This is a genomic window from Vibrio sp. M60_M70 (genome assembly GCF_037162085.1).
In the GTDB taxonomy this organism is placed as follows: Bacteria; Pseudomonadota; Gammaproteobacteria; order Enterobacterales; family Vibrionaceae; genus Vibrio; species Vibrio diabolicus.
In genome coordinates, this window is sequence record NZ_JARLUL010000001.1 from 288,358 (window position 1) to 346,028 (window position 57,671).

Annotated in this window: 54 protein-coding genes and 4 pseudogenes (2 of these 58 only partly in view); 33 read left to right on the top strand and 25 right to left on the bottom strand. The window is 40.1% G+C overall.

The window, feature by feature from the left end:
* From P4S59_RS01385 to P4S59_RS01420, 8 genes are all read left to right on the top strand, one after another.
* Positions 1–498, top strand: the final stretch of a protein-coding gene (locus tag P4S59_RS01385) for an amino acid adenylation domain-containing protein (protein WP_337167886.1). 1,038 nt of this gene lie to the left of the window's left edge; 498 of the gene's 1,536 nt are visible here — the last part of the coding sequence; its start codon lies off the left edge, out of view; the stop codon is at positions 496–498.
* 4 nt (positions 499–502) lie between these two features.
* Positions 503–730: a phosphopantetheine-binding protein gene (locus P4S59_RS01390; RefSeq protein ID WP_337167887.1), complete on the top strand. Its 228-nt coding sequence runs from the start codon at positions 503–505 to the stop codon at positions 728–730.
* Between the two features lie 3 nt (positions 731–733).
* Positions 734–1,801 (top strand): 3-oxoacyl-[acyl-carrier-protein] synthase III C-terminal domain-containing protein, encoded by a 1,068-nt coding sequence (locus P4S59_RS01395; protein WP_140367252.1) that lies wholly within the window; start codon positions 734–736, stop codon positions 1,799–1,801.
* Positions 1,802–2,020, top strand: coding sequence for an acyl carrier protein (locus P4S59_RS01400; protein ID WP_140367251.1), 219 nt, complete (start codon positions 1,802–1,804; stop codon positions 2,018–2,020).
* Positions 2,013–2,753, top strand: coding sequence for an SDR family NAD(P)-dependent oxidoreductase (locus tag P4S59_RS01405; protein WP_318112636.1), 741 nt, complete (start codon positions 2,013–2,015; stop codon positions 2,751–2,753). Before P4S59_RS01400 ends, P4S59_RS01405 begins: the two co-directional genes overlap by 8 nt.
* Entirely contained in the window at positions 2,750–3,319 is a 570-nt protein-coding gene (locus tag P4S59_RS01410; protein ID WP_337167888.1) for a GNAT family N-acetyltransferase, read from the top strand. Before P4S59_RS01405 ends, P4S59_RS01410 begins: the two co-directional genes overlap by 4 nt.
* Before the next feature lie 2 nt (positions 3,320–3,321).
* The gene (locus P4S59_RS01415) at positions 3,322–3,948 is read left to right on the top strand and encodes an acetyltransferase (RefSeq protein WP_180944539.1); all 627 of its coding nucleotides are present in this window, start codon (positions 3,322–3,324) and stop codon (positions 3,946–3,948) included.
* Between the two features lie 80 nt (positions 3,949–4,028).
* On the top strand, positions 4,029–4,889 hold the full coding sequence (locus P4S59_RS01420; RefSeq protein WP_213911491.1) for a glycosyltransferase family 2 protein: 861 nt from the start codon (positions 4,029–4,031) through the stop codon (positions 4,887–4,889).
* 29 nt (positions 4,890–4,918) lie between these two features.
* Here the strand turns inward: P4S59_RS01420 and waaA are convergent, their stop codons facing one another.
* From waaA to P4S59_RS01465, 9 genes and pseudogenes are all read right to left on the bottom strand, one after another.
* Complete coding sequence (gene waaA, locus P4S59_RS01425) at positions 4,919–6,187, bottom strand: lipid IV(A) 3-deoxy-D-manno-octulosonic acid transferase (RefSeq protein WP_258516098.1); 1,269 nt, start codon at positions 6,185–6,187, stop codon at positions 4,919–4,921.
* Positions 6,181–7,234, bottom strand: a pseudogene (gene waaF, locus P4S59_RS01430) (lipopolysaccharide heptosyltransferase II). The gene waaA and the pseudogene waaF overlap by 7 nt, the downstream one beginning before the upstream one ends.
* A complete protein-coding gene (locus tag P4S59_RS01435; RefSeq protein ID WP_213889196.1) occupies positions 7,231–7,953 on the bottom strand; it encodes a glycosyltransferase family 25 protein in 723 nt (240 codons plus the stop codon). The pseudogene waaF and the gene P4S59_RS01435 overlap by 4 nt, the downstream one beginning before the upstream one ends.
* Positions 7,950–8,936: a lauroyl-Kdo(2)-lipid IV(A) myristoyltransferase gene (gene lpxM / locus P4S59_RS01440; protein WP_337167889.1), complete on the bottom strand. Its 987-nt coding sequence runs from the start codon at positions 8,934–8,936 to the stop codon at positions 7,950–7,952. The genes P4S59_RS01435 and lpxM overlap by 4 nt, the downstream gene beginning before the upstream one ends.
* A 126-nt stretch (positions 8,937–9,062) precedes the next feature.
* Positions 9,063–10,004, bottom strand: coding sequence for an ADP-glyceromanno-heptose 6-epimerase (gene rfaD, locus P4S59_RS01445; RefSeq protein WP_337167890.1), 942 nt, complete (start codon positions 10,002–10,004; stop codon positions 9,063–9,065).
* A gap of 136 nt (positions 10,005–10,140) precedes the next feature.
* Entirely contained in the window at positions 10,141–12,339 is a 2,199-nt protein-coding gene (locus P4S59_RS01450; RefSeq protein WP_337167891.1) for a YjbH domain-containing protein, read from the bottom strand.
* A gap of 2 nt (positions 12,340–12,341) precedes the next feature.
* Complete coding sequence (locus tag P4S59_RS01455; protein ID WP_337167892.1) at positions 12,342–13,103, bottom strand: YjbG polysaccharide synthesis-related protein; 762 nt, start codon at positions 13,101–13,103, stop codon at positions 12,342–12,344.
* Positions 13,100–13,774 (bottom strand): YjbF family lipoprotein, encoded by a 675-nt coding sequence (locus P4S59_RS01460; protein ID WP_337168626.1) that lies wholly within the window; start codon positions 13,772–13,774, stop codon positions 13,100–13,102. Before P4S59_RS01460 ends, P4S59_RS01455 begins: the two co-directional genes overlap by 4 nt.
* A 67-nt stretch (positions 13,775–13,841) precedes the next feature.
* Positions 13,842–14,051 carry a hypothetical protein gene (locus P4S59_RS01465; protein ID WP_140094649.1) on the bottom strand — a complete coding sequence of 70 codons (210 nt, stop codon included), beginning with the start codon at positions 14,049–14,051 and terminating at the stop codon, positions 13,842–13,844.
* A 642-nt stretch (positions 14,052–14,693) separates the two neighbouring features.
* Here P4S59_RS01465 and P4S59_RS01470 point away from each other — a divergent pair.
* The 20 genes and pseudogenes from P4S59_RS01470 to P4S59_RS01570 all read left to right on the top strand — a co-directional run bounded on the left by P4S59_RS01470 (position 14,694) and on the right by P4S59_RS01570 (position 39,615).
* The gene (locus tag P4S59_RS01470; protein ID WP_337167893.1) at positions 14,694–15,209 is read left to right on the top strand and encodes a porin family protein; all 516 of its coding nucleotides are present in this window, start codon (positions 14,694–14,696) and stop codon (positions 15,207–15,209) included.
* Positions 15,210–15,275: 66 nt separating this feature from the next.
* A complete protein-coding gene (locus P4S59_RS01475; protein ID WP_337167894.1) occupies positions 15,276–17,948 on the top strand; it encodes an SLBB domain-containing protein in 2,673 nt (890 codons plus the stop codon).
* Positions 17,949–18,252: 304 nt separating this feature from the next.
* Positions 18,253–19,227, top strand: a complete 975-nt coding sequence (locus P4S59_RS01480) for a Wzz/FepE/Etk N-terminal domain-containing protein (protein ID WP_337167895.1) — start codon at positions 18,253–18,255, stop codon at positions 19,225–19,227.
* 39 nt (positions 19,228–19,266) lie between these two features.
* Positions 19,267–20,739, top strand: coding sequence for an oligosaccharide flippase family protein (locus P4S59_RS01485; protein ID WP_337167896.1), 1,473 nt, complete (start codon positions 19,267–19,269; stop codon positions 20,737–20,739).
* A complete protein-coding gene (locus P4S59_RS01490; protein ID WP_337167897.1) occupies positions 20,711–21,802 on the top strand; it encodes a glycosyltransferase family 2 protein in 1,092 nt (363 codons plus the stop codon). Before P4S59_RS01485 ends, P4S59_RS01490 begins: the two co-directional genes overlap by 29 nt.
* 542 nt (positions 21,803–22,344) lie before the next feature.
* Positions 22,345–23,214: a hypothetical protein gene (locus tag P4S59_RS01495; protein ID WP_337167898.1), complete on the top strand. Its 870-nt coding sequence runs from the start codon at positions 22,345–22,347 to the stop codon at positions 23,212–23,214.
* Between the two features lie 16 nt (positions 23,215–23,230).
* Positions 23,231–24,043, top strand: a complete 813-nt coding sequence (locus P4S59_RS01500) for a formyltransferase family protein (RefSeq protein ID WP_337167899.1) — start codon at positions 23,231–23,233, stop codon at positions 24,041–24,043.
* Complete coding sequence (locus tag P4S59_RS01505) at positions 24,044–25,162, top strand: DegT/DnrJ/EryC1/StrS family aminotransferase (RefSeq protein WP_337167900.1); 1,119 nt, start codon at positions 24,044–24,046, stop codon at positions 25,160–25,162.
* Positions 25,146–26,271 (top strand): annotated as a pseudogene (locus P4S59_RS24380) (DegT/DnrJ/EryC1/StrS family aminotransferase). The gene P4S59_RS01505 and the pseudogene P4S59_RS24380 overlap by 17 nt, the downstream one beginning before the upstream one ends.
* Positions 26,272–27,288 (top strand): polysaccharide biosynthesis protein, encoded by a 1,017-nt coding sequence (locus P4S59_RS01520; RefSeq protein ID WP_337167903.1) that lies wholly within the window; start codon positions 26,272–26,274, stop codon positions 27,286–27,288.
* 97 nt (positions 27,289–27,385) lie between these two features.
* Positions 27,386–28,618, top strand: a complete 1,233-nt coding sequence (locus P4S59_RS01525; RefSeq protein WP_337167904.1) for a hypothetical protein — start codon at positions 27,386–27,388, stop codon at positions 28,616–28,618.
* A 28-nt stretch (positions 28,619–28,646) separates the two neighbouring features.
* A complete protein-coding gene (locus P4S59_RS01530) occupies positions 28,647–29,750 on the top strand; it encodes a hypothetical protein (protein WP_337167905.1) in 1,104 nt (367 codons plus the stop codon).
* A gap of 64 nt (positions 29,751–29,814) precedes the next feature.
* Positions 29,815–31,230 (top strand): mannose-1-phosphate guanylyltransferase/mannose-6-phosphate isomerase, encoded by a 1,416-nt coding sequence (locus P4S59_RS01535; protein WP_337167906.1) that lies wholly within the window; start codon positions 29,815–29,817, stop codon positions 31,228–31,230.
* 23 nt (positions 31,231–31,253) lie between these two features.
* A pseudogene (locus P4S59_RS01540) lies at positions 31,254–32,671 on the top strand (phosphomannomutase).
* A gap of 83 nt (positions 32,672–32,754) precedes the next feature.
* Positions 32,755–33,942 carry a mannose-6-phosphate isomerase, class I gene (gene manA / locus P4S59_RS01545; protein ID WP_337167907.1) on the top strand — a complete coding sequence of 396 codons (1,188 nt, stop codon included), beginning with the start codon at positions 32,755–32,757 and terminating at the stop codon, positions 33,940–33,942.
* Positions 33,943–33,958: 16 nt separating this feature from the next.
* The gene (locus tag P4S59_RS01550) at positions 33,959–34,723 is read left to right on the top strand and encodes a glycosyltransferase family 2 protein (protein WP_337167908.1); all 765 of its coding nucleotides are present in this window, start codon (positions 33,959–33,961) and stop codon (positions 34,721–34,723) included.
* Positions 34,724–35,623 carry an NAD-dependent epimerase/dehydratase family protein gene (locus P4S59_RS01555; protein ID WP_337167909.1) on the top strand — a complete coding sequence of 300 codons (900 nt, stop codon included), beginning with the start codon at positions 34,724–34,726 and terminating at the stop codon, positions 35,621–35,623. It abuts the gene before it with no gap.
* Between the two features lie 14 nt (positions 35,624–35,637).
* Positions 35,638–36,185: pseudogene (locus P4S59_RS01560) on the top strand (sugar transferase).
* A 153-nt stretch (positions 36,186–36,338) separates the two neighbouring features.
* Complete coding sequence (locus P4S59_RS01565; RefSeq protein WP_264404146.1) at positions 36,339–38,288, top strand: polysaccharide biosynthesis protein; 1,950 nt, start codon at positions 36,339–36,341, stop codon at positions 38,286–38,288.
* Positions 38,289–38,448: 160 nt separating this feature from the next.
* On the top strand, positions 38,449–39,615 hold the full coding sequence (locus tag P4S59_RS01570) for a nucleotide sugar dehydrogenase (RefSeq protein WP_337167910.1): 1,167 nt from the start codon (positions 38,449–38,451) through the stop codon (positions 39,613–39,615).
* Between the two features lie 74 nt (positions 39,616–39,689).
* Here the strand turns inward: P4S59_RS01570 and P4S59_RS01575 are convergent, their stop codons facing one another.
* A complete protein-coding gene (locus P4S59_RS01575; protein ID WP_337167911.1) occupies positions 39,690–41,039 on the bottom strand; it encodes an MBL fold metallo-hydrolase in 1,350 nt (449 codons plus the stop codon).
* Between the two features lie 389 nt (positions 41,040–41,428).
* Positions 41,429–42,199, bottom strand: a complete 771-nt coding sequence (gene tpiA, locus P4S59_RS01580) for a triose-phosphate isomerase (RefSeq protein WP_005384863.1) — start codon at positions 42,197–42,199, stop codon at positions 41,429–41,431.
* A 269-nt stretch (positions 42,200–42,468) separates the two neighbouring features.
* On the opposite strand from tpiA, the gene P4S59_RS01585 reads away from it, so the two are divergent.
* A complete protein-coding gene (locus tag P4S59_RS01585) occupies positions 42,469–42,816 on the top strand; it encodes a 5-carboxymethyl-2-hydroxymuconate Delta-isomerase (protein WP_017820736.1) in 348 nt (115 codons plus the stop codon).
* A 162-nt stretch (positions 42,817–42,978) separates the two neighbouring features.
* The gene (locus tag P4S59_RS01590) at positions 42,979–43,401 is read left to right on the top strand and encodes a DUF805 domain-containing protein (protein ID WP_337167912.1); all 423 of its coding nucleotides are present in this window, start codon (positions 42,979–42,981) and stop codon (positions 43,399–43,401) included.
* A 56-nt stretch (positions 43,402–43,457) separates the two neighbouring features.
* On the opposite strand, the gene P4S59_RS01595 is transcribed toward P4S59_RS01590, so the two are convergent.
* From P4S59_RS01595 to glpX, 3 genes are all read right to left on the bottom strand, one after another.
* Positions 43,458–43,808, bottom strand: a complete 351-nt coding sequence (locus tag P4S59_RS01595; protein WP_104975797.1) for a DUF3135 domain-containing protein — start codon at positions 43,806–43,808, stop codon at positions 43,458–43,460.
* Between the two features lie 160 nt (positions 43,809–43,968).
* Positions 43,969–44,589, bottom strand: coding sequence for a helix-turn-helix transcriptional regulator (locus P4S59_RS01600; RefSeq protein ID WP_140362769.1), 621 nt, complete (start codon positions 44,587–44,589; stop codon positions 43,969–43,971).
* Between the two features lie 215 nt (positions 44,590–44,804).
* The gene (gene glpX / locus P4S59_RS01605; RefSeq protein ID WP_025768348.1) at positions 44,805–45,812 is read right to left on the bottom strand and encodes a class II fructose-bisphosphatase; all 1,008 of its coding nucleotides are present in this window, start codon (positions 45,810–45,812) and stop codon (positions 44,805–44,807) included.
* 348 nt (positions 45,813–46,160) lie between these two features.
* Between glpX and zapB the strand changes: the two genes are divergently transcribed.
* Positions 46,161–46,403, top strand: a complete 243-nt coding sequence (gene zapB, locus P4S59_RS01610; RefSeq protein WP_005379536.1) for a cell division protein ZapB — start codon at positions 46,161–46,163, stop codon at positions 46,401–46,403.
* A gap of 135 nt (positions 46,404–46,538) precedes the next feature.
* Here the strand turns inward: zapB and rraA are convergent, their stop codons facing one another.
* The 3 genes from rraA to P4S59_RS01625 form a co-directional block, all read right to left on the bottom strand.
* The gene (rraA, locus tag P4S59_RS01615) at positions 46,539–47,045 is read right to left on the bottom strand and encodes a ribonuclease E activity regulator RraA (protein WP_005379537.1); all 507 of its coding nucleotides are present in this window, start codon (positions 47,043–47,045) and stop codon (positions 46,539–46,541) included.
* Between the two features lie 76 nt (positions 47,046–47,121).
* Complete coding sequence (locus tag P4S59_RS01620; RefSeq protein ID WP_213869763.1) at positions 47,122–48,039, bottom strand: 1,4-dihydroxy-2-naphthoate polyprenyltransferase; 918 nt, start codon at positions 48,037–48,039, stop codon at positions 47,122–47,124.
* Between the two features lie 128 nt (positions 48,040–48,167).
* Positions 48,168–48,971 carry a hypothetical protein gene (locus P4S59_RS01625; protein ID WP_337167913.1) on the bottom strand — a complete coding sequence of 268 codons (804 nt, stop codon included), beginning with the start codon at positions 48,969–48,971 and terminating at the stop codon, positions 48,168–48,170.
* A gap of 407 nt (positions 48,972–49,378) precedes the next feature.
* Between P4S59_RS01625 and P4S59_RS01630 the strand changes: the two genes are divergently transcribed.
* Complete coding sequence (locus P4S59_RS01630) at positions 49,379–50,035, top strand: inovirus Gp2 family protein (protein ID WP_337167914.1); 657 nt, start codon at positions 49,379–49,381, stop codon at positions 50,033–50,035.
* A gap of 374 nt (positions 50,036–50,409) precedes the next feature.
* Here P4S59_RS01630 and P4S59_RS01635 read toward each other — a convergent pair whose 3' ends face one another.
* From P4S59_RS01635 to radC, 4 genes are all read right to left on the bottom strand, one after another.
* Complete coding sequence (locus P4S59_RS01635; RefSeq protein ID WP_315874278.1) at positions 50,410–51,567, bottom strand: hypothetical protein; 1,158 nt, start codon at positions 51,565–51,567, stop codon at positions 50,410–50,412.
* The gene (locus tag P4S59_RS01640) at positions 51,564–52,355 is read right to left on the bottom strand and encodes a helix-turn-helix transcriptional regulator (RefSeq protein ID WP_337167915.1); all 792 of its coding nucleotides are present in this window, start codon (positions 52,353–52,355) and stop codon (positions 51,564–51,566) included. The genes P4S59_RS01635 and P4S59_RS01640 overlap by 4 nt, the downstream gene beginning before the upstream one ends.
* A gap of 147 nt (positions 52,356–52,502) precedes the next feature.
* Positions 52,503–52,934, bottom strand: coding sequence for a DUF2787 family protein (locus P4S59_RS01645; RefSeq protein ID WP_017633432.1), 432 nt, complete (start codon positions 52,932–52,934; stop codon positions 52,503–52,505).
* A complete protein-coding gene (radC, locus tag P4S59_RS01650) occupies positions 52,931–53,404 on the bottom strand; it encodes a RadC family protein (protein ID WP_046874059.1) in 474 nt (157 codons plus the stop codon). Before radC ends, P4S59_RS01645 begins: the two co-directional genes overlap by 4 nt.
* Positions 53,405–53,806: 402 nt before the next feature.
* Between radC and P4S59_RS01655 the strand changes: the two genes are divergently transcribed.
* Positions 53,807–54,031 (top strand): hypothetical protein, encoded by a 225-nt coding sequence (locus tag P4S59_RS01655; RefSeq protein WP_213906581.1) that lies wholly within the window; start codon positions 53,807–53,809, stop codon positions 54,029–54,031.
* A gap of 163 nt (positions 54,032–54,194) precedes the next feature.
* On the opposite strand, the gene hslU is transcribed toward P4S59_RS01655, so the two are convergent.
* The 4 genes from hslU to cytR all read right to left on the bottom strand — a co-directional run.
* Positions 54,195–55,526 carry an HslU--HslV peptidase ATPase subunit gene (gene hslU / locus P4S59_RS01660; RefSeq protein WP_017633435.1) on the bottom strand — a complete coding sequence of 444 codons (1,332 nt, stop codon included), beginning with the start codon at positions 55,524–55,526 and terminating at the stop codon, positions 54,195–54,197.
* 23 nt (positions 55,527–55,549) lie between these two features.
* Positions 55,550–56,101 (bottom strand): ATP-dependent protease subunit HslV, encoded by a 552-nt coding sequence (gene hslV / locus P4S59_RS01665; RefSeq protein ID WP_005383176.1) that lies wholly within the window; start codon positions 56,099–56,101, stop codon positions 55,550–55,552.
* A gap of 115 nt (positions 56,102–56,216) precedes the next feature.
* On the bottom strand, positions 56,217–56,765 hold the full coding sequence (gene ftsN, locus P4S59_RS01670; RefSeq protein WP_025998522.1) for a cell division protein FtsN: 549 nt from the start codon (positions 56,763–56,765) through the stop codon (positions 56,217–56,219).
* 222 nt (positions 56,766–56,987) lie between these two features.
* A protein-coding gene (gene cytR, locus P4S59_RS01675; RefSeq protein ID WP_257978021.1) for a DNA-binding transcriptional regulator CytR crosses the window boundary here: on the bottom strand, positions 56,988–57,671 show its 3' portion. Its footprint extends 345 nt past the window's final position; the window shows 684 of its 1,029 coding nt (coding positions 346–1,029); the start codon falls outside the window, past its right edge; its stop codon occupies positions 56,988–56,990.

Genomic DNA, 57,671 nt, shown 5'->3' on the forward strand with positions numbered 1-57,671 from the left:
CGTAATGATGAAGGTGAATTGTGCGTTCGAGGCTCTAGCTTAGCGCTTGGGTATTGGGCTAACTCAGAAAAAACAGAAGAAGTATTTTGTCAAAACCCACTTCAAGATAAATATATTGATATGATCTATCGTACCGGAGACTTGGTTAGACTTGTTGATGGTTTAATTTATTATATTGGTAGAAAAGACTTCCAGATTAAGCACAATGGCTATCGTATAGAACTTGGCGAAATTGAGTCTCAGATCATGGATCTAGATGCTGTCGAACAGTGTGTTGTTGGTTATTTATCAGAAGATAAAGTGCTTTATTCTTTTGTTCAATGCAGTAGTTCGATGAGTGAAGTTGAGCTTAAAGTTGCACTGGCGAAACGTTTACCAAAGTACATGATTCCAAGCAAGGTTGGCTTTGTACAAGAAATGCTTTTTACGCCAAATGGTAAGTTAAATAGAAAAGCTTTTTCAGAGAAAGCGCTACAAGAATTTGTAAAGGTTAAATAGTAGTATGTATGAAAAAATTATAGCAATCCTAACCACAATGAAACCAGAACACGAGTTTACTAAAGATACTGAACTTTTTGAGTCAGGTCTGTTGGACTCTTTTGATTTGTTAGTCCTAGTAAGTGAGATCGAAGCTCAGCTAGCTATTTCAATCCCTGGTGAAGGTTTGGTTCCTGAGAATTTTGTTTCGCCGCGTGTTATTGGTGAGTATCTTAAAACGATTCAGGGTTAACTTATGAAAAGTAATATTGGTAATATAGCATTAAAGGGAATACTTGCCGCGGTACCCAAGCATATTTCTTATTTCGATGACGAGATCGAAAATTACTCTCATACAGAACAGAGCTCTAAGAAACTGAAAAAGTTGATGGGTTATGAGCAGCATCGCGTAGTTTCTAAACCAATTTGTTTTAGTGAGATGGTAAAGCCGTTACTTGAAAACTTACCGAAAGTACTAGGTGTTTCGTACGATGATATAGATGCAATAGTTGTTGTAACTCAGACACCTGACTACTTGATTCCATCAACCTCTTCGATAATACATGGCATGTTTGACTTCAATGAAGATTGCTATTGCATTGATATTAATGATGGATGTAATGGTTATATTCGAGGTTTATTCGAATCCTCTAGTATCATCCGTAATAGTGATGCCAAGAAGATATTACTGATTACTGGCGATGTACTGAGTCTAAAAGTTTCAAAGAAAGATAGAAACTCTTACCCCCTTGTTGGTGATGCTATAGTTGTGACTCTTGTAGAATATAAAGATACTGTTGATAGAGCACCTCTAGAGATACATCATGACGGCCAAGGTGCTATGGCTTTGAACATCCCAGTAGGTGGTCTGGCGATACCTTACCAAGAAGGAAGTTCAACTTTGGAAGAGGATGAAGAGGGGAACTTACGTTCTTTGGAGCATTTAGTTATGCAAGGTCGAGACGTATTCACATTCACTCAAACGAAAGCACTATCTTTCCTTAAACGATTTACTTCGGATCATGCGACTGAAAATCCAGTAGATTATTTTTTTCTGCATCAAGCAAATGAGTTTATTCTTCAGAGATTCAGAACTGGACTGCAACTTGATTCGAACCAATTGCCTTCTGAAGTTATCAAAAAATATGGTAATTCATCATCAGCAACGATCCCTCTGTCTATAGCTGAAGCTTGGCAAGGTGCGCACACTTTTGTTGGCAAACGAGCTATCTTGGCAGGTTTTGGAGTTGGTCTGAGTTGGGGAGCCGCTATTTGTGATTTGAGTGAATTATCCGTATGTAAAATAATAGAATTGGAGTTATAAATGGAGCAGTTTAAAGAACACTTGATTGAGATATTAGACATTGAGATGGAAGAATTGGATATGGATTCTGAGTTCTCAGAAATGGAGTCGTGGGACTCATTAGCTCAGCTATCGTTTATTGCAATGGCTCAAGATGAATATGATGTAAATGTATCACACGAACAGTTAAAAAATGCAAAAACTTTTACTGATTTACATAAGTTAGTTTTAAATGGCTAAGTATATCTTAATTACAGGGGCTACGTCCGACATTGGAAAATCTGTTGCGAAGCGGTTAATTGAAAGTGACTGTGTTCCAATTTTAATAGGAAGGAATATCGAATCGCTAAAAAAAGCTATCGATGAGTTAGATAACCCTAATGTACGTTATTACCTCTTTGACAACAACGAGTTGTCAGATGTAAAGGATTTGTTTAAAACTATTGTTAATGACATAGGTGCGAAACTCAGCGGTTTTATTGGCTGTGCTGGTTTCCATAAGATAAAGCCATTTCGAGTTACAAAAGAGCAGGATTTTAAGGAGATGATGCAGCTAAACTTCGTCTCACAAGCTATGTTTGCACATTGTTTTGCTAAGTCACAATTTTCTCACGATGGAAGCTCAATACTCTTTATATCCTCTATTGCATCGATCAGCGGAGAGCCAGGTTTATCTGCGTATTCGTCATCAAAAGCGGCTCTGAACGGGTTAATGCGCACTTTAGCGGTCGAATTAGCTCCGAGAGGTATAACTTGCAATAGTATTCTCCCTGGATGGGTTCAGACAAAGCATGCTGAGTTTGTAGAGTCGACGATGTCATCAGAGAAGTTCACAGAATTAAGGGCAAGCTATCCATTAGGGTTAGGGAAGCCAGGAGATGTTGCATCTCTTTGTAACTTCTTAATTAGCGAAGAGTCGCGATGGTTAACAGGACAGGAGATTGTACTAGATGGTGGAAAGAGTTTATTGTGATTGGATTTAAGCCACTTGAGCAGTTAAATGATAATGAAATAGAAGTCGTGGCGAAATCTGTTTGCCAACTTGATCCTTTGTTCTATATGCAGCTATCTCAAGATGAATCTGAGTGTATTGCAAAAGTTTATCGATTGATTATAACGAGCGGAACGGATCTATGTGTTGGAGATGCTGCATTTTATCATGGCGAGTTCGTTGGATACTCTTGCTACTTCCCCGCGAAAGAGAAAAAATTTCGCTCTGCGACTTCCTTGAAGATACTCCTAGACAATAAGTCAGCTATTGACAAGAAAAAGATTATATCTTTAGCCACGGAGTTTTCTAAAAGAGTTGCACCGCTTGAGACATCTGGTTTGTACCTAAATAAAATTCATGCTTTTAAAACTAATGTTGGGATAGGAACTGCGCTACTAAATAGGTTTATTGAGCGAGCCAGTTCAGGGAATACCCCTTGTTCTCTTCACGTAAATAAAGAAAACGAGCACGCGATACTGTTTTATCAAAATAATGGCTTTAATATGATCAGTAGTGGATCCGACTATATTTTAATGACTAGAGGTTGATTGTGAGCTTATATATTCTGGGTGCGGGTGGATTAGCTAAGGAAGTTTATGGATGGTTAGTCGCTGAGCAGTCGCCTATGTTAGAGGAGCTTCGAGGTTTTTTAGTGACCGACTCTAATTACAGTTCAATCGAGTCTTATGATGGTGTACCAGTAAAAGTATTAGATTCGATTGCTGAAGAAAAAGGTTTTGAGTTTTTAGTTTGTGTTGGAACCTCCTTACCAAGGAAGAAAGTTATTGAACAAGCATTGATGCATGGTGGTACACCGAAATCCTTCGTGAGCAATAATGCACTTATTGGACAGAATGTTGTCATAGGTGAGGGGAGTATTATTAACCCTCGCTGTACTATATCTTCAGATGTAAAAATAGGAAAGTACACTATTGTTAACTGTAGCAATGGTATTGGTCATGACTGTGTTGTCGGTGATTATGTTACAGTATTAGGAAACGCTGCTATAAATGGACATGTTTTTATTGGTGATTACGTTACTATCGGCTCAGGTGCAATATTACATCCTAATATAAAGGTAGGTGATTATGCTTCAGTTGGCATAGGGAGTGTCGTTATAAGGAATGTCAAGCCAAATACTACTGTATTTGGAAATCCGGCAAGAAAAATTAGTTAGTTATTAATGAATATCATCCCTAGAAATATAGCTGAAGAAATAACTCTACTTAACCGATAAATTAGAAGACAGAGGAAAAAATGTCCACTAAAGTCTCAGTCATTTGTACCTGCTATAATCACGAGAAATATATTGAGCAGACACTTTTATCTATACTTAATCAGACGGTAGACTTTGAATACGAGTTGCTCATACATGATGATTGCTCCTCTGACAATAGTCGAAAAGTTATCGATAAGGTTTTTAATGAGTATTCTGGTAAATGCCAAGTAAAGAGAATTTATCCAGAGGAAAATATATACTCTAAAGGATCATCTGCTGTACTTTTTAACATGTTACCTCATGTTGATGGGGAGTATATAGCTTTTTGTGAAGGTGATGATTATTGGGTTGATGACAACAAGCTTCAAAAACAGCTTAAAGCATTGGCATACCACAAGGATATTAATGTTTGTTTTCATCCTTCTTTGACTTTGCTAAAAGACCAGTTGGTTGACAAGAAATACGGATACCAAGGCGATTTAGAAAAGAAAATATCTTATCAGTATGTCATTAAGAAGGGCGGAGACACTATGCCTATGGCATCGATGTTTATTAGAAAAGAGCCGTTTTTTGACCTAATTTATCAACATGAAGACTTTTTCAAGCTTTATGGCGAGCACTCTGTATTGCAAATTATCAATAGTATCGAGCACGGAGCTTGGTATCTCCCTGAAATAATGTCAGTTTATCGTAGTATGCATGAAGGCTCTTGGAGTTTACAACAAGCACAAGACCCAGCGGCAGAAGAGCGAGAGTTTACGTATTATAAAATCCGTATTTTGGGCTTGAACAAGATTTACAATTATAAGTACTGGAAGTGCTTTTTAGTTATATATTTGAAAAAGTCGAAAAAATATTACCGAAAGAAAATAAAGCGTTGGCTTACAGCTAAAGTTTAAAAAAGCAGCCGAGTTAATACTCGGCTTTTTTAGATAGAAGAGTTGGCTGTGGTGGTACGTTGTAAGGAGCCTGAGTTTGCTAACATAAAATGAGCAAGCTCTGACGTGATGCGCTCATGAGCTGCGACGTCTTTAATTAGAGCCACGATAGCTCTTGCCAGTTCATCCTCATTTTTCACAATTTTGATGAGGTTGTTCTGCTTCATTTCATGTACGATTTCTTTGAAGTTAAAGAAGCTTGGACCATTGATAATAGGGACGCCCAAAGCAGCAGGCTCCAATACATTGTGCCCACCAACCTTATCTCCAATTAGGCTTCCACCCATAAAGCAGATGTCCGCTGCGCCAATCAACGTTAGCATCTCACCCATTGTATCGCCGAGATATACTTGAGTATTCGTCTCTACTGCATGCGTTGAAGTACGACGCACAGTTTTAAATCCTTGCTGTTGGCAAAGCGTGAATACATCATCAAATCGTTCCGGATGGCGAGGAACCAAAATAAGTAATGCATTTGGATGAGATTTTAAAACTTGTCTATGTGCATCTAATACCTGTTCGTCCTCGCCTTTGTGGGTGCTAGCTGCAATCCAAATTGGACGATCCTTTCCAAGCTGGGCTCGAAGCTGCTGTCCTTGCTGTTTCACTTGCTCTGATATTTGAATATCGAACTTAATCGAGCCAGTAACGGATAGTTTCTTTTTCTCAACGCCTAAGCGTTCGAAGCGCTCTGCATCTGAATCCGTTTGGCAGAGTACTTGAGTTAGGCATGGATGAAGCTGGTTAAAAAGCCGCTGTATTTTGGCGTAGTTCTGACACGATTTTTCAGATAGGCGCGCATTCACGACTGTTATAGGGATACCCGCTTTGTAAACATTGTGAAGCGTGTTTGGCCACAGCTCAGTCTCAATGATCAACATTTGTTTTGGTTGTACTGCTTTAAGAAAACCTTTGATAGCAAAACCAAAGTCAATTGGCATATAGCGGTGTTCAACTAAATCACCCAACTTAGCAATCTGTTCAGCTCCGGTACTTGTTGTTGTAGTAACTAGAATAGATTGCTCGGGGTTTTGTTCCTTAAGGGCTTTGATTAAAGGTGTCGCTGCTATGCTTTCACCAACAGATACGGCATGTATCCAAATAGGTTTGTCGTTGCTTTTTAGCTTGGGGGTGATACCAAAGTGCTCTTTCCAGCGAGAGCCAAACTGAGGCTTATTTGGTTTGCTCTTGTACAAACCAAATAAAAGCAGCGGTGACGCTAGAGCGAGTAGTAAGGTATAAACAATACGAACTAACATGAGCTTATCGTAATAGCGTCAAGTTTTTGGATGCTATCTAGCACTTGCTTAGGCGAAAGTTCTGTCAAGCACTTAAGGTGTTTGTATTGACATTCACGCTGGAAACAAGGGCGACAATCAATATCGGTATGAACAATCTCCACTTTTTCTGCGAGTGGGGGTGTACTTCGGTGAAGTTGAGCCATACACGGCAACAACATTACAACCAACCGCAGCTGCCACATGCATTAAGCCTGAGTCATTCGCGACAACAGTCTTACATGCAGCAAGTAGATCGACTGCTTCAATTAAGCTAGTTTGGCCTGCCAGAACATGAATGTGCTCATGGAATTGCGTCGGAACAAGTGCGCGAATATTGTTACAAGTCTCTAAGTCCTTTTGAGAACCAAACAACCATATTTGATGCCCAGATCGAGCCATTTGCGTCGCAACTTCAGCGTAGTGTGTTTCGGGCCATTTTTTTGCGGGACCAAACTCTGCTCCTGGGCACAGTCCAATGATTGGTTGGTCTTGCGTTAAGTTGAACTTTTGGATCGTGGCTTGTTGCTCTGCTTCGTTGATTGCAAGGCGTGGGCGAGGTAAGGTTTCAAGCCCGCCAAGAGAGTTAGAATCTACCATTTCTGCTTTTGGATAAGCTAACGCTACATAGCGCTCTACCATGTACTGAAAAGACTTCATGTTAGGGCGTAAGTCATTCAATAAACCATAGCGCATTTCTCCCTTCCAGCCAGTACGAAGAGGAATGTTTGCAAACCATGGGATCAGTGCTGATTTCGCTGATTTAGGCAAGATATAGGCGTGGTCATATTGCTTTTCACGTAATGATTTACCAATTTCCCTGCGGCCTAATAAGTTAAATTCACCATGACCTATAGGCATTTCAATCGCTTGGTGGACTTCTGGCATACGCTCAAGAATCGGTTTACACCATCCTGGAGCGATAACGTCAATTTGGCTATCTGGATGACGTTGCTTTAATACGATATATAACGATTGCGACATTACCATATCGCCGACCCATGCAGGGCCAATGACTAAAATCTTCATGCTTTGTTTTTCCAGTATAGGAATTTCAAAATTGACTCATAAGTTCTAAAAAGTTCAGCGTATATTTTATTCGCAAGAGTCATTTTGGATTTATCTTTTCTTTTACCACCAATCGTCGAAGCAATCTCTGCTCTAGTAAAGAGATCTGGAGACACGCTGTAAACTTGAACACCATGTCTCCATGGTTTTTCCATGTAGTCATCGACTGGTTCAATAAACTTTTGAGCATGCATAACAAACTTTGAGGCTGCTTTAGGTGTGACGATGTAAGCGGTGGTACCACAAGTGCCTGCTGAGTATCCCCCTAGCATATGATTATCATCAATAGGTACGATTGGGGTGAATACACGCTTCTGAGTGGCAGACAACTTGATGTAGTCATAATTAGAAGTCAATGGAAGGGTATATTCGAGTACTTGCTGCAGCCCCTCTACGGGGTCGACGTTATCTTCTAAGATGACGATCGGTTCATTAAGCTCAACACAGCGAACCCACAACTCGTAATGGCTTGCAAAACAGGCGACTTCACTGGTTTTTAATTGATACCCTTTGCGGCGTAGAGTAATGGTTGGACGACTTTTTTCTGAATGAAGAAAACGGTCAACAGAGCCATCTACTGCATCAAAAAATTCAAACGTAATGCCTTGTTGTTTTAACTTTTCTTCAATACGTTCTCGGCGATCTAGCGATCGAGCCAAGCTTACGACAAATACTTTCACTGTACTTTCCAGTCGCTGTTATATCTTGGTTTAAACAAATTGTAATAGTTATTGCCGTCTTCTTGAGAGTGCAGCAACTGTAGTACCCACATATATTGTTCGGGTTTATCACCGACAAAATATTCAATGGCTTCATTACAGGTACGAGCGTCTTGCTCTTCGCCTTTATCCAGCTCAAACGCTGGTAAAATCTCAATATCAAACGTACCATCTTCAGTGTTCATCGACGCAAATAGAGGCAGTACTTTTGAGCGTGATAGTTTCGCAATTTTGCCTAAACCAGGTAGCGTTGCTTTACGTGTTGCAAAAAAATCCACAAACACACTATGCTCTGGGCCGTGATCTTGATCGGGTAGATAATACCCCACGTAGCCATCTCGAATAGACTTCAGAAAAGGCTTAATGCCACCTGAGCGTTCATAAACACGACCACCATATTGAACTCTTTGCTTGTGCATCAGCCAGTCAGCAACATCATTCTTTTGTTTCTTCGCCATTGCAGAAACTGGCATTCCCATTGACGCGAGCAAGATAGCAGGCACATCAATTGCCCAAGAGTGGGGAACCATTAAAATCACATTTTCGTTGTTATCAATGTGCTGTCGTAAAATGTCTAGGCCGCGAATTTGGCAACGGTTCTGAAGCCATTTTGGTGAGCGTAAACTTAGTAACCCGAAGCGAAAAAAGAACATGGCCGCTGTGTAGAGTGTTTTTTCTATCAAAGCTTCACGTTCTTGGAACGACTTTTCCGGAAAACACAGCTCAAAGTTAACCCTCGCTCGATGAGCTGGACCTTTGTGGGATTTAGACAGTTTTTTGGCTATGGTTTTCGCCAACCACTTTTGTACACCCAGTGGCATTAATGATAACGGTAAAAATAAGATAACACCTAACCACGTGCCCCAGTACTTAGGCGACAGAAAGTGGCGCTTAAACTCAGGGTTATATGCTTTGGGGTTGAAGTCATCACGTTTTATGGTCATGGCGTGTCTAGTTACCTATTCGTGTTCGGGCGAAGTGGTTTAAATGAGAAAAAGATAGTTAGGAATGATACAGGCTATTGCACTTGAGTAAAGGTGGCAGGTTATGGTTCTACCACCTTGTGGTGCTTAACTGTTTTGGATAGTTAAGTATTCGGCAACGCCATCTGCAACTGTCTTGAATTCAACATCACAACCTGCGGTGCGCAGTTTGGTCAGATCCGCTTGCGTGAATTCTTGGTAAGCGCCTTTTAGGTGCTCAGGGAATGGGATGGTTTCAATTTGGCCTTTGCCATGATGCTTGATAACTGCTTTTGCTACCTCTTCAAAAGATTCAGCACGGCCAGTACCACAGTTAAAAATGCCTGATACGCCGTTTTCTAAGAACCACAGGTTAACTTTACATACATCACCAACGTAAACGAAGTCGCGTTTGAATGATTCGCTGCCCGCGAACAATTTAGGATTTTCACCTGCGTTAAGTTGGTTGTTTAGGTGGAACGCAACTGATGCCATGCTACCTTTGTGGTCTTCACGGGGGCCATATACGTTGAAGTAGCGGAAGCCAGTGATTTGAGAAAGGGTCTCACCATGTTCTTCAGCGTCTTGCCATAGGCGACGAACGTAGTTATCAAACTGCTGTTTCGAGTAACCGTATACATTCAGTGCGCCTTCGTATTCGCGTTCTTCAACGAAAGTCTCTGTATCGCCGTAAGTGGCTGCTGAAGAAGCGTATAGGAATGGAATCTCGCGATCTAAACAGTAATGCAGCAGCTCTTTAGAGTACTCGTAGTTGTTTAGCATCATGTACTTACCATCCCACTCAGTCGTTGCAGAACAAGCACCTTCGTGGAAAATTGCCTCAATCGGACCAAAATCATCGCCCGCCATAATTTGGGTCAGAAAGTCATCACGATCCATGTAATCTGTGATATCAAGATCAACTAAGTTTTTAAACTTCTTGCCATTTTTTAGGTTGTCGACAACCAGAATATCGTTAATACCTGCTTCGTTCAGTGCTTTAACAATGTTGCTGCCGATCATGCCAGCACCACCAGTTACGATGATCATAAGACTTCCACCATAGATTAAAATTTTCTCAGGAATTCTAGCAAGAAACAGAAATTTGCGCTATTGGAAGGAAAAGAAAGGTAAAGAGCGCTTGGGCATAAGTAAAAGGGAGCTGAAGCTCCCTTAAATAGTGTTGTTATTCAGCGTTTGACGCGTTTGGTCTCTGGTACCAAGGGTTGCGCTCGTCTGTTAATTGAATAAGTTCGTATTTTCTATTTAGCTTCTGACCACCATCACGAGTGATTGGTTGCCAAGAGAAGTTTGCTCTATTGTTACTTGGTTTCACTGTCATGATATCGTATGGAATCGAAATGTAGAGACCTTTAGTAAAACTGCCTTCACCAAACTCTTCTGCAGTTAAATTCGTAAACGAAGCGTAAGCACCGGCGATTACGCCACTGTCAAACTGCTTAGCTATGTTTATTTGAGTACCGACGTCACCACCGAGGAACTGCCCCACATCTACTTGTACCATCAAATTGGATAGAAAATCCCATTGGGGGTAGTAATACGCAGAAACGAAACCTGTGAAGCCTTTATCAATAACTTGGAAAGGATCTCCGTATTCTGGAACATACTGCCACTTTTCATCGTACACACCGAAGTAACTTTGCGGGTCACGTTGAGAGATCAAGTTTACATCTGCACCGATCGCCCAGTTTGCGCCTTTCGGTCGATATAAGAATTCGGTACCCACACCCGCAAACATGCTCTCTAGATAACCGGCGTAGAACTGTTGGTCCATGGTATCTGAGTACTCTTTGAACCAAGTTAATTGAAGATTCTGCATAGTTACAGGATATTCATCTCTATAGGCCCTAAACATCGTGCGTACACGAGGTATCGTCGTGCCATCCGGCGGAGTGACGTAGTTAAACTTGTCGTAGTTGTTGTACCAATCCCAATAAAGAGCACCGCCTACTTCTAAGTCATCTGTCAGCCAATAAGAGGCTTCACCTTTAAGTCCCACACTAAAGAAGTAAAATGTTTCAGCAGCACCCAGTGTTTGAACCAGTTGCGGGGAAAAGCCATAATCGAAACGCTCAAAACCGTCGTAGATAAGATTACCTTGTGGTTTTTCATTTCCTTTTGAAGTTGCGTCTTCAATGCTAGGAGTGATGTAGTTAACTTCTGCAAAGTCACGGTATTTCTCTTTCGAGATAGCCGTTTGATCACCGATTAATCCACCACTACGTTCATTAATAGTAAAGGTATCAATGTTGTTTGGCATTTCGTTGTAAAGGATTGCCGCCGCTTTTTCATGAGCTTCGTTGCGATCACGATACTTTTTCTGTTCGCCAACAATCGAGACGGTATTGTCTTCAACATAGAGTTGGGTATTTTGGTAGCCAGCAATCTTATCCAGCTCCTCGGTAACACGTTCCCAATCTACATCAGATAACTGCTCTGGTTGTTTGTCTTCAACTTCTGGAGTTGGAGCATCACGCCAGAAAGACGGCATATCATTGAAGTTTGTGTAAAGGCTTACGCCTGCAACTAACGTATCACCGCGCTCGTAGCTCAAACGAAAATCGGCCATATGCCCTAAACGATACAGAACACCAAAGTTCCAAGGCGTATGAGGTGTCATGTCTATACTACCACGTACCACAGGATAGTCTTCACTGTAGTCGTTGCTGTCGTATTCAAGCTTAAATCGCAGTGGTGCGTGCAAAGTTTGATACTCGACACCACCAAAGAGTGCAGCAGGACCTTTGAACCAGCGTTCAAAATCAACACTACCGCCATTAACTTTAAAGTCTGAAGGGCGTTCACAGAAACTATCGGACAGCTTACAAGCTGGGTTGCTGATGTTGTCGCGCGTACCTAAGTAGCCCCAGCCCATACCTAAAGTGAAATCAAAGGTACCAAGGTTTGGGTTAGAATAACGTTTTGTTGCAGCAACAAACTCACCATCAAAAAGACCGGTACCTGCAAAATCACGCACCCCAATAGAAAGTTCCGGTAGGTAACTTGATTCTTGTAAAAGTCTAACTTTAAAGTCGATACCTTTATCCGTAAATTTTGTATCACCAGAAAACGTTGGGTCTTCACTATAAAGAACATCATTGACTCTAGTATAGCGAATAGTCGTTTCTAACCAGGGCATCACTTGTAGTGTGACATTGTAAAAAAGGTACTCATCGCTGCCGGTAACAGCAAAGTTAAACTCGCCTTCAGGTGCCATACGACCTGTTGGCATCTGCATTAAGCCGACACCACCAAAGTCCATTTGTGATGGTTGCAATGGTGGTGCTTCGAAAGGCATGTCTTGAGCCCACACCAACGCTGGACCCATTAAAGAAAGGGATAAACTGGTTCTGATCAGGTTCATGTTTAATTCTTCGATGAGGTTGGTTTACGTTGTGCAAGTAGAGCGACAATATCTTTATCCATTTGTGATGTTTCGAACTCATCAAACGGTATGTACACCATGGTAAGTGGTGGTAAGTAATATTGAGTGGTTAACCAACTGCCATGGTGAGGATGAACGATCCTGCCATCCGGGTAAATCAGAACTGGCGGATAGGCGAACTCACCAATGTCACTTGAACCTAGATTCTCGACCTGTTCATACAGAGCGATACCCGCTTGGTTTTCTACCGCGTAGACTTTTTCCAAGTTACCCACATACAACACTTTTTCTTCACGTTTTGGTGCACTTAACGCAAATTGACCTTGTATAAGAGGGTTATCAAATTTATTTAGACGGATGCGATCCACATCAATGGCGGATAGGACGCGAGGTGCAAACTGGCTTTGTTGGATAAACTTGTAAAATGGGTGTGCAACTAAATTATGTTGAATCATTTGGTTCAACACCGAATTCTTTAATGCAGTACTTCCTTGTACTGCTGTCTCGGAATTATCAAATAGAGTCACAGCTAAAGGGTATTGCAGGGCGACTTGTCGTTCTTGTACATGCTTAAGTAAGCTCTCTAAACGTGCCGCTTGTTGGAACTGCAATGCTTTGCCCGTTCCGACAAGTTCTATATTGAGCGGTGATGGGGTGTGATTTTGAGCTCGAACGGTAGTAGGTGTTGCCAGAATCGTTGTCGTTAAACTTAGGTTTAATAAAAATAGCAGTCGCTTATTCATGATTTGCTGTACCCTTTCAGAATCGTCAATTCAACAGGCGCCATGTTTGGACCTAAGTGTTGACGTGTTTTCACTACTTCTCCTTTACCGTTTACCCAGTATTGGTTCTCCACACTTTTTTCTAAGCTAGTAAACGTTACAACCTCGGTATAAACATCAGTAGAGGTAGATGAAATAGGGGTTATGACGGTTTCTTTACCTTGACGAGAACGTTGGACTTTAGCCGGGAACCCATAACGGTATTTGTCAGCCCAATCGTAAGAAAGAGAATATTGCACAGAGGGTGCTGAGTAGGCAGGAACGTTGCCATAAATGCCTGCTAGATTGGTGGTTTGCAAACCAATAGTTTTAACAATATGACCGTTCTCTGTTACCACCATTGCCTTGTCTGCACTTACCCACTTTAATTGGGTATTGCCAGTTAATGGGTTTTGCTCAGCAAAGGCCAACACTACGAAGACCTGTTTTTGGTCACCAATTTTTAAGTAAGCACTAGCATAAGGAACTGCTTCAATTTCTTCTGGCGTTAGCTCGACATCGATGTAGTTGCCATAAGCTTCTTGGATTGTCGCGGATACGTCATTAAATTTTTGTGTACAGCCGAAGATTGAGTTCAGTAAAGGTAGGGCAATAAGTAAGCGCATCCATTTTAGCGATAGAAAGGTGTTCATCATTCCCTCATTACAAATAAAATCGCCCTGAGAAATCAGGGCGATATATAAGTCAAGCTAGGCTTGCTTATTTTTTAACACTAGTAGTCGTAGTTGTAGTTGAGTCACTATCTGACGCTGCAACCGCTACTACAGTTACTGCTGCTGCTGCACCTACCGCTACTGCAGTTGTACCAGTGGCAGACGCAGATGCGGCACCAGCAGAACCTGCTTCTTCAGCTGCAAATGCAGTTGATGCGCTTAGAGCCATAAGAATAGCTAGAGCTGTGTTCTTCATTATTAATCCTTGTATTTCAGATTTTAAAACATCGATGTTTGGTCTGTTTAGAACATACCATCGTTTATTTTAGTTAAAAAACAATCAGCATGTAAACAGTTTCCTATGTGAATTTGCCTAACGTTAAAGAAAAATTGTTGCAAGACTGAGAATAGAGAATTGCTTAGGTTTGATAGTTGTATTTAATCAAAATGCTTATTTTTGCTGCGTTACTTCAAGCCACGTCTGAGTTTACGCAAACGTTCACATTTTTTGTTCAATGCATCCGTAGTGGTGTTCTGTTTTAAGCGGCTGACAGCCAGTGTCTTTCTCATTCGTGAGAATTTACGAACCATAAACGGAAATCTGAGACGTTTTTGCCCCCTTGCCGTTTTGCGCTAATACATGCATAATTTGCCAGCTTTTGTGTTGCGTTTATAAAAGATTGTTTTTTTGAACGGTTAGTCGCAAAAGTGAGGCGTAAAAAGAATATTTATATCAATAAACCGAATGAATCGGGAATCAGCGAACAGTGGCTAACGCGTAATGCCGCCGGGCGGTAGCGTGTAAATGCACAAGCGAAATTGACAAAAGTTAACAGACATTCACTGCGCGCGTCGTTCATAATGTGCAGCGGTCAGTCGACACCCAAGGAACACTTACGTGATTAATAAACGACCATGGCTAGGGGCGTTGAGTGCAATCAGCTTAGGCTTGTGCTCATTTTCTGCCTCAGCAGATTTTTATGCTGGTGCGTTAGTAAGTTACTCTAACGCTGAATTTCATCATTCCTCTTCTCCAGTAACCGAGGGAAACCCTTTCCTTCTTCAAGCGCAAGCTGGTTACTTCTTCAATGATTACCTCGCTTTTGAAGCACGTTACGGAACTTCTGTTCAACGAGATAGCGGACTTGCAGTAGATAGTCTTGCGAGTGGTTTTATTAAGTTGAATATGCCTGTCTCTGAGCGTGTAGCACTTTACGGACTTGCCGGTTATTCGAGTGCCCAGATTGACCAACAAAATGTAGGCCCTAATAAAGATCAAGGCTTTAGCTTTGGCTTGGGTATGCATTATGCTTTGGACAAGCAGAATGCGGTTGTCTTTGAGTTCGTAGATAGCACATCTGAAGAGCAGGTTCGCTTGAACGCAATTACTCTTGGCTTTCAACACCGATTTTAATTAAAGACCTAGTGCCTAGTTTTGTGGCTAGGATTTTTAACTCCTGACTTTAAATAGCGAATTATCATGCTCAAAGGATATTTCTCGATAGGTGCTTGCATTCTGGCAAGCCTATTTGCGCCGCTTACTAATGCGCAGACTCCAACCCCAGAACAAATTCAGATGTTTCAGAACTTACCTGCTGACCAGCAACAAGCACTGGCGAGTAAGTATGGTATCTCTATTCCATCCGGCGCTTCGTCTCAGCCAAGCAGTTACCAAAATCCTCAAGTGATTGAACAACGTCCGGTTGCTAGCAGCGCGACTGAAGCAAAAGTAAACGACGCCGAAAAAGACGAGCAAGGTCTAAAGCGTTTTGGTTTAGATTTGTTTGCAGGTTCACCGACGACGTTTGCACCAATCAGTGATGTGCCTGTTCCGGCTGACTACACGGTAGGAGCTGGTGATGAAATCGTTATCCAACTGTTTGGTAAAGAGAACACGACGCATCGTCTTCGTGTTAATCGCGCTGGTATCATTAATTTCCCTTCTCTTGGTCCTGTTCAAGTGGCGGGGATGAGATTCTCTGACGTGCGCGATTCTTTAAACCAGCGTGTAAAAGAGCAAATGATCGGGGTTCGTAGTGATATTTCGTTGGGAGAAATGCGCACCATGCAAGTTTTTGTGATGGGTGATGCCTACAAGCCTGGCGCTTACACGGTGAGCGCCCTAACTACGGTCTCTCAAGCTATTTATTACAGTGGTGGCTTTAGTGAGAGTGGCGCCCTTCGTAACGTGCAACTTAAGCGCAATGGTCAGGTAATTCGTAAACTGGATATGTACGACCTGCTACTCAAAGGCGATGCGCGTAATGACATCCGCTTGCTACCAGGAGACGTGGTCTTCATCGGTGCATTAGGTAACACGATTTCAATCGATGGTGAAGTAAACCGCCCTGCAATCTATGAAATCAAACCAGGTGAAACCTATAAGCAAGCGATTCAAATGGCTGGCGGTTTTACGGCTAATGCTTATAGCGATCAAATCGAGGTGAAGCGTTATGCGGCTAAAGGTGCTCGCGATGCATTAACACTGAACTTTAGCCAGTCACATGACCAACAAACTAAAGTCAAAGATGGTGATGCGGTTAATGTGCTTAAGAAAAATGAAGAGCTGACCCGTTACGTACAAATTGAAGGTGATGTTCGTCATCCGGGCTTTATAGAGTGGAGGAGCGGTCTACATATTGCAGACTTATTCCAATCCGTTGATACCTCATTTAATTCTACGGCAGATGTAAGCTACGCCATTGTTGTACGTGAGATTAACCCTCAACGCGATATCGAGGTTTATCAGGTCAATCTTGCTAACGCGATTCTTTCTCCAAAAAGTAAAGATAACTTGAAGCTCAACTCTCGCGATCGAGTCTTGGTATTTAACCGCTTTAATAATGAAGATTTAGATACATTAGCGGATCAAGAAACCGTTACCAAAGCGAAAACATTGGAGCAAGCTCAACTTCAAGCACAACAAGATCAATTGAAAGAGCAAGAAGTCATGAGCTCATCAGTGGCTGTTTCTTCTGCCACTCCACTAGAAAAAGATTTAAAACAACCAAAGATCGTGTTCCGTGGCAAAGAAATCACTAAAGACGATTTTGAAGCATTAAAACAAAATACGCGTCGTACGTTGCTTGCTCCTGTATTGCTGCAACTTCAACAGCAATCGCGTTTGGGTTTGGCTCCGCAAATTGCGGAAGTCTTCGGTGAGGTAAAACATCCTGGGCGTTACCCAATAACTCCACGTATGACGATTTCTACCTTAATCGAGGCAGCGGGTGGTTTAACTTATAACGCATTTACCATCAACGCAGAGTTAGCTCGTACGGTAATTAACAGTAAAGATGAGCGCGCTTCTATTGATGTTGAGCGTATTGATTTACGCCAAGCCATTCAGGGTAGTGCTGCTGACGATGCCATTATTGTTGGCAGAGACCGTTTGAATATTCTGGAGAAGCCCAACGTCAAACTACAAAGCACAGTAACGCTACAAGGCGAAGTCCGCTTCCCTGGTACTTACACCGTCCGTCAGGGTGAAACCTTAGGTGAACTGTTAGAGCGTGCTGGTGGTTTAACCGAATTCGCACATCCGCAAGGGGCTATCTTCACTCGCGAGGCTTTACGTCTTCAAGAGCAAAAGCTATTAAACCAATATGCTGCTGATATGCGAGCAGAAACTGCCAAGAAAACCTTCCGTGCAGACAGTAATATGGGGTCGGTGATCTCTGACCCAGATAAAACACTGAAGTTTGTTGAAGAAGCAAGTCGCAGCAAAGCTCTTGGGCGTATGGTTGTACAGCTGAATCGTATCCTTAAAGACGAGCGTTCTGCGGACTTTATGTTAGAAGATGGTGATTTCCTATTTGTACCGACCTTCCGCAACACGGTTTCGATCATGGGTGAAGTTCAAGTTCCAATTACATATCTGCTGGATAACAAACTAGATGTCGATGATTACTTGAACAAAGCCGGCGGTGCGAAAAAACAAGCAGATGAAGACCGTATCTTCGTTGTACGCGCAGACGGCTCGGTTTACAAACCAACGTCAGGTTACTGGTTCGGTAATAACCATGAAGAACTAAAAGCGGGCGATACCATTGTCGTGCCAATCGATACTGACTACCGTGATGCATTAAGCACTTGGACCGCTGCCACGCAGATCCTTTACCAAACAGGTGTAGCGATCAACGCGTTGAAGTAACGAACGACAGGTCATCCTAATCAGCTTAAAGCAAGATTAGAAATACAATAATAGTAAGAGCTTATGTAACGATTGAAGTTACATAAGCTCAGTTTTATGAACATTATTAATCAAAACGGCAAATACTACTCTGAACACCAATAGTGGCATTATTCAGCCGTAGCCCGTCATTCCAGCGAGCCGAAGCGAGACTAAGAATCTTGTCACAGCGCGGTTGTGTTTTGAAAGTCGGAGAATAATCAATCAAATTTCACCAATCTCTGAGTCTAATATAACGAACCTCAGAGCTTAGGATTAAAGACCAATGGAACCACAAAAAGAACCCAATCCAAACTATCTGCCATACCCACCAAATCCCCAACAACCAATTGATGATGAAATCGACTTGCGAGAGCTTTTTAAAGTCTTATGGAAAGGCAAGTGGATCATTATCGCGACAACATTTTTATTTGCTTTAGGCGCCGCATTTTACGCACTGAATTTACCGAATATATATAAAGCTGACGCTTTGTTGGCACCTGCAGAAAGTTCAAACGGAGGTGGTCTTTCAAAAACGGCTGGGCAACTAGGAGGGTTAGCTGCGCTTGCTGGAGTTAACATTGGAGGCGCAGACTCTTCACAAACTGAACTAGCAATTCAAGTCCTTAAATCTCGACAGTTTATAGAAAAGTTTATTAATAAGCATGAGTTACTTATACCTATAATGGCTGTAAAAGGCTGGGATATAGAGACCAATAAACTAATTGTTAACGAAGATATTTATAAGCCAATTACAGATGAATGGCAGAGAGAGGCGAAAGGTTTGCGTGGAGCAAAGCCTACGGCTCAAGAAGCATTCGAAGTATTTGTAGATGACATACTGAAAGTAAGTCAGAACAAAGATACTAACTTATATACTATCTCTATAAAGTACTATTCACCGTATATAGCGAAGCAATGGGTAGAGTGGTTGATAGCAGATATAAATTATGTGATGCGAGAACGGGCAATAAAAGATTCGTCACAAAATTTATTGTATTTGAATAATCAATTAAGAAAAACAGCGATATCAGAGATGCAAAGTACATTCTATAAGCTAATAGAAGAGCAGACCAAAAGTCTAATGTTAGCAGAAGTTCAAGAGGAGTTTGTTTTTAAAGTAATTGATCCGCCTGTTGTCCCTGAAATTAAAGATGAACCAAGACGCTCTCTAATTTGTATATTAGGGGTGATGGTTGGTATTATATTTGGGTTTATTTTAGTGTTTGTATATAACTCGTACAATAAATTGACAAAGTAAATTCTTTATCATAATGAAACGTAATGATACATCAATATAATGCTTAATAATAAAAATATAAAAAATATAGTGGCAAACCTTGCTGGTAAATTTTGGTCTATTTTCGCTAACTTAGCAGTAGTTCCTATATATCTCAAATTTATCGACTTAAATGATTACGGTCTTATCGCACTATATACTTCTATCATTCTTACTGTGAATATTGCTGATGCAGGTTTGTCGCCTTCTTTTGCAAGAGATGTTGCAAGAGTCAGTCATATTTCAAAAATGGGAAATGCTTTAAGAACATTAGAATTAACATATTTTACCATTCTATTAATTATATCAACAATGGCTTATGTCTTTTCGGATAGTGCAGTAAAGTTGTTAACATTTTCTATTAACTATTCAGATGATAATAATAAGTTAATGTTTCTTTTTATGATGATTAGCGCTTGTTTTCAATTATGCACTGTAGTGTATAGAGCTGGCTTTATGGGGATGGAAAAACATGTTAAAGCTAATGTCTTTACTATTATATACAGTGTTTTAAGACTTATTGTTCCGATAGGTATATTTTGTATAACTACCGATTTGGTTATATTCTTTGTATATCAAATGATCCTATCTATATTATACTTTTTTCTTATTAGGTTGAGTTTTTGGCAAGAGGTTGGAAATAGAAAAGAATATAGGTTTGATTTGAGTTATCTCATGAAAATAAAAAGATTTGCTGGTGGGTTATTTGTCGTATCTATTATTTCTGCTATAACGATGCAGCTTGATAAATTTATGATATCACATTTCATTGGTATGGAATCTTTGAGTATCTATAGTATTTCAAGTTCTGTTGCCTTACTCTTATATAGTGTATGTCTTCCTGTCGTTACTACATTTTATCCAAGAATTACAAAATTATGTGAAAATAATAAGTATCGGGAAATGAGAAAGATATATACATATTTAAACATACTAATATCTTTCATCTCTATAAGTTTGCTATTGACTCTATATTATTATTCTTATCAAGTCATTTTTCTTTGGACCCAAGATATAAAACTAGCGAAAGAAACTTCAAAAATTATACCGATTATGAGTGCTGGCGCATTTTTCTTATGTATGCAACTTTTACCTTACCATTTGGGTTTGGCAAATGGATACAATAAAGCGAATGTAATATTAGGCTTTGTCTTCGTATTTCTAACGCCAATGGTATTATACTACTCAATTCCATTATACGGAGTATTGGCTCCGGCATATAATTGGCTTTTTGTTAATCTTATTTATTTTTTAGCTTTGACTTTGGTTATTGGTCTTAAGTTCGAAGGCGCTCATCTATTTTTTATTAAAACAGTGTCAAGCATAATGATAATAACCATTATGATACTTTCCTTTGAAATGACTAACTACTTTATGTTTGATTTTAATTGGATGTTAAAAGTCATCATTTCTCCACTTATTGGTCTATTTTTTATATTTATAATTTACGTTATTGGTTCTAAATATGCTTTTATCTATCGTTATTCCAACTAAAAATCGATATCATACACTGATTCCTGTTGTTGAAAATATCATTGATAATATCGATGGTAATTATGAAATTGTAATCCAAGATAATTCTGAAATTAAAGAAGATTTGAGTTCTAAAATTCTGAATGATAGTAGAGTAAAGTATTTTTACACTTTTAAATCAATGCCTATTTCAGATAATACAGAACTTGCAATTGAAAATTCTTCTGGGAAATACATTTTGTTTATCGGTGATGATGACTTTGTTTCACCTAAAGTTGTTGATGCTGTTGAATTAATGGAAAAGCATAGTTTAGAAAATTTAACTTACGAAGCTGGCTACTATTGGTGGAATACTGTCGAGTTTTACAAAACTAACTTTTATCATGACAAAGAGAAGTTGTGGCTTCCCAAAGACAAGTCAATGGTTTTAAAGTCTAAGAATAGCAAATGTGAATTGGAAAAATTCTATAGACGGGGAGGGGTTTCTATTGGAGGTTTACCTAGAGTTTATCATGGGATCACCAAGAGGAGTGTTTTAGAAAAAGTTAAAGAAAGTACGGGAAATTATGTCGTTGGTTCATGTCCGGATATATCCTTGTCTATATCTATTTCGCTAATTATTGATGAATTTCATTTTGTAAGTTGGCCATTAACTATCTATGGAGGTAGTAAAGGTTCCGGTGGCGGTATGACTGCTAGCAAAAAGCACTTTGCAAAAATAGAAGAAATGCCTTGGCTTCGGGATAATATCTCAAAGAGGTGGTATCCAAAAATTCCTAGACTATGGAGTGAGAGAACAATATATCCTCAAACTTCAATAGAAGTACACGAAGCTTTTGGCGAAAGATATCCTTTAGATTTCTATGAAATGTATGCTGCACTATTTAGTTATGAACCTCATTTGAAAAGATTTTGGTTAGATGGTTATAAACATAGTGGCTTGACGTCACATTTAACGTTATTTTTGAAAGTTATCAAAAAGATAATAGGGCAAATTGTTAGTAAGTCTAAGTATAAGTTAAAGTTATTGCCTTATAATGTTTCTGTAGAAACCTTAGATACATTACCTGATAAATTGAAATGATTACATCAAAATATAAACTACATTTCTTTTCATTTTTATTGATATCTGCGAATCTAGCTCTTCATGAAACTATATATGCAGTTATTCTTACATTGCCACAAGCGATGTTTATGCTTTATCTAATGGCTAAACAACGAGACTATGAAAAGATACTATTTTTTCATTTTTTTCGTCTTTACAACATTAGCAGTCCCTTATTCACAATTGACTAGCCCAGGAGATTCTGAAGGTGGTTTATATAACTATTCTCGATTAAAGTTAATTGGCCCGCTAGCTTTGAGTCAATTGATGATGATATTGGTACTCATGTATGGTATTTTAAAGCGAGGACGAATAACGTTTTTAGCCGAACAAAAACCATTGGTTTATCTTTTATCTTTTTCTTTATAGTCGGAACGATCTTTTCACTGTATGGTTTTGCGTTTGATGATTATTCTTTTCAGAAAATGTTAACATACTTTGTATATATATCAGTGCTAATATTAACTATTATTTTAGTATGCATGTCTAAAAGCTATAATGAACTCATTAGGCTATCTTATGTGCTTCTAGTCGTCGCACCCATCGCATCTGTTTTTGTATACTTAATCGGTTTTTCAACCGTTTATGGAAGCTCATCTATACCAGGCATGATTGAGGTGGCATATTTCTCTCCTATATTGATATATAAGCAAATTCGTTATAAAAACTGGAATTTTCTAGAGATAGTATCTATTATTTGCTGTTTCATACTAGCAGCAACTGGTGCAACAGGAGGAAAAGGAATTATAATTATTGCTTTCACTATTATGGTTTCTTTTTTATCCCAAGTTAGCCTAAAAACAATTTTTATAATAATGACCATTCCAATGCTAATATTTGGTATGTCCCAGTTCGTTTCTTACGATGATATACATTCTTTTAACGGACTATTGCTATATAAATTGGAGTCAGTTTGGCTTTTGTTGAAGTTTGTTTTTAATTTCGATATGACTCTTATAAATATAATGCCGATGTCTCCACGAGTAAGAATAATAGAATTTTATTTAATAATGCAAAAAAATAGTCAAGATATAGTTAGTTTTTTATTTGGCCAAGGATATGGTGGATGGTATGAGGATATATACGGATATTTTTCCGGCATGGACTTATCTAGTGCTTTCAGTGAATTAGAGTTAAACAGTGGAAGGTATCACTCTGCTCATGATTTTTTTGCTGTATTGCCCCTTCTTCACGGTTTTTCTGGCATGTTGTTTATGAGTTTTTTGGTTGTATACTATTTAAAAAGAATAAAATGTAAATATACTTACTTGGCCGTATTTCCATTCTTACTTTCAATATACTTCAACAATCAATATGGTAGCTTTGCCGTTTTCTTAATACTTATTTCATGTACACCTGGCTTTTACCGCTTACATGAAATTAAAAAATAACTAGTGAGATTATTAAATGAAAAATAATGTTAGAGTGGCTTTTTTGGGGTCTAGGCCCCTGGGTAAGTATGCGCTTGAGCTCCTTCATAGCTATGATGATGTTGAAATCGTAGCGGTAATTACGAAAGAAAAGCATGATACGGCGTGGTGGGATCAAGACCCTGATGACTTAGGACATAAATTTCCTCAGGTGGATCTTGAGGATTTAAAGTCTATTGATTTTGACTTGGGTGTATCAATTAATTACTGGAAAATAATTGATAGTGAAACAATCAATAGACCAAAACTTGGATTTATAAATCTACATCACTCTCATAACTTATACTTAAGAGGGCGGGATATGACGAGTCATGCAATATTAAATGCTAGAAAGAGTGGTATTTGGCATCATGGAACGTGTTTGCATTATACTGATGACGGCTTGGATACTGGTCCTGTTATTGCGTCCCTTGCATGCGATATTGACGAGAGCGATACGTCTTGGACTTTATTTGAAAAAACTGAAAAAATTGGTCGCGAATTGTTAGAAGAGTGGTTACCTCGAGTACTAAAAGCAAAACTACCAACCTGTAAACCCTCAGAAAATAACCCTATACAACTTAGAAACGGATTAAGTAGAGAGATAGAACTTGATAACAAAACAAGTTTAGAAGTATATGATTTTGTTAGAGCGTTTGATTTTAATAACCTTTTTGAACCTGCTTACTACATTGATGAATTTGGAAAGAAGATTTATCTAACGACAAGTAAAAAATTTGGTCAAAAAATTTTTATAAACGTAGATGAAGATAAGAGCGTATATTACAACTCTCTCTATAAGGAAGTTTAAATGATACCATTAGTAAAAGTCGGTATGCCCCCAAAAGAAGTTTTAATGCCTGTTTTAGAGGATGTGCTTTATAGCGGAAAACCAATAAATGAAGGTGAGGCTGTTTATCAATTTGAAGAAAAATTCATTTCTAAATACCAATTGCCTAAGACGTCGATGGCTATGAGTAGCGGGACAGCAGCTTTACATGCGGCTCTTACTTTATCTGGGGTACAACAAGGTGACGAGGTCATCACTACTAGTTTGACTGCGGAGCCCACAAACTTGGCTATTAAGTATGTTGGTGCTAAACCAGTTTTTTGTGACGTAGAAAAAAAGACTGGGAACATATCAGTTGATTCAATACTAAATTCAATTAATGAGAAAACTAAAGCTATTTTAGTTGTACATTATGCTGGGTATCCAGTCGATATTTTGAACATAAGGGAAATTTGTAATAAGAATGGAATTAAATTAATTGAAGATTGTGCCCATGCATTAGGCTCTACTGTTAACAATATACCCGTTGGTAACTTTGGCGATTATGCAATATTTTCATTTCAAGCAATAAAGCATTTTACTACTGTTGATGGTGGATTCCTTGTTTGTAACTCAGAATCTGACTATATAAAAGGTAAAAAATTTAGATGGTTTGGGATGTCGAAAGAAGAAGACAGAACCAAACTCAATGTAAAAGAAATTGGTTATAAGTATAACTATCAAAATGTGTTTGCTTCTATTGGCATAATTCAGTTGGATTATATAGATGATAGGATTAATAGCCATATAGAAAATGGAAACTATTATAATGAACAATTTGAAAAACATGGATTAGATATATTTGCTAAAGTCGATAGTAATACACAACCATCCTATTGGTTATATACTCTAATATTAGAAAACAAAGAGCAAGCGAGTTACCTTGAAAGTTACTTAATTGATAGAGGTATTTGCGCTTCTAAATTACATAAATTAAATCATAAGCATTCCATATTCAAAAATGAGCGTAATTTGGATGAAACATGTGATTTTTATGACAGAATGTTACATATTCCATGTGGTTGGTGGTTGAGTAAGGCTGATAGGAATAAAATTGTTAATAGTGTAATTGAAGGTGTGGAAAGTGCTTCGATTGTATAACGCAAACGTCAACGAAGAAATTATTAAAACCATAGAGAATCTATGCTCTTCTGGTGATATAGTCTCAGGGAAGTTTGAAGATAAACTAAAAAAAGAAATCGGTTCTGTATTGGGTGCAAGAAATATCTCAATATTGAATAACTATTATTCTTGTCTTGATGTTTTATTGAAAGTTATTGGCATTAACCAACATGATAAAGTTATTTGTAAATCATTTTCTTGTTTAAATACTACATCTCCAATATTGAACAATGGAGCCTCAATCGTTTGGGTTGACTTGAAACCAAATAGTACAGATATAGACTTAGATGATCTAGAGAAAAAAATAATAGAAACCAAACCTAAAGTGTTAATTAACTACCATATATCTGGATATGTTGATGATACAGAAAGTATTAGAAGTATTTGCAATAAGCATAATGTTATTGTTATTGAGGATTCCAACGCGTTGTTGTTTTCCAAGGTAAATGATAGTTATTTATGTAATAGGTCCGAATATACGGTCTATTCGTTGTACCCGAACCGCATAGTGAGTGGTATTGATGGGGGTTTTGGTTTGTCACTCAGAACTAGATGCAAAAAAAGTTGATGCGTTAAAGCGACTAGGCATCCCCAATAAGGGGTTTCGAGATAAATTAGGCGAGATAAACCCTTTATGCGACATAGAGTCAGTCGGCGTCAATGCTGTTAACTCCAACATTTCTAATGCGATGGCATATGAATCTCTTAAACTTGTAGATAATAAATTAGAAAAATTAAGGGAAAATGTAGAGTTATTGAAGAACTTACTTAGAGATAATATATATATAGATCTAGTACACAACTATAACCATTCAAACTTATCAATATGTTGGAATTTTTTAATCTTAGTTGATAAGAGTTTTAAGCGTGAATTTATTTCTAACCTTAGACAAAATGGTATAGAAGCATCTAGTATGCATATTAACAACCACTACTATAGTGCTTTCCCTGAAGGAAATGATCTAGAGAATACTGACGATTTTTATAAAAGAGTCCTCGCCATACCGTGTGGTTGGTGGTTGTCTAAAGAAGAAATAGAGTTTGTTGCAAAGACAATTAATAAAGTGTCACAACAGTTAGGTGAATAAATGTTTGAAAATAAAACACTGATGATTACGGGCGGTACTGGTTCGTTTGGCAATGCGGTTCTTGACCGATTTTTAGAAACAAATGTGAAGCAGATAGTAATCTTTAGCCGAGATGAAAAAAAACAAGAAGATATGAGACTAGCTTATAATAATGCTAAGTTGAAATTTGTTTTAGGTGACGTTAGAGATATAGACTCAGTTTCAAATGCTATGCAAGGGGTGGATTATGTATTCCACGCAGCTGCATTGAAACAGGTTCCTTCATGCGAATTCTATCCTATGGAGGCGGTAAAAACAAATGTGATAGGCACCGAAAATGTTATTAATGCTGCAGTAAACAACAAGGTTAAAAAATTAATTTTGTTAAGCACAGATAAAGCAGTTTATCCTATTAACGCCATGGGTATATCGAAATCTATGGCAGAGAAAGTTTTGGTCGCTAAAGCTCGTAATGCTTCTGAAGATCAAACTGTATTGTGTGCGACAAGGTACGGAAATGTTATGGCATCGCGTGGCTCTGTCATTCCATTATTTATCGAAAAGCTATTATCCGGCGAGGCACTAACACTAACTGATGGGAATATGACAAGATTTTTAATGTCTTTGGCTGAATCGGTGGACTTAGTGTTGCATGCTTTTGCTCACGGTACCCAAGGGGATATTTTTGTACAAAAAGCCCCGGCATGTACTATTAATGATTTGAGTCGAGCACTCGGTATTGTATTTAATGAAAACATCTCAATTAAAACTATAGGTACACGTCATGGCGAAAAACTCTATGAGACATTGGTTTCTCGCGAAGAGTTGTGTAAAGCAACAGACGAAGGGCGATTTTATAGGATTCCTGCTGATAATCGAAGCTTAAATTACGATAAATATATTGTTGATGGTCAGCCAGATTTAAATAATATTGAGGACTATACATCACACAATACAAAACAGTTAAATATAGATGAAGTTTGTGAAGTTTTAATGTCTTTAGATTATGTTCAAGATAAATTAAAAGAGAAAAAATAGGATAAATAAGTTTATTAAGAAAGAAATAAAACATGAAGCTATTCTTTTTGTTTCTTTCTTATATTTAATACTGCTCATACTAATCAATGAGGCTTATGTGAATATTGAACGAATTGTTTATGATAAAGTCAAGAATAATAGAATAGTAAAAGACGTTTTATTGATTATATATCAGTCTGTGTTTTATTTTTTTAGTTTCTTTGAAAGAAAAATAATTCTTGATCCAAAATGGAAAATGAAAATAGTTGAAGGTCATTTTGGGTTTCATGATCGTCCTTCAGTTAACTCATCTGGTCTGGTTATTTCACATCGAAATATATTGGGGCTGAAAAATGGTATTGCTGAAAGGGCTGACATATACATAACGGATTTATCGACTAGCAAATCTTGGTTTGTCAACACTACTCGTTGTTATAATAACCAACAAGGCTCTCTAGTGACTTGGTTTGATGAAGAGAGTATCATTTATAATGATATTATCGATGGTGATAATAAAACGGTAATTTGTGATTTGAAAGGGAGGATTTTACGCACTATCCCTGGTCATTTCTTTTCCATTTCTAAAGACCGTAGATTTATATCTATGCTTTGTTTTGAAACCTTTGGAAACGGATTACAAGGTTATGGTTATTGTTTTTCCAAATATAAAAAGAATAATGATAAATTAGATAAAACTCTGAAAGTATACGACATTTTAAAAGACAAAACTGTGCTGAAAATTCCTATTGATTTCTTTTATAATTCACCGGACTTGGCTCCTTATGGAATTTTAGACGATGGTTTTGTTTATTTTTCACATACGAATTTTAACCCTTCTTCTAATAAAATGTATTTTTTATTCCGTAGTTCAAACCTGCTAAGAAATACATCCCAACTGTATGTGGTCGATCTAAAAAGTAGTTCTATCAAAAGGTTGCCAACTGGTGGTATGGTTTCTCATTTAGATTGGATCGGCGACGAAAAGATACTTGCATTCTCAAATTTGAAAAGTTGCGACAAGTACAAGTACTCTATATTTTCGACCAAAAATGATGGTGTCCTAACAGTAAAATCCCCTCTACTAAATAAAGATGGTCATCCAACGGTTATTAGTGAAAATAAGTTTTACACGGACACGTATCCAGATAAAAAAAGATTCCAAACGTTATTTGAAGTTGTTGAAAATGGTCATAAATTCGATGTTAAACAAATCCTTAAGTTAAGAAGTCCAATGAGGTTTCGTGGTGTTAACCGAGTGGATCTTCATCCCAGGGTATCGCTTAATAATGCTTATATATCTTTAGATAGTTCTTTCTCTGGAAAGAGAGAGCAAATCATATTATACAAGTAATTGATTAATAATTGATCAGGGGTTTTTCGTGACCAAGTTTTTTGTTTGTGATATATACGCTCACTCTAGTGAGCATTCTATGTTTGTTGAGTCTTTTATTGATTACTTTGAAAGTAATAGTGATGTGGCATATTTATTGAATGAAACTCACTCAAAATATATAAAGAGTAATCACAAGGTTTTTAAATTTTTTATCAAAGATACGTTTTGTAAGAGTCCGGTGACTAGGCTTTTTAATAGAGAAATCGTAAAGTCTATTAGGCTTTTATTATTATTGCCATATATAATTTTAAGTAAAAGGAAGTTGGTAGTTTTAGGCACAAGTAATATACAGACCTATCTTCTTTCATTTCTTAAGTTCTTATCATTTATACATGTTTCTGTTATTTTTCATAGCCAGTTAGAGTCTTTGGTTAAAGAGCCTAGTGAAAGAAGAAGATTTGGAGGTATATTTATAAAGTCTTTTAAGTCTATGCATGATTCAAAAGTCTTTAATATATTGGTTCTAGGTGAGCATATAAAGGAAAACCTACAGCAGTTAGGTTTTTCTAACGTATCTTCTATCCCTCACCCTATTCCAAAAGCATCTTTATTAGACTTAAAGCCAAAGAGGGAAAATATTGACTTGAAACATCATATTGCTATGGTCGGTTTAATTCGAAATGATGCGAAAAATTGCAATAAAATATATGATCTAAAAATGGGGGATTCTGTCCATGCTCATGTTATAGGTAGAGCTAAACCAGACTTTAAAATAATTAAAAAAGATAATATTACGTTTACATTATGGAATGATATATATACTGAAGAACAGTTTGTTTCTGAGGTTGATATCGTAGATAGCTTTATTTACTTCTTCAGTGAAGATGATTATAAACTGACAGCGTCCGCGACTGCTTTGGATGCAATAATTTATGGGAAAGCTGTTTTTTCTTTAAGAAATAGAGCTGTATCTTCCCTTCTTAAAAACTATCCTTTATTTTTTGAGTTTGATACAGTTGAAGAAATGTCGGATGCCATCAACAAATTTGATTTAAATTTATTACACTCTGTAGATTTCAATTCTCAAAGAGAAGAGTTTTTAATTCAGAATTTTGAAGGTAAGCTTAAATTTTGGCTTCATCAACAATAAATATTTACGTATTAATAATAAACATTTACGTATTAATTTACTATTAATACTCTAGGTGAATTAAATGACTACCATTCTACCAGTTATTATGGCAGGAGGTGCAGGAACTCGCCTCTGGCCTATGTCTCGCACCCACTATCCAAAACAATTTCTATCGCTTACTAGCGATAATTCAATGCTTCAAGACACTATTCTTCGACTAAAGGGGGTCGATCACGAGCCTGTATCCTTAATTTGTAATGAGGAGCATCGATTTTTAGTCGCAGAGCAATTACGTTCTGGTGGGTTAGAGCATTCAGGCATCATTCTTGAGCCTTTTGGTAAAAATACAGCACCAGCTGTTGCTCTAGCAGCTTTGCATGCTGTTAGAAATTCGAAAAATCCGATACTGCTTGTTTTAGCAGCTGACCATCTTATTAGACAAGAAAATGTTTTCCGCCATGCGGTTGAGAAAGCAATACCGCTGGCTGAAAGTGGTAAACTTGTTACTTTCGGTATCGTCCCGTCTAAGCCAGAAACCGGATATGGCTATATCCGTAGCGGTAGTAAGTTGCCTTTGCATGAAGCTTTCTCTGTCGATACTTTTGTGGAGAAACCCAATTTGTTAGTTGCAGAACAGTATTTAAAAGATGGAGGATACTATTGGAATAGTGGTATGTTTATGTTTACTGCTTCTCGTTATTTAAACGAGCTAGAAAAGTTCCGTCCGGATATTTTTAATGCAGTTAAAAACGCTTATTCTAGTGCTCATAATGATCTAGATTTTATTCGACTTGATGAAGACGCTTTTAGTAAATGTCCCGATGAGTCAATTGACTATGCTGTTATGGAGAAAACAAAGGATGCAGTGGTTTGCCCCTTAGATGCAGGTTGGAGTGATGTTGGAGCATGGTCTTCTTTATGGGAAGTTGGTGAGCACGACGAACACGACAACGTTATTCGTGGTGATGTTATCGTTGACAACTCTCATCGCTGCTACGTTAATTCTCCCAACCGATTAGTCGCTACTGTTGGAGTGAAAGATTTAGTTATTGTTGATACTAAGGATGCTTTACTGGTTGCTAATCGAGACAACGTTCAAGATGTAAAAAACATTGTCGCTAGCTTAAAGGAGAAGAAACGGAGCGAGTTTCAGAGTCACCGTGAAGTTTACCGACCTTGGGGGGTGCATGACCATATTGCAGACGGCGAGCGATATCATGTTAAGAAAGTGGTAGTTAAGCCTGGTCAAAAAACGACGATGCAATTGCATTACCATCGAGCTGAGCATTGGGTAGTTGTGTCCGGTACTGCTACGGTATATCGAGGCACAGAAAAACACATTGTCGCAGAGAATGAATCAATCTATATTCCAGTTGGAACAGAACACTGTTTTGAGAATCCTGGTAAATTACCTTTAGAAATTATTGAGGTTAGAACAGGTGGTTATCTTTTAGAAGATGATATTGTACGTAGCCACTCTAAGAATAAAGGTTACTAAAAGGTTTAATTAAGGATTTATTTATGTTGATAACGTCAAAAGTCATTGCGGAGTCGGGAATTCAGTTTGGTACAAGCGGTGCTAGAGGTCTAGTTGAACACTTTACTCCAGAGGTTTGCGCGGCATTCTCTCATGCGTTCTTGACTACAGTAGCGAACGATTTCGATTTTGCCAAAGTGGCAGTTGCAATTGATAACCGTCCTAGCAGTTATGCTATGGCTCAATCGTGTATTGAGGCTATTAAATCCAGAGGTTATGACGTTTCTTATTACGGTGTAATTCCAACTCCGGCATTAGCGTTTTCTGCAATGCAAGATTCAATTCCTTGCATAATGGTTACTGGTAGCCACATTCCTTTTGACCGAAATGGTTTAAAGTTTTATCGCCCTGACGGTGAAATCACAAAAACTGATGAGCAGAGTATACTTAACTCAAGTGTTGAGTTTCGACCTCCTACTCAACTGTCAGAACTCGTTGCAGATGCAAAGGCTGCAAACCAGTATATTGAACGCTATACCTGCCTTTTTGACGCTGATATGCTTAAAGGAAAACGAATAGGTATTTATGAGCACTCAAGTGCAGGTAGAGATATTTACCAAGGACTCTTTGAATCGCTTGGGGCTGAAGTTATTTCATTGGAGCGTACTGATGAGTTTGTTCCAATTGATACCGAAGCTGTGGCTGAATCTGATAAGGAAAAAGCACTTAGTTGGTCGAAACAATATAGTTTGGATTTTATATTTTCGACTGATGGAGACGGGGATCGCCCATTAGTTGCTGATGAGAACGGCGAATGGTTGAGAGGTGATATCCTAGGCTTGCTTTGCTCAAAAGCGCTTCAAATCGAAGCACTGGCTGTACCTGTTAGTTGCAACACTATTATCGCAGATTCTCCTGAATTTGAAGCCGTGTCTAAAACACGGATTGGCTCTCCTTATGTTATCGCTGAATTTTCCGAATTAGCAAAAACTTATAAAAGAATTGCAGGGTTTGAAGCTAACGGGGGTATTTGCTCGGAAGTGATGTTTTGGTGAATGGGAAATCTCTAAAAGCATTGCCAACCCGAGATGCTGTTTTACCTGCGCTTATGTTGCTTTCTTTAGCGAAAACATCATCAATCAAAAGCTTGGTAAGCGACCTCCCACAGCGCTTTACGCATAGTGACCGTATTCAAAACTTTGCAACTGAAAAGAGTTTATCGATATTGGAAAGTGGTCGTCAAAACGCTAAACGGCTACTAGATTCTCTAAGGTTGTCAGAGGTTAATGCTGTTAGTATTGATAATACTGACGGATTAAGATTAGAGTTATCTAATGCTACAATCATCCATTTACGTCCGTCTGGTAATGCCCCTGAGCTTCGTTGTTATGCGGAAGCTGAACGAATGGAAGATGCTATTGCTTTGGTTGATAAAGTGTTAGGGAATATCAGGTTAGTTTAGCTTTTGAGCACTGAGTATTTATGGGCAACCAATAATGGAGCTATGTGCTGAAGCATAGCTCTGTCTTTCTGAGCGTCAGTTTTATGATTTACACTTTAAATAACCCAGTAAAGAACTTTCCTTGGGGAAGTCGTACTGCGATTCGAGACTACTTTGCTATCGATAATTCAAATTTAGAGCACCAAGCTGAAATATGGATGGGAGCTCATCCCTCCGCTAGCTCTAGTATTTCTCAAGTTGGTGTTGATGTATCTTTATGCGATGTTATTGCCAGTAACCCAGACTATTGGCTAGGGAAGGAAACCAAGGAGAATTTCTCATCGCTTCCTTTTCTTATGAAAGTTCTCGCAGCAGAAGAGCCGCTATCCATACAAGTTCATCCATCGAAAAAAGCTGCCGAATTAGGCTTTGCTAAAGAGAATGAGCAAGGGATACCTCTAGATGCAGCAAATCGCAATTATAAGGATGCAAATCACAAGCCTGAGCTTGTGTATGCTCTCACTCCTTATATAGCTATGAATGGTTTTCGAGAGTTTGCACAGATTATTGCCAACTTTGATTCTATTGATCTTCCAGTTCTAGAAGATGTTTTTCAACCTTTTAAACAAGATCCCACCCCATTAACTCTTGCTGAGTTTTTTACTGCCATTCTTACGTTAAAAGGGGAGCTTAAAGCGCAGGCAATTAGTCAGCTTCTAAACGCGTTAAAAGCGATAGATAAAGACCATTTTGCATACCAAGCTTCATTGCTTATCTCTCGTTTTTCTCATCTTTACCCTGAAGATGTTGGTTTGTTTGCTCCGTTATTTTTAAATGTTATTGAGTTGCAACCTGGTGAGGCTATGTTCTTGTATGCTGAAACCCCTCATGCCTATATACATGGATTAGGGGTGGAAGTCATGGCTAACTCTGATAATGTTTTGAGAGCAGGTTTAACACCCAAGTATATTGATGTTGAAGAGTTAGTAAAAAATACACAGTTTAAACCTATTTCTTTTGAAAGCTTGATTTTGAAACCACTTGATAACCGGACGAATCGAAAAGTTTACCCAGTTCCTGTAAAAGATTTTAAATTTGAAGTAATTAAAGATGGTAATTACTTTTTTAATATAAAATCTCCTGAGATATTGCTTTGTATTAATGGTGTTGCTGAGATAACTAGCAATGGAAAAAGTGTAAAGATCACTAAAGGTAAATCAATCTTTATTCCTGGTAGCTTGTCAAACTACAGTCTGAGCGTTAAGGGTACCATTGGAAAAACATATTGTTAGTTTAGGTGTAATTATTATGGATTTTAAAAGTGGTCTTGTGTCTATTGTTACACCGACATATAACTCTGAAAAGTATATAGAGGAAACAGTTGTTAGTGTTTTAGCGCAAACCTATCCTAATTGGGAATTAATAATTGTTGATGATTGTTCTAAAGATAATACCAGGAATCTTCTTGAAAAAATTAAAGGTCAAGACTCAAGAGTTCGTATATTATTTATGGATGTAAATTCAGGGGCAGGCGTTAGTAGGAATATTGGTATCGAGCAAGCAAGAGGGCAATACTTAGCATTTCTTGATTCAGACGATATTTGGAATGCTGATAAATTAGAAAAACAGGTTAATTATTTAACTGAGACTGACTCCGAAATATGTCATACCTCATTTTCTTTCATTGATGAAAGTGGTTCTGAGCGACGAGGTCGAGTTAATGTGGCTAATAGTGTTGATTTGATTCATAATTTAAAAAAAACAGAAATTGGAACTTCTACTGCTATTATTAATAGGTATAAAGTAAAAGATAAAATTATATTCCCAGAATTAAGAGCAAGGCAAGATCTAAAGTTATGGATTACATTGCTTGGTCGTGGATACAAGTCATCAGGCTTAAATCTTCCTTTAGTAAAATATAGAGTGAGAACTGGCAGTGTTAGTAGTAATAAATGGAAGATGTTATATGTAACTTTTAAGGTTTATATGTCAATAAAACAGTTGTCTTATGCAAAGCGATTTTATTGCTACTTTAGTTATGTCATGAATGCTATAAAAAAACGGAGCGATTAAATGCTGTTAGTTACAGGAGCAACAGGCTTTGTTGGTCAAAAACTTACTCAATTAAACCAAAACTTTCGTTGTGTTATTCGTGCGGGTGAACATCATTCCTTTGCTGATAGTTATACGGTTCCGACTATAGATGCATCAACGGATTGGAGTAACTGTTTTGAGGGTGTTGATGCCATTATTCATTTAGCCGGGCTAGCACACAATAAATCATATACGGATGCTGAATATCGAGCTGTAAATACAGATGGGACATTACGACTAGCTTTAAAAGCGGCAGAGGCTGGTGTTAAGCGCCTTGTTTTTGTCAGTTCAATTGGTGTGAATGGGACTAACTCTCACGATAGTGTTTTTTTGCCTAGTGACGTTGCTAACCCTCACAACTCTTATGCACAATCAAAGCACGAGGCGGAATTAGGACTTTGGGATATATCTAAGCAAACAGGTTTGGAAGTAGTGATTGTCCGACCTACTTTGGTCTATGGTCCTAATGCCCCTGGTAATTTTGGTATGCTTACGAAACTGGTTAATAGTATCCCCTTCCTGCCATTTGGCTTAGCTAATAATCGTAGGGATTTTATATCAGTTAACAATTTGGTTGACCTTTTAATTGTGTGTGCTAAACACAAAAATGCACCCGGCAATATATTTTTAGCAAGTGAGAACAATTCAGTCTCGATAAGAGACTTTGTTAACGCTATTGCATCCGGACAAGGGAAAAAAGTATTTCAAATACCAATCCCTATTGGTCTTATGCGCTTTGCGGGACTCGTGACTGGAAAGTCAACAATGATTGAACAATTGTTCGGAAATTTAGAGGTTGATTCCTCTAATCTTAAAGATATATTAAACTGGACACCTCCATATTCTATGAAGGATTCCATGGCCATGTTACGTAAATAGGAACTGAATAAACAATGATTCGTTTTATTGATTTTTTTGCAGCTTTTTTGGGTTGCTTTTTTTATGGCCGGTACTTCTTATCGTTATCATTATTGGTTTGTTTGACACAGGATCCCCGATTTTTGTGCAAGAGCGCGTTGGGCGCAATAAAAAACCATTTAAGTTGGTTAAGTTTCGTACGATGTCGGTAGATACTCAATCGGTAGCGAGTCATTTAGCGAGTAACGCATCTATTACTAAGCTTGGTTCTTTTCTGCGTAAGACAAAGATTGATGAATTACCGCAACTCATTAATGTTTTGAAAGGGGAAATGAGTCTTGTGGGACCTCGTCCAAACTTGTTTAACCAGCACGAACTGATCATTGAACGCGACGCGCTTGGTGTTTATGATGTGTTACCGGGGATCACTGGACTAGCTCAAGTCCAAAATATCGATATGTCTACACCAGGTTTATTAGCAAAAACTGATAAAGAAATGATCGATACGTTAACATTGAAAGATTACTTTAAGTACATAATGATGACAGCAACAGGAAGTGGTTCTGGTGATGCAGTAAAGTAGAAAGTACTCTGGTGGAGCGGCAATAGTCGCTCTTTCGCATTTTATTGCATTTGTCTTTCACAAAGTCGTATCGGCATCTATTCCGTTGAGGGTTCTGTTTTCGTGTTAAACTAAAGCATGCAATCTCCAATAAAACCACGTACAAGAATTATTATGCAACGTCTACAATTTATATGGCAACTTTCGCGGACTAATAAAAGAATTGTCAGTGTCCTGATTGATATTATGTTGATCTTCATGGCTTTTCATTTGGCAATCTTAGTTCGTTCTGGAGAAACCAATTATTTCACTTATCCTGCTGTCTGGGGGATTCAAATTGCAGTGACAATAGTCACCATTGCTGTATTTGCTCGATTAGGGCTCTATAGAGCCGTTCTCCGTTATCTCACTTTTCAAGCTTTATTTGTCGTGACTGCCGGGGCTGTAATTTCTGCCACACTTGTAGCCGCCCTTAGCTTCTACATGAGTGACCCGTTTCCTAGAACTGTTCCTATCATCTATGGTGCATTTCTTGCTCTTTTCTGTGGGGGACCCCGTGTTATCGTTCGATCTTTGATTGCTCAAAGTTATTCAACGCAGAGTAAAGAGGTTCTCATTTATGGTGCAGGTTCTGGCGGTCGACAATTGGCGATGGCATTAAGAAGTAGTGGAGACTATCGCGTAAGAGCATTTATTGATGGTGACTCAACTCTTTGCAATACTATGATCTTAGGGTTGCCTGTTATTGCTATTGAAGACGCAATGCCCCTCATAAATAAATATGATATTTCTCAAGTCTTACTCGCAGTGCCGAGTGCTAAACGTTCACGTCGTAAGGTGATTCTTGACGAATTAGCTAAGTTACCTGTTGAAGTACTCACGGTCCCTGATATGACAGATATTGTGTCTGGTAAAGCTAAAATTGATGAGCTTAAGGACGTCGCGATTGAGGATTTACTTGGGCGAGATCCAGTAGCGCCTCAACAAGTGTTGCTAGAAGCGAATATCAAAGACAAAGTGGTTATGGTGACAGGTGCTGGTGGTTCTATTGGCTCTGAATTGTGTCGTCAAATTGTGGAGCAGTCACCTAAATCTATTATTTTATTTGAGTTGTCTGAATTTGGTCTGTATCAGATTGATCGCGAACTAAATCAACTTAAAATTGAAAAAGGGCTAACTTGCGATATTATTCCTTTGTTGGGATCTGTTCAGCGTCAACATCGTCTAGAAACGACAATGTCTTCTTTTAAAGTTCAAACGGTATATCACGCAGCAGCATACAAACACGTTCCATTAGTTGAATTTAACGTAATTGAGGGTGTGCGTAATAATATCTATGGGACTTACTATACTGCGTGCGCGGCGATTAAAGCCGGTGTTGAATCATTTGTATTAATCTCTACAGATAAAGCCGTTCGCCCTACTAACGTAATGGGCACAACCAAACGAATGGCGGAGCTTGGTCTACAGGCTCTTGCTGAGCAAGAAAATGCTAAACCAAATGGCACTCGATTTTGTATGGTACGATTTGGTAATGTTCTCGGCTCTTCAGGCTCCGTGATTCCTGTGTTTAAAAAGCAAATCGCATCAGGCGGACCAGTAACCGTGACTCACCCAGAGATCACTCGTTTCTTCATGACCATTCCTGAAGCTGCACAGTTAGTTATTCAGGCTGGAGCAATGGGCAAAGGAGGCGATGTATTTGTTTTAGACATGGGTGAGTCAGTAAAAATTACAGACTTAGCATGTAATCTCATTCAACTATCTGGTCTAGAAGTCAAATCCGAAGCTAATCCTCATGGTGATATTGAGATTCAATTTTCTGGACTTCGACCTGGTGAGAAACTGTATGAAGAGTTGCTTATTGGCGACAATGTCAAACAAACAGCGCATGAACGAATCATGACGGCTCATGAGGTGCATTTACCTTTAAAAGAGTACGAACTACTGTTGAACGATCTCGATTTCGCCTGCCATAGTATGGATCACGAAAACATTCGTACATTACTATTGAGTGCTCCAACAGGCTTTAATCCTACAGATGGTATTGGCGACTTAGTTTGGAACCATAACCAATCTGAAGTTGATTATTCAGACTCTGTAAAATTTATGAGTCAATCTTGAACTCTGAACTTAGTTAGGTAAGTTTTTGAACAATTAAATAGAATTTAAGGACAGCCGAGTTCCTTCTGTTAGGTTATTCTACTTATTGTGGAAGTCGTTGTCCTCGCTCATTTTTTTACATTTTGGTATCCTCTGCCAAAAATAAATGAAGGATTAATCCATGAAAATCGCAGTTGCTGGGACCGGATATGTTGGGCTTTCTAACGCTATGCTGTTAGCCCAGAATCACGAGGTGGTCGCTTTAGATATCATTTCTGAGAAGGTTGATTTACTGAACCGACGTAAGTCGCCGATTGTTGATACTGAAATTGAACACTTTTTGGCGCATAAAGAGCTAAATTTTGTTGCAACAACGGATAAGCAGAAAGCTTACCAAAACGCAGAATACGTTGTTATTGCAACGCCGACTGATTATGACCCACAAACCAATTACTTTAATACTTCTTCAGTTGAAGCTGTGATCAAAGATGTTATGTCTATCAATCCTGATGCAGTAATGGTTATTAAGTCTACTGTTCCTGTTGGCTATACTGCTCGAATCAAGGAAGAGTTGGGATGTGAGAATGTCATCTTCTCCCCTGAGTTCTTGCGTGAAGGCAAAGCGCTTTATGATAACCTTCACCCATCACGTATCATCGTTGGTGAACGCAGCGAACGTGCCGAAGTATTTGCTAGCTTGCTGGTGGAAGGGGCAGTAAAAGACGATATTCAAGTTCTTTTTACTGACTCTACAGAAGCTGAAGCAGTAAAACTGTTTTCAAACACCTACCTTGCAATGCGTGTTGCGTACTTTAATGAGCTGGATTCTTACGCAGAAGCTCACGGTTTAGACGCTCGTCAGATCATTGAAGGTGTTGGTTTAGATCCTCGCATCGGTAATCATTACAACAACCCATCATTTGGTTACGGTGGTTACTGCTTACCAAAAGATACTAAACAGCTTTTAGCCAATTACCAAGATGTACCAAACAACATCATCGGTGCGATTGTTGATGCTAACCGCACCCGTAAAGACTTTGTGGCGGAGTCAATCCTCAAGCGTGAACCAAAAGTGGTTGGTATCTACCGCCTCATTATGAAGGCTGGCTCTGATAACTTCCGCGCCTCTTCTATTCAGGGCATCATGAAGCGTATCAAGGCGAAAGGTGTTGAGGTCGTAGTTTACGAACCAGTACTCAAAGAAGAAGATTTCTTTAACTCTCGAGTGGTTAAAGACCTGAATGAGTTCAAACAAAGTGCGGATGTGATTGTTTCTAACCGCATGGTGGAAGAGTTAGCCGATGTAGCGGATAAAGTTTACACGCGTGACTTGTTTGGTAGTGACTGATCAATTTCCGGTAAGGTCCTAGTTTGCTAGGACCTTCTTTCTTTACTCTTACTTAAGTATCTGCTTCGCTCTAATCAATAAACCACCTCAATTCCCTCTGCTTCCAACTTCTCTCCTAACTCTTTTTTTGCTTCTTTCTCTCCATGTATCAAATGCACGGCTTTTGGTTGTGCAGGAATACCAGTAACAAACTTCAATAAATCGCTTTGGTCTGCGTGTGCAGAATATCCAGAGATGGTATGGATCTGTGCGTTGGCTTCGATTGGTTGGTTATCGATATCCACCGTGTGGCTGCCTGATTGGATTTCTCGCCCTAAGGTTCCTTGCGCTTGATAGCCCGCAAACAACACATCATTTCTTTTGTCTGGTAAGAGTGCTTTTAAGTAATTAACGATTCTTCCTCCTTCGCACATACCGGATGCCGCGACGACAATCGCAGGCTCATCGGTAGAGGCTAGTCGATTTACTAATGCTTGATGTTCTCGATGGTTTTCCACGGTAATGCATTGTTCAAAAGCGAGGGGATGACGATGATTGTTGAGCTTTTGCTTTGCTTCTTTTCCCCACAGTTTTTTGAAACGGCGGTAGGTCTTCGTGACTCCTTTCGCAAGCGGTGAGTCTAGGATGATTGGCAAAGAAGACGACAAGTTGCGTTGATGAATCAGTTGCTCAATATCGAATAACAGCTCCTGCGTACGTCCTACGCTGAAAGCTGGGATCAGAATTACGCCACCGTCTTGCAGTGCGTGATCGATAATGGAGTTCAAGCGTTCAGTTCGAGTGGCAATGTCTTCATGCTCTTTGTTGCCGTATGTGGACTCGATGAACAGATGGTCGGCACGCTTTGGCGGCTTCGGATCGGGTAAGAGTGGGGTATTGGACGGACCTAGATCGCCGGAAAACACGATGATTTCACGATTGGGGAGTTTGAATTCCACGTAAGCGGAACCAAGAATGTGCCCCGCAGGCTGAAAGCGTAGGTAACATTGTTTGCCAAGTGGCAGCCATTGTTGGTAGTCATGAGGTTTTAGCTGTTTTTTAATGACATTGAGGACTTGTTGACGCTGGTGGAAGTTCAAACCCAGTTGCAGCTTTAATCCATCTTCTAACATGAGCGGTACCAGTTCGGCTGTTGCTTTGGTGCAGTAGATGGGGCCTTTAAATCCAGCAGCCAGTAACCAAGGTAGGCGCCCAATATGGTCGATATGAGCATGAGTCAGGACTAATGCTTTGATGTGTTTAACCGGAAACTCGATATCCAGTGATGCCCTGCGGTTGCCCAAATGGATGTCTTTGCCTTGAAAGAGTCCGCAATCGATCAAGATGCTGCAGTGTGGCAATTTCAATTCATGACAAGAGCCAGTGACGGTATGTTTCCCACCATGGTGAATCACACTGGCGATGTCTGATATGGGTGTTGTCATGTCGATTGCTCCTCCTTGAACAAGTATCAGTAACTATAAATCCTGTGGGCAGAGTAAGTGAATAGAGTTCGTTGGTTGGATGGAATTGAGTGGGAATAATCGGAAGTGCGATTAGGTTCTTTGTTTTGATGTAAGGCGTTTTTCGTTACTTAACTTTGGGTTTGACACATGCGGTTAGTAGATTCCTGATGTCGCTTAGGCTCCTCGGATTGACGGGACTCTTATAGATTATTTCTGTTGTTTTGCTGGTTTGATTTGGGTGTGTGCGGAGAGTAGATTCCTGATGTCGCTTAGACTCCTTGGAATGACAAAACTCATTAGATCGTAAGCAAACAAAAAGGGATGCATGATGCATCCCTTTGTTATTTTTACTCTCAGTAAAAACGAGATTACGCTTTTGCTTTAGCCGCTGCTTTAGCGATTGCCGCGAAGCTTTTCGCGTCTAGAGAAGCGCCGCCAACTAGAGCACCGTCGATGTCTGGTTGTGAGAAGTAAGCTTCAGCGTTTTCTGGCTTAACAGAACCACCGTATTGGATGATTACTTGTGCTGCAACTGCTTCGTCTTTCGCTGCGATTAGTGCGCGGATAGAAGCGTGGATGCGTTGTGCATCTTCAGCTGTTGCTGCTTTACCAGTACCGATAGCCCAGATTGGTTCGTAAGCGATGATTGCGCCGTTTAGAGCTTCAACACCGTAAGTGTCGATAACTGCGTTGATTTGACGTGCACATACTGCTTCAGTTTCGCCAGCTTCGTTTTGCGCTTCAGATTCACCGATACAGAAAACAGGTGTTAGACCGTTTTCTTTTAGGAAGTTGAATTTCTTAGCGATGAACTCGTCAGATTCGTTGTGGTATTCACGACGCTCTGAGTGACCGATGATGATGTGAGTAGCACCGAAATCTTTCAGCATTTCTGGAGACATATCGCCAGTGAACGCACCGCTGTTGTTTAGGTCAGTGTTTTGAGCACCTAGGATGATCTTGTTACCGCCTTCAGCGATTACGCGCTCTGCTAGGTCGATGTAAAGTGCTGGTGGAGCGACTGCTACGTCAACACCTTCAACGCCTTCAAGTTCAGCGTTAAGACCAGTTAGCAGCTCAGTTACCATTGCTTTGCTGCCGTTTAGTTTCCAGTTACCCATCACTACAGGACGACGCATAGGAATATCTCCCTTATCTTTAATGTAAATAGTCAATTAATGTAAAAAATCTACGTAGGAATATAACAGAATAATGTGAACAGATCATGATTGGCGTCATGTCTTGTCCGGCTTTCTTTGCTGATTCGACCAAGCATCGATCCTGTTATTTTTGTCAAAAGCAACCGATTGGTGATCACGTAGACAGAATGATAGTTCATTCCTCGGAAATTGCTGCTGAGATTGGTATTACTACGCGCTGGAATTAATTGTTGTAGAAAGGAATCAAAATGCCAAATCTCGTTTTAGAGTATTCAAACTCGGTGGAAGAACGCGTCAATGTTCAGGGGTTGCTGGAGGATTTACATAAAACGGCGTTAGAAAGTGGCCTTTTTGAACTCGCGTCAGTGAAATCTAGAACGCTCCGGTGCCACAATTGGTTAATAGGAGAGGAGGGAGATAGCCTCGATTTTATCCATATCAACTTTGATTTGTTATCTGGTCGCTCCCAAGAACAAAAGCGAGAACTGTCACGAGCCTTGATGGCGACACTTCAAGAGCAAGCCAGTCACGTGCACAGTTTAACGGTCAATATCCGAGACATGGATATAGATAGCTTCCAAAAGGTAGTGAACTAGGTTGCGCTGAATTGCCCGAGAATAGCGAGGGGTTATTGTTACTAATTCTCAGCCTGGCTCTGCTTGTTATATGGGCGTTGTGGGCACCCAAGCTATCGGTGTCCTTTCCAAACTATATCGACTCGGCTAATCTATAACCTTTCTACTTTGGGGTAAAATTTGATGTCGACTAAAGAGTTACTGTTTTCTTTTCAAGGACGTATAAACCGTAAAACCTACTGGATTTGGAACGTCATTTACTATGTGTCCATTCTAGGCTTTGGTGCCGGTATCAGCCAACTGCTTCCTACTCTCTCCTATGTGCTTCTTCCTATTTTCTTGGTGGTTCTGTTGATCCCTGATTTGGCGATCACCACCAAGCGTTGGCACGACCGCAACAAATCGATCTATTGGCTAGCACTGAATATTCCGTTGATTATAGGACGAATTGCCACACCAATGACTAACCCTGCCGCGCAAGAGCCGTCTACCCCACAGATGTTCGTCGCTTCCATTTCTCTGATTTGTGGTTTATGGATTCTAATTGAATGTGGTTTCTTAAAGGGGACATCAGGACCAAACCAATATGGCCCTGAGCCGGAGTAAGTATAGCTCTATGTTCTTTGAATAAGGCTCTAGGATTCTAGAGTCTTATTCCTCTCTTAGTAAAAATCATCCCTATCTTTAAACGCGTTTAAGCTAACCACATCCGCTTTTTGTGTCGGTGCCGCTTCCCCTTCTAGCGCTGCTTTGAACTTTACGACCTGTTTTCGCAACTCGTTCATCAATACCACATTGGTGTGATGAGGGTTTTTACACGTGCTGATGACTCTATCAATGTGGCTTTGTTGAGCCCGTAATCTTTCTTTCATATCTTCTGATGCGCTTTCGATCATCTCTTTCGCCATCTCATGACGAAATTGCTCAAAAGCTTCTGGGTCTCGCTCTGCCATTCGAACCATTTCATCGAATGGAGGAAGCGTTTGGGGTGGGATATGACGTAGAGTAGACATCGATGCTCTCCAAATCCTTATGGAAATTGCCTTTAGTTACTAAAAGCCTATACCACTAGAAAGAGGAGAGAGGATGAATTCTTCAGCTGTCTCACTTATAAGAGAAGCTTTCAGGCGTTAGATTGAATAAGTGCGGCATATCGATGTTTGGTTGTGGTGGTTACTGCTGTTGTTGGATGCGGTAAACGCAGCGTCTTTGGCCGCTAATGATGTGCTCGGTACGCTCTACTTTGGTGTCATGTCCAAGTAAAGACTGAAAGACACTTAATTCTGATTGGCACAAGCTTGGGCAGCGAGTTGCGGCTTTACAAATCGGACAGTGATTTTCGATCAAGATAAATCCGTTCTCATCTTTCTCGAGCTCTGCCATATAGCCTTCTTGCTCTCTTAATGTGACGAGTGTTTCTAGTTTGCTTTGCAGAGAGTCGCATTGCTTAAGATGCTGACGATAACTTTGTAACGTGAGTTTTTCCCTTTCTGATGTGACTTTTTCCAGTCCATCTTTGCCAAAGATATGTTCGACAGCTTCTATAAACTGAATGGTCAACTCACCGTGACGGTCAGCAAATTGCTCATGACCTTTTTGAGTGAGAGACCAATGACGAGCAGGGCGACCAACTTTTACTTTTACGTCATGGATAGAAAGAATGCCATCATCTTCTAAACCTTGCAGGTGCTGACGAGCCCCCATGGTTGTCATACCTAGCTCAGAGGAGAGTTGTTTTGCAGTGACGGAACCATCACGCTTAACGATTTGCAATATCCTATCTACGGTCTTCATATACCCACCATTTATACGTCAGTAGATATTATGCGCGATAGGGTTAGTAAAGAAAAGTGTTGACTTAATTTGAGTGTGGCTTTGTAGGTGCTATCTTTATGCGAACCAATATATACACTCTGAACAGTGAGAAACGAGTGTGATTCAGAATCTATTGCCCGGTTGTGCGGAAAGAAAGGCTCAAACTCAGATTGAGCTAGAGCCTCGAGAAATGCTTAAAGGATAATATCGCGTACTTCCGGATCTTTACGATCTAGGTAGTGAGTCGACTTAATGCGACGAATAGTACGGCATCGACCGCGCACGAGCAGCGTTTCTGTGGTCGCCATATTGCCTTGACGAGAGATACCTTCCAGCAAGTCACCTTTAGTGATGCCTGTAGCTGAAAATACCACATTGTCGCTACGAGCCATGTCTTCCATTTTGAGGACAACATTCGCTTTTACGCCCATTTCATCGCAGCGTTTTAGTTCATCTGCGCCGTAAATGCGGTTTTCTTCAGTATCGCCTTTTACTTCGTGACGAGGAAGCAGACGACCGTGCATGTCACCGTCTAGCGCTCGAATTACCGCTGCTGATACAACCCCTTCTGGCGCGCCGCCAATACAGTACATCATGTCCACTTCACTGTCTGGCATACAAGTCAGAATAGAGGCAGCCACGTCACCATCAGGCACCGCAAAGACACGCACGCCCATTGCCTGCATTTCTGCAATAACGTTATCGTGGCGAGGTTTCGCAAGGGTAATAACGACTAGGGTATCAAGTGGCTTGTTCAGGGCCTTTGCTACGTTCTCTAGGTTTTCTTTTAACGGCTTTTCTAAGTCAATTACGCCTTTTGCACCAGGGCCAACAACCAGTTTTTCCATGTACATATCTGGCGCTTTAAGAAAGCTGCCTTTCTCACCTGCGGCAAGTACGGCTAGTGCGTTCGATTGTCCCATTGCCGTCATACGCGTTCCTTCAATCGGGTCGACTGCAATATCTACTTCATCACCACCAATACCCACTTGCTCACCAATGTACAGCATTGGCGCATCATCGATTTCACCCTCACCAATGACAATTTCACCACTGATATCTGTTTTGTTCAGTAGCGTGCGCATAACTTCAACAGCTGCGCCATCGGCTGCGTTTTTATCGCCACGGCCAAGCCATTTGTAACCAGCCAGAGCTGCACCTTCAGTCACACGGGAAAATGCCATTGCTAAATCGCGTTTCATGATGTCTCCAAGTAAGCAAGAGGGAAGAAGAATTTGCGCGGCGATTCTATCACAAGGTCGGGTAAACGTTTGCCTTTTTGCGAGGCTTTTACTTTATCTAACTTGAATTTGATCAATACTTAGGGCGATTTTCAGCGTAGCGGGACGCAAAATCCTTGCTCAAAAATGCTTCGGCGACAAGAAAAGTCAGCGTTTAGTGAGATTGCGCTGATTTTTTGACCGAATGATGCAAAATATCGAATATAGTGAGTGTTTCTCATCGCGACGCTGAGTAGAATGAACCTTATATAGGTTAGGTGTGCATCAATCTCGCACATCGTCCCAACGGAATAACATAGGTAGGCCAAGATGTCTTTTGAAGTACTAGAACAACTAGAATCTAAAATTCAAACTGCAGTTGACACAATCACTCTTCTTCAGATGGAAGTCGAAGAGCTGAAAGAAGATAAAGCTAAACTTGCGGAAGAAGCTAACGAGCTTCGCTCTCAACGTGAAGAGTTAGAGCAAAAAGCACAACAAGCACAGCAAGAGCACGCACAATGGCAAGAGCGCATTCGTGCACTACTTGGCAAAATGGACGAAGTGGAATAGTTCAGCTTCTTCATTCCAAATTAAAAACACCCGCGTTAAGCGGGTGTTTGTGTTTTAGGGAAGTAGAAAATGTTAAGATAAGGCTAGGCGCTGATAGCTAAGAGAAGACCTTATAACTTAGACACCTAAGACTCGTTATGCTTCTTCATCCAACTCTAAATCAATATTCAATGGTTCAGGCGACAGGATAATTCCGGTGCTATCAGCATAAATATAATCTTCAGGTAAGAAGCTGACGCCGCCAAAGTTGACTGGTACATCCAATTCGCCAATCCCCTGACTGGTCGCTCCAACAGGAATAGAAGCGAGGGCTTGAATGCCTAAATTCATATCTTCAAGTTCATCGACTTCACGAACACAGCCGTAAACGACAATGCCTTCCCACTCGTTTTCTTCCGCAATGGTTGCGATTTCTGCATCGATAAGGGCTTTACGTAGGGAACCGCCACCGTCAATTAACAAAACGCGACCAAGTCCATCTTGCTCTAATGTCTCGCGGATCAACGAATTATCTTCAAAACACTTGATGGTGGTGATTTGCCCGGCAAATGAAGCGCGGCCGCCAAAGTTACTGAACATTGGTTCAACCACATCTACCTGATCGAGGTAGATATCACAGAGTGCTGAGGTATTGTATTCCATAGCGTACCTTTCTAAACAGAAATTGGTTGTCTTTGAGTATATCTAGGCATTAAGTCAATGCAATGACAATCCTTTTTTAACTTACTAGAGTTTGAGCTACCACAATTGTTGCAAACAAAACGTTGGTGACTAGAGAGCATTTCACGATGACTGGCATCATTGGTGCTATCTGAGCGGGCTTTTGTGTATGCCAAACTGCTTTACCATGATCGGCCACGAAATAAATACTAAGTAAAAATGGCAAGCTAATCCAAACGGGTTTGTCTTGAATTAACAAGTAAGCCGCAAAGGCAAGGATAGCTCCGCCAAGTAAAATAAAGTGGTACTGTTTGGCTTTACGTTGACCTAAGCGTACCGCCACCGTACGTTTACCACACTCTCGGTCGTTCTCTATATCACGCATATTGTTGATGTTGAGGACTGCAACGGCGAGTAAACCGCAGCCTAAAGCAGGTAAGAATAGCGTGGTGTCTACGTGACCAGTATGCAAGAAGTAGGTACCGGATACGCCGAGTAGACCAAAAAACAAGAACACTGATATATCGCCAAGCCCCACGTAACCGTATGGTTTGCTACCCATGGTATAAGCAATGGCTGCGAGAATGGCCAAAATTCCCAGCCCGATAAAAGTGACAATGCTTTCCAATGAACTTAGTGAATAGAAAACTAACACCAAGCCTGAGATAGCGGTCAGAACGATGTTAAAGATAATTGCTTGTTTCATTTGTTTCGCACTTACCGCGCCAGACTGCATCGCTCTTAATGGGCCGAGGCGTTTGTCGTTATCTGTGCCTTGAACGGTATCGCCATAGTCGTTTGCCAGGTTGGACAGAATTTGCAGCAATGTCGCGGTTACGAAAGCCATGATGGCAATCGTCAGTGAGAAATGACCCGCCGAGTACGCGAGCACGCTACCTGTTAAGATAGAGACCAATGCCAGAGGTAATGTTTTTGGACGAGCGGCTTCAAGCCAGATCTGTAGAGATTGTTTCATGGAAATTTCGTGCTAGTAACCAATGTGCCCAGTATAGACATAAATTTTTATGTACACTATTAACTTAAATCAAATAGGAGACGATTAAGTAAACTAATATGAGTATTAAAAGCAATACAGCGAGGTTCCTATAGCCTTAAGTATTCATTATTTATGAGTGATTCTATAACTTTATTTCTTTTCATGTTTTTTGAAATTGATATAGCTTTAAGTTTTTCATTGCTGCTTTCAGATAAGTTTATACAATATTGCTTTTTAGATTGAACTTTATCTCTAAACTTCTTTTGATCCCATGCCTTTTTTATCCTTTTAATAGTGATTTCTCTTTTGTTCTCTTCAATTACATCAAAAAAAGCGATAATGAAATCTTTCAGGTCTTGCGTTGAGCTTTTATTATTCCAAATGTATTTAATAACCAAAGGCTCATGTTTAAGTATGTAGAACCATGCCCAGTTTATTTTTTCTTCATCATCTTTCAACCATGAAATGATCTCAGTTTTATCAAGTGATAAATACCACTTTCTTACAATCCCCCTCTCTAGTTCAATATGGCTATGCTTGCTTCTATTTACCTTTCTTATATATGATACTACCCAGTCTACTCTTTCTTTAAAACTGCTTCCATTTGGATTTAATGATAGTTTTCCGGATAGTTTTTTTTGAATGTAAAACCATGAAAAATTACAAAATCTTTCATTTTTTCGTATTTCATTTTTTATGTATAAAATTGAATTGTATTTTTCTTCTATTTTCCCGACAATCCTTTTGCAATCTTCAAATGAGTATGATTTAAGAGTAGTATTTATTATGTTTTCATTTTCTTTAATACTTAATGATTCGTCCCATACTGCTCTAATACCATGTGTTGATAGCTGATTAGTATAGAACTTTCCCATGTTTTCATCTTTAATCATTACATCGTAATCTTCCATAATTAAACCCTCTTAAATAGTAATTTTTATCAGCCAGTATCTTACATTTACTACAATGTAGTTTCAATCTGATCAACCTTTATCTTTCAAAACTACAATGTAGTTTTTTCAGTGATGTAAGTTAAAAGTTGATTGTCACTAATCATTCATGGTTGTAGCTAACTTCAGAGTCGCTCTTTCGCATGTGTTGTACAGGGGCTTAGAATTAACGCTTACTAGATATGTTGGTATGGTTAATATACATAAATACATACATAATTAAATATATAGTTAACCGTATATACTCACTTAACTAAGTACTCATATCCTACACAGTCTACCTTAGTAGAATTGGTATGCTCTCCTTAAATACCATGTATTAAATAACACAGTAATTCATATCTTTGGATGAATACCAAAGAGAATGAATGATGACTTATACTTACAAAGGTTTAGAGGTTCTTTATCCGGTCGATCAACTCAATACACACTATCTAGATCGTATTATATTAACCATGTCTAAAGTATTAAAAGACTATAAGAGAGTTCATGCGTTAAGACTGGATCTGAGACTTCCTGTTTCTGACAGTGAAAAAGACATACTTTTCAGAGATGAGATTTTGAACAATACATTTAATCAAAAAAATATCATTAAACGATTCTTTGAATCCTTGAAGGCAAAAATAAAAGCGCAAGAAAAAAGAATGAAAGCGAGTGGTAAAAGGGTATATCCATGTCACCTACGGTATGTTTGGTGTAGGGAAAGGAATAAATCTACAAATGACCACTATCACCTTGTCCTGTTTTTTAATAAAGATAGATATTGGAATAGCGGTTATAGAGATAATGAAGAAAGTTTAGCAAGACTCATTATGGATGCATGGAATAGCGCACTAGGAGAGTGTGTTGATAATGCAGATAGGTTGGTTCAACTTGTTTATAAAGGTACGCATTATTTAGAACAAAATAAATACGACTTCGAGAACAAATACCAGGCCCTCTTTACAAGACTCAGTTACTTTGCCAAAAATAGAACGAAGCATTATGGTGAAGGAAAACGTTGCTTTGGAACTAGTCAGGGATGATAGCTAATATTAATCTGCTCATCTGTTTAGTATTTCGAAACGTGATTGCTCTATAGAGTGATTATAAGTGTAGAGATAACTGGAGAAGCATATGGTCTCTTAGGTTCAACTTGCCATTCGGGGTATGCTAAATAAGCACGCAGCATTCGGTGGTACGGTCATGCACTGTTGGTAGATTGGCCTCGACAATATCAGTAGTGTTAATGATATCCGTTCTCAGGACCCTACGTCTGTGTCAGTGTAAATGCCGTCTCACGTACTTAGTTATTCATATATTATTTCTGAGTACGCTTCGTTGTGCTCCATAATGACATTGGGAGTCTGACAAAAAATAGGAAGCTAGGCCTCCTATTTTTTCGATCTGCTGAAGATTACTATTTGGTTAGAGTTACACATGCCTTCCATGGAAAGTTAGCAGGTGCAGGTTTTACTGTATTAACCGTAACGCAGTCTTCGAATGACTGACCTTCAAAGTCTACATCCGTTAGACGATACCAAATACTAACGCCAGTATCAGTGTATTCAATTGATGCGATTTCACCGTGCTGGAATTCACCAATAACTTCGAATGTCATAGGACGACCTTGGTAGTCGATAGCCCATGCACCAGCTGGACGTAGTCCTCCGATTTCATCAGAGCCGATATTAACACCGCCAGTGTAAGCAAACACAGGTAAGTCTTTGTTAGGTAACACGCCGTCACCATCAACATCGATAAAGTAATCTACGTGTGGAATATCAAAGTCTAGACCGTTGTCTGCGTAGTACTTCTGAGTGTTCTCGTAAGCTGCTGTTTTGTACAGTGCTAGGCTGTACTTGGTCAGAGCTTGTTTCATTTCTTCAAACTGAACGGAGTTAGGCTCTAACAATACCTGACCAATTTTCTCGATTTGTTGCTCTAACGTGAGTCCATTTTCAGTTGCCATAGTTAAAGTACTTGCAGAGATCACGAGTAGCACAGTGCTGGTATCGCCAGCGTTAGAAAGGTTGACTTTATAGAAGTTAATGCCATCTGCCCATTGCTCAGGATCATAACTGTAAAGGCTTAGCAGCTCAGCGGTCGCCTCATGCACCGCCTCCTCAAAGGTCTGTCCGGCTTGTACCTTTGCTATGATACTTGCTTTCATGGCCGCTGTAGCAACATTGAAGTTCACTTGTGTCGTTGCGTTCATATCGACAAAAGCGCTCATGCGCATCTGCTCATCACTTTTTCCTGTCAGCTCATTAAAGTAATTCCCCTGTGCAACGAGCTCGACATAAGGCGTATTGAATCGCTCATTCATGTTGTAATTACCTTCATAGTCCTCTATTTGAGTGGTGTAAGAGATGTCGGTCTTTTCTAAGTCTTGGTTAAGTTCATAGGTGGTGACGACTGAACCAGGCTGTAGAGGACCTTTCTGTACTGCACCACCAAATTGATATGATTGCCCTGAGTCGTTATTGTCACGCCCGCCAGAAGAGCCGCCACATCCGATTAAGGCGAAAGGAATAGTAAAGAGAGCGATGGTAAGTAGGGGTTTAGATAGGTTCATTCTATTTCTCCATAATAAGTTTTAGAGGGTACTATTTTGTTTAATTCAAGATGAGAGTCAGCGATATCAAACAGCTCTTTGACTTCAGACGAGAGCAGAGTCGCATCTGTTTGAAGCTCAAAGCGAAAGCTCGACATCGTGGCCTCCTGGATGTTGCAAAGAGGTAAGGTGTTCAACTTGGTATGCGTGTGTGTACGCCAAACGAGATAAGGGCTGCCGTGATGGAGTACGAGACTTATTGGTTGAACGTTAGTTAGGCGTAGAGTGCCGTCTCCTTTGTTTATCTTTAATGAGACAAGACGTTGTTGAAGTGTCGCTAGACATACAATCTGAAAAATTTGGATATCGACTAGAGCGTGTTTACTCAATGGGGTTGGGGCTGTGATAGGAACTTTGGATGACCAATGATTTTGAATGTTATTGATGTCTTCAGGAGTTATGTTCGAAAGGAGGTCATCTAAGAGTGGAGCAAGGCTGCTAGGCAGATGATGCTTGGTTGACTCGATGAGCCAATAGATCAATACCGCTTCGTGAGCCGTCGTGCTCATCTTCAGAGTTTCGGTTTTTTGGTAACCAAAGGGTTTGTCTCTATCATCCACCATTACATTGGGAAACATGGCACAGATAGCGGACAGATTACGTTGGATAGTACGCAAGGAGCGCTCTAAACCAAGCGGGGAAAGTTGAGCTTGAATTTGCCTGGCGGTGACTTTCTTATTGTAAGGAATAAGGTTGTAAATCGCCAAGATAAGCTCAAGGTGATACTGAGTTTGGTTAGGTGGCGTCATGGTCAGTTCAACAAGGTTCGTTTTGTTGGGTATGACAATATCAAAAAGGCGCGACAAAGCTTGTCGTATCAATGCCTTAAGCAAAAATGATACGACGAAGTTTGTCGCACCTACGTCATGAAGTGTCGTGATTAAGGGGGCAGAGGCTTACTTTCCAACGATGGATAAATCGATTTCGTCAAAATCCATGCTTGAAAGATGCCGAGCGAACGTTTTCATCCATACCTGAAGAAGGTCGATTACTTCTGGATGTTCAAGGTTTACCGCCCCTGTATCGGGCTGATAACACCATCCCTTGGCAAGATGAAAGTACAGTTCAGGCTGAACGTTGAGCGCGCTCTCAAATGGGTAAGAAAAGCTGATAAAGAAGACAATCTGCCAGGGCTCTGAATTTGCAGTGCGTTGGAACTGCACTTCAACAGGGTGAATGCCTCGGCCATGGCGGTAGTAGCTTAATTGGCGGCAAGTCAAGAGCAACTGTTTGGCATTGTCAGGTAAAGAGTACCCCTTCAATAGCTTCTCCAACTGCTGACGCAATTGTGGCGCTAAAGAAACACCACCATAAATAGTGTTGATCATATCCACCCCTTTTCTGCAAACGAGACACTACTTTCTCCCACAACGATATGGTCAAGCACCCTTACATCCACTAACGCTAAAGCGTCGATAAGCTTGCGTGTGATACGCCTATCCGCTTGAGATGGGGAAGGGTCACCAGAAGGGTGGTTATGCGCCAGAATGACTGCCGCTGCATTCACTTCCAAGACGCTTTTGACGACCTCGCGCGGATAAACGCTGGCGGAGTCAATGGTGCCTTTAAAGAGTGATTTAAACTCGATGACACGGTGCTGGTTATCAAGTAGTAGCAGAGCGAAAACCTCGTGCTCCGCGCTGGCTAGTTTGAATCGAACATACTCTTTGGTTGCTTCAGGGTTACAAAGGGCATTACCTCGAACGTAGCGGTTAGCTAGGATTTCAGCAGCATGCTCTAGGATTTCATTTTCTTGGTGTTTCTTTTGTTTTTGGTAGTGAAGGTTATCGGTCGGCATAGGTCCTCCAAGAGTGAAACGATAGGAACTTCACTAAGAGGACATATATCTGAAAATAATTGATTCCAAGGGAAATTAGAAAGAATTCTAAATGTTTAACAACTAAGTAAGTTTTCAGAGAACATTTAATTTTGAGCCTAGACTATTTAGTTCTGGCTATGCTGAAATTGTTGTTACCTACTTTCACTTAGGAGACTGTTCAATAATGGAGAGATAAAAGTTGTGAAGTGAAAGATAGAATTAAGTTCACCTAATAAGAGTACGGATGTTGGAAATTTATAAATATATATCATCTGATGCATACGGTGCTCTTGTTAGATAACGAGACGTTGCAAAGTTTGTTTTTCCATAAAAAGGGTTGCCAACGGCAACCCTTTTCTACTTATTAATAATGGAGTTTTTATGTCTTTGTATCAAACGCTTGGTAGGGCTATTACTGGAACAGCGAGTGTTGCAGGTGTGATCGCTGCTGCGCCAGTATTTGGTCCGAAAGGAACTATTACATCTAGTGGTGTTGTTGTGTCTGTTTTAGTTGGAACATCAGCAGCATTGCTTAACCAAACAGTGCAATCCACATCTTTGCAAGACCTTACTGTCAAACCTAACGAGCATTGTGACGAACTATAAGCTACAAAATCTTAGGTAGATAAAGAAAGCCATTACACAGTGTCATCCCTATTAAAAGTGGCGTGACGGTAATGGCTTAAATGAACTTACATTAACCAAATGAAAGTTTCCAAGTGTGCACATTTACACAATGTAATTCACTAGGCTAATTGAATCTTACTATTTATAGGATAAATCGGCTTAGATCTTCATCTTCAATCGTATCGCCTAGGCGCGCTTTCACGTAAGCGGAATCAATAACGAATTTAGCGCCAGATTGCTCCGCTGCGTCGTAAGAGATTTCATCCATCAAGCGTTCCATTACGGTGTGTAAGCGACGAGCACCGATGTTTTCTGTGCTTTCGTTGACCGTCCATGCCGCTTCCGCGATTTGCGTGATGCCGTCTTCTGTGAATTCGATGTCCACATCTTCCGTTTTCATCAACGCAACGTACTGCTCTGTTAGAGAGGCTTTTGGTTCTGTCAGAATGCGTTTGAAGTCGTTGCTGCTTAGTGCTTCTAGCTCAACACGAATTGGTAGACGACCTTGCAACTCTGGGATCAAGTCAGACGGTTTTGCCACTTGGAATGCACCAGATGCAACGAACAGAATGTGGTCTGTTTTTACCATGCCGTGCTTGGTTGATACTGTGCTGCCTTCAATTAATGGAAGTAGGTCGCGCTGAACACCTTCGCGTGAAACGTCTGGGCCTGAGCTCTCACCGCGTTTACAGATCTTGTCGATCTCATCGATAAATACGATGCCGTTGTTTTCAACGTTGAAAATCGCTGCTTCTTTTAGCTCTTCTTGGTTTACCAGTTTCGCCGCTTCTTCTTCCGCTAACGCTTTCATTGCGTCTTTGATTTTCAGCTTACGTTTTTTCTTAGTGTCGCCAGCGAGGTTTTGGAACATGCCTTGCAGCTGGTTAGTCATCTCTTCCATACCAGGAGGCGCCATGATCTCTACGCCCATTTGTGGTGCGGCTACGTCGAGTTCAATTTCTTTATCGTCTAGTTGGCCCTCACGCAGTTTCTTACGGAAGATCTGGCGAGTGTTAGAAGACTCTTCCGTTTGCTCTGCTTGACCCCAGCTATCACGTGCCGGTGGCAGTAGCGCATCAAGAATACGTTCTTCCGCTTGCTCTTCTGCGCGGAACTTCACTTTTTCCATCGCTTGTTGATGCGTCATTTTTACCGCGACATCTGTTAGATCACGGATGATGGTTTCAACTTCTTTACCAACGTAACCCACTTCGGTGAATTTTGTCGCTTCAACTTTGATGAAAGGGGCATTTGCCAGTTTTGCGAGGCGTCGTGCGATTTCGGTCTTACCAACACCAGTAGGACCAATCATCAAGATGTTTTTGGGCGTCACTTCGGCACGCAAGTTTTCTTCAAGCTGCATGCGGCGCCAGCGGTTACGAAGTGCAATCGCAACCGAACGTTTGGCTTTTTCTTGACCGATAATGTGGCGGTTCAATTCATGAACGATTTCGCGAGGCGTCATTTCAGACATATTCTTTCCTTACTTCGTTACGATTACGCGGTTGGTTTTTCAGGCTCTACTGTTGAGTCTAGCTCTTCTACCGTGTGGTGATGGTTAGTGAAGACACAAATATCACCCGCGATATTGAGAGCTTTTTCCGCGATCTCACGAGCATCTAGATCTGTGTTTTCTAGTAGGGCGGTTGCTGCTGCTTGTGCGTAAGCACCACCAGAGCCAATCGCAATCAGGTCGTGTTCTGGCTGTACGACATCACCATTACCGGTAATGATTAACGATGCGGTTTCGTCGGCAACGGCAAGTAAGGCTTCGAGCTTGCGCAGAGCACGATCGCTACGCCAGTCTTTGGCTAGCTCAACTGCTGCTTTGGTTAGGTGACCTTGGTGCATTTGCAGTTTGCTTTCGAAGCGCTCAAAAAGGGTGAAGGCATCCGCAGTACCGCCGGCAAAGCCCGCTAGTACTTGGTTGTTGTATAGGCGGCGAACTTTGCGCGCATTACCTTTCATTACGGTATTGCCTAGAGATACTTGGCCATCACCCGCGATGACGACTTTATTATTTCGACGTACAGATACAATGGTAGTCACAGTCGACCTCTTGATTATTTCTCTTTGGATTTAATTCAGTATATGGGGGAGGAGAAATGGGGATTCAAGGGGGCAAAAAGAAAGGCCCTAGGATCTTAGCTCCTAGGGCCTGAGTTTAAAGATTTTCTTTCCAAATCGCGCACGGCTCGATTTTCGCGCGTTGCAGTTTATGACGGTCACGTTCTGCATCACGTTTGAACTTATACGGACCTAGTACCACGCGATACCATGAACTGCCTTCTTTCTTACGAATCTTGCTCGACATCCCTTGGAATGCGATTGCAAGCTTGCGCTCTTCTGCTTGTGCCTGGGTTTTGTACGCGCCACACTGCATGATGTAAGGAATTTTAGAAACTTCAATTTCTTTGGCCACAACTTCAACTTCACGTTTCGGTAGTGACTCAACATATTCCCATTTTTCTTCTGGTGGTGGCGGCAAATCTTTTTTCGGTTTTGGTTTACTTACAGTGGTTGTTGGCTGTTTCACTACAGGCTGTTTAGGTTCTGGATCGCTACTCAAAAGGTAAAGACCATAGCCAAAACTACCCACTAGCAAGATAGCGAGCAGACCACTACGCCAAGGCTTTTTTCTTATCGGCGGCTGTTTTTTTGTCGACTTTTTTGGGGCGCCTCGCCCCCGTCTTACATAATCTCTATTTGCCACGGTTATTTCTGGTCATCAAGGATTCTTGCAAATATGTTAATCCAGAACGAGTTGAGAAAACACCCTATTGATAGAATCTTGATAGCTAAAGCGCGACAACGCCCGAGTATAGGGGTGTGTTTCAGTTCTCGCTTATATTTATTCAGGGATACACAAAAAGCAGGAGGGTAAATAAAAAGCGGCGCCTTAGCACCGCTTTAGGGATGAATACTAATCTTTAGGTTAAGGGCGCTGTGGTGGCGCTGCACTTCCGCGAATGACGAGATTAGTTTCAAGCAGACGCGAGCCTGAATGCACGTCGTGGCCTTTTAACATCTCGAGCATCATTAGCATTGCTTGTCGACCAATCTCATAGCGAGGCTGAGAGATAGTGGTCAACGGTGGATCGCAGTACTGAGCGAAGTTAATGTCATCAAAGCCCACAACAGAGAGATCTTGCGGGACTCGTAAGCCAAGCTTTTTCGCTTCTTGAATTGCGCCGATGGCCATTGTGTCACAGTGACAGAAAATAGCCGTTGGTGGCTCTGGCAATTCGAGCAGTTTACGAACGGCTTTTGCTCCGCCATCAAAAGAGAATTCAGTAATGACACTATATTGTGGATCTTTATTGATGCCGGCACGGCGCAGGGCTTGCTGGTAGCCTTGTTGGCGGAACTGACACAATATTGCTGTATCTGGTCCAGAGATTTGAGCAATGCTTTTATGACCTAATTGGGTCAGGTAATTCACCGCTTCAAATGCTGAGGTCAGGTTATCAATATGTACTGTCGGAAGCTCGAGTTCAGGCGCAAATTCACACGCCATTACCATCGGAGGTAAGTTCTTTTGTTCTGGCTTACTGACATCGAATGGTAGGTCTGTACCAAGCAGTAGCATTCCATCTGCCTGCTTAGTAAATACGAGATT

Excerpts from the sequence above, each read along its gene's own strand:
- P4S59_RS01390 (WP_337167887.1), top strand. The coding sequence starts at position 503 with ATGTATGAAAAAATTATAGCAATCCTAACCACAATGAAACCAGAACAC.
- P4S59_RS01395 (WP_140367252.1), top strand. The coding sequence starts at position 734 with ATGAAAAGTAATATTGGTAATATAGCATTAAAGGGAATACTTGCCGCG.
- P4S59_RS01400 (WP_140367251.1), top strand. The coding sequence starts at position 1,802 with ATGGAGCAGTTTAAAGAACACTTGATTGAGATATTAGACATTGAGATG.
- P4S59_RS01405 (WP_318112636.1), top strand. The coding sequence starts at position 2,013 with ATGGCTAAGTATATCTTAATTACAGGGGCTACGTCCGACATTGGAAAA.
- P4S59_RS01420 (WP_213911491.1), top strand. The coding sequence starts at position 4,029 with ATGTCCACTAAAGTCTCAGTCATTTGTACCTGCTATAATCACGAGAAA.
- waaA (WP_258516098.1), bottom strand. The coding sequence starts at position 6,187 with ATGTTAGTTCGTATTGTTTATACCTTACTACTCGCTCTAGCGTCACCG.
- lpxM (WP_337167889.1), bottom strand. The coding sequence starts at position 8,936 with ATGACCATAAAACGTGATGACTTCAACCCCAAAGCATATAACCCTGAG.
- rfaD (WP_337167890.1), bottom strand. The coding sequence starts at position 10,004 with ATGATCATCGTAACTGGTGGTGCTGGCATGATCGGCAGCAACATTGTT.
- P4S59_RS01450 (WP_337167891.1), bottom strand. The coding sequence starts at position 12,339 with ATGAACCTGATCAGAACCAGTTTATCCCTTTCTTTAATGGGTCCAGCG.
- P4S59_RS01455 (WP_337167892.1), bottom strand. The coding sequence starts at position 13,103 with ATGAATAAGCGACTGCTATTTTTATTAAACCTAAGTTTAACGACAACG.
- P4S59_RS01460 (WP_337168626.1), bottom strand. The coding sequence starts at position 13,774 with ATGAACACCTTTCTATCGCTAAAATGGATGCGCTTACTTATTGCCCTA.
- P4S59_RS01465 (WP_140094649.1), bottom strand. The coding sequence starts at position 14,051 with ATGAAGAACACAGCTCTAGCTATTCTTATGGCTCTAAGCGCATCAACT.
- P4S59_RS01475 (WP_337167894.1), top strand. The coding sequence starts at position 15,276 with ATGCTCAAAGGATATTTCTCGATAGGTGCTTGCATTCTGGCAAGCCTA.
- P4S59_RS01480 (WP_337167895.1), top strand. The coding sequence starts at position 18,253 with ATGGAACCACAAAAAGAACCCAATCCAAACTATCTGCCATACCCACCA.
- P4S59_RS01485 (WP_337167896.1), top strand. The coding sequence starts at position 19,267 with ATGCTTAATAATAAAAATATAAAAAATATAGTGGCAAACCTTGCTGGT.
- P4S59_RS01490 (WP_337167897.1), top strand. The coding sequence starts at position 20,711 with ATGCTTTTATCTATCGTTATTCCAACTAAAAATCGATATCATACACTG.
- P4S59_RS01500 (WP_337167899.1), top strand. The coding sequence starts at position 23,231 with ATGAAAAATAATGTTAGAGTGGCTTTTTTGGGGTCTAGGCCCCTGGGT.
- P4S59_RS01505 (WP_337167900.1), top strand. The coding sequence starts at position 24,044 with ATGATACCATTAGTAAAAGTCGGTATGCCCCCAAAAGAAGTTTTAATG.
- P4S59_RS01520 (WP_337167903.1), top strand. The coding sequence starts at position 26,272 with ATGTTTGAAAATAAAACACTGATGATTACGGGCGGTACTGGTTCGTTT.
- P4S59_RS01535 (WP_337167906.1), top strand. The coding sequence starts at position 29,815 with ATGACTACCATTCTACCAGTTATTATGGCAGGAGGTGCAGGAACTCGC.
- manA (WP_337167907.1), top strand. The coding sequence starts at position 32,755 with ATGATTTACACTTTAAATAACCCAGTAAAGAACTTTCCTTGGGGAAGT.
- P4S59_RS01550 (WP_337167908.1), top strand. The coding sequence starts at position 33,959 with ATGGATTTTAAAAGTGGTCTTGTGTCTATTGTTACACCGACATATAAC.
- P4S59_RS01555 (WP_337167909.1), top strand. The coding sequence starts at position 34,724 with ATGCTGTTAGTTACAGGAGCAACAGGCTTTGTTGGTCAAAAACTTACT.
- P4S59_RS01565 (WP_264404146.1), top strand. The coding sequence starts at position 36,339 with ATGCAACGTCTACAATTTATATGGCAACTTTCGCGGACTAATAAAAGA.
- P4S59_RS01570 (WP_337167910.1), top strand. The coding sequence starts at position 38,449 with ATGAAAATCGCAGTTGCTGGGACCGGATATGTTGGGCTTTCTAACGCT.
- P4S59_RS01575 (WP_337167911.1), bottom strand. The coding sequence starts at position 41,039 with ATGACAACACCCATATCAGACATCGCCAGTGTGATTCACCATGGTGGG.
- tpiA (WP_005384863.1), bottom strand. The coding sequence starts at position 42,199 with ATGCGTCGTCCTGTAGTGATGGGTAACTGGAAACTAAACGGCAGCAAA.
- P4S59_RS01585 (WP_017820736.1), top strand. The coding sequence starts at position 42,469 with ATGCCAAATCTCGTTTTAGAGTATTCAAACTCGGTGGAAGAACGCGTC.
- P4S59_RS01590 (WP_337167912.1), top strand. The coding sequence starts at position 42,979 with ATGTCGACTAAAGAGTTACTGTTTTCTTTTCAAGGACGTATAAACCGT.
- P4S59_RS01595 (WP_104975797.1), bottom strand. The coding sequence starts at position 43,808 with ATGTCTACTCTACGTCATATCCCACCCCAAACGCTTCCTCCATTCGAT.
- P4S59_RS01600 (WP_140362769.1), bottom strand. The coding sequence starts at position 44,589 with ATGAAGACCGTAGATAGGATATTGCAAATCGTTAAGCGTGATGGTTCC.
- glpX (WP_025768348.1), bottom strand. The coding sequence starts at position 45,812 with ATGAAACGCGATTTAGCAATGGCATTTTCCCGTGTGACTGAAGGTGCA.
- zapB (WP_005379536.1), top strand. The coding sequence starts at position 46,161 with ATGTCTTTTGAAGTACTAGAACAACTAGAATCTAAAATTCAAACTGCA.
- rraA (WP_005379537.1), bottom strand. The coding sequence starts at position 47,045 with ATGGAATACAATACCTCAGCACTCTGTGATATCTACCTCGATCAGGTA.
- P4S59_RS01620 (WP_213869763.1), bottom strand. The coding sequence starts at position 48,039 with ATGAAACAATCTCTACAGATCTGGCTTGAAGCCGCTCGTCCAAAAACA.
- P4S59_RS01625 (WP_337167913.1), bottom strand. The coding sequence starts at position 48,971 with ATGGAAGATTACGATGTAATGATTAAAGATGAAAACATGGGAAAGTTC.
- P4S59_RS01630 (WP_337167914.1), top strand. The coding sequence starts at position 49,379 with ATGATGACTTATACTTACAAAGGTTTAGAGGTTCTTTATCCGGTCGAT.
- P4S59_RS01635 (WP_315874278.1), bottom strand. The coding sequence starts at position 51,567 with ATGAACCTATCTAAACCCCTACTTACCATCGCTCTCTTTACTATTCCT.
- P4S59_RS01640 (WP_337167915.1), bottom strand. The coding sequence starts at position 52,355 with ATGACGCCACCTAACCAAACTCAGTATCACCTTGAGCTTATCTTGGCG.
- P4S59_RS01645 (WP_017633432.1), bottom strand. The coding sequence starts at position 52,934 with ATGATCAACACTATTTATGGTGGTGTTTCTTTAGCGCCACAATTGCGT.
- radC (WP_046874059.1), bottom strand. The coding sequence starts at position 53,404 with ATGCCGACCGATAACCTTCACTACCAAAAACAAAAGAAACACCAAGAA.
- P4S59_RS01655 (WP_213906581.1), top strand. The coding sequence starts at position 53,807 with ATGTCTTTGTATCAAACGCTTGGTAGGGCTATTACTGGAACAGCGAGT.
- hslU (WP_017633435.1), bottom strand. The coding sequence starts at position 55,526 with ATGTCTGAAATGACGCCTCGCGAAATCGTTCATGAATTGAACCGCCAC.